47 protein-coding genes and 1 tRNA gene (1 of these 48 running past the window's edge) are annotated in these 57671 nt (G+C 44.7%); 22 read left to right on the top strand and 26 right to left on the bottom strand.

Annotated features, from left to right (window positions below):
* Window positions 1-48 precede the first annotated feature (48 nt).
* On the bottom strand, window positions 49-540 hold the full coding sequence (locus tag DF182_RS07650) for a VOC family protein (protein ID WP_113615057.1): 492 nt from the start codon (window positions 538-540) through the stop codon (window positions 49-51).
* Between the two features lie 92 nt (window positions 541-632).
* Complete coding sequence (locus DF182_RS07645) at window positions 633-1619, bottom strand: aldo/keto reductase (protein WP_113615056.1); 987 nt, start codon at window positions 1617-1619, stop codon at window positions 633-635.
* A gap of 346 nt (window positions 1620-1965) precedes the next feature.
* On the opposite strand from DF182_RS07645, the gene DF182_RS07640 reads away from it, so the two are divergent.
* A complete protein-coding gene (locus DF182_RS07640; protein WP_113615055.1) occupies window positions 1966-2826 on the top strand; it encodes a PDDEXK nuclease domain-containing protein in 861 nt (286 codons plus the stop codon).
* A 127-nt stretch (window positions 2827-2953) separates the two neighbouring features.
* Here DF182_RS07640 and DF182_RS07635 read toward each other — a convergent pair whose 3' ends face one another.
* The 7 genes from DF182_RS07635 to DF182_RS07605 form a co-directional block, all read right to left on the bottom strand.
* Window positions 2954-3733: a zinc metalloprotease gene (locus tag DF182_RS07635; protein ID WP_113615054.1), complete on the bottom strand. Its 780-nt coding sequence runs from the start codon at window positions 3731-3733 to the stop codon at window positions 2954-2956.
* 29 nt (window positions 3734-3762) lie between these two features.
* Window positions 3763-4800, bottom strand: coding sequence for a DUF1735 domain-containing protein (locus tag DF182_RS07630; protein WP_113615053.1), 1038 nt, complete (start codon window positions 4798-4800; stop codon window positions 3763-3765).
* 29 nt (window positions 4801-4829) lie between these two features.
* Window positions 4830-6407, bottom strand: a complete 1578-nt coding sequence (locus DF182_RS07625; protein ID WP_113615052.1) for a SusD/RagB family nutrient-binding outer membrane lipoprotein — start codon at window positions 6405-6407, stop codon at window positions 4830-4832.
* Window positions 6408-6433: 26 nt separating this feature from the next.
* Entirely contained in the window at window positions 6434-9871 is a 3438-nt protein-coding gene (locus DF182_RS07620; protein ID WP_161964085.1) for a SusC/RagA family TonB-linked outer membrane protein, read from the bottom strand.
* A gap of 171 nt (window positions 9872-10042) precedes the next feature.
* Complete coding sequence (locus tag DF182_RS07615) at window positions 10043-11284, bottom strand: FecR family protein (RefSeq protein ID WP_147243369.1); 1242 nt, start codon at window positions 11282-11284, stop codon at window positions 10043-10045.
* A gap of 79 nt (window positions 11285-11363) precedes the next feature.
* Complete coding sequence (locus tag DF182_RS07610) at window positions 11364-12041, bottom strand: RNA polymerase sigma factor (RefSeq protein ID WP_113615049.1); 678 nt, start codon at window positions 12039-12041, stop codon at window positions 11364-11366.
* Window positions 12042-12091: 50 nt separating this feature from the next.
* Window positions 12092-12655 carry an antibiotic biosynthesis monooxygenase gene (locus DF182_RS07605; RefSeq protein WP_113615048.1) on the bottom strand — a complete coding sequence of 188 codons (564 nt, stop codon included), beginning with the start codon at window positions 12653-12655 and terminating at the stop codon, window positions 12092-12094.
* A gap of 148 nt (window positions 12656-12803) precedes the next feature.
* Here DF182_RS07605 and DF182_RS07600 point away from each other — a divergent pair, with 148 nt between their 5' ends.
* The 9 genes from DF182_RS07600 to DF182_RS07560 all read left to right on the top strand — a co-directional run bounded on the left by DF182_RS07600 (window position 12804) and on the right by DF182_RS07560 (window position 21078).
* Window positions 12804-13922 (top strand): FAD binding domain-containing protein, encoded by a 1119-nt coding sequence (locus DF182_RS07600; protein ID WP_113616805.1) that lies wholly within the window; start codon window positions 12804-12806, stop codon window positions 13920-13922.
* A 60-nt stretch (window positions 13923-13982) separates the two neighbouring features.
* The gene (locus tag DF182_RS07595; RefSeq protein WP_113615047.1) at window positions 13983-14351 is read left to right on the top strand and encodes a DUF2784 family protein; all 369 of its coding nucleotides are present in this window, start codon (window positions 13983-13985) and stop codon (window positions 14349-14351) included.
* Between the two features lie 226 nt (window positions 14352-14577).
* Window positions 14578-15681 (top strand): DUF2911 domain-containing protein, encoded by a 1104-nt coding sequence (locus tag DF182_RS07590; protein WP_113615046.1) that lies wholly within the window; start codon window positions 14578-14580, stop codon window positions 15679-15681.
* An 89-nt stretch (window positions 15682-15770) separates the two neighbouring features.
* A complete protein-coding gene (locus tag DF182_RS07585) occupies window positions 15771-16352 on the top strand; it encodes a Crp/Fnr family transcriptional regulator (RefSeq protein ID WP_113615045.1) in 582 nt (193 codons plus the stop codon).
* A 147-nt stretch (window positions 16353-16499) separates the two neighbouring features.
* Window positions 16500-16940 (top strand): nuclear transport factor 2 family protein, encoded by a 441-nt coding sequence (locus DF182_RS07580; RefSeq protein ID WP_113615044.1) that lies wholly within the window; start codon window positions 16500-16502, stop codon window positions 16938-16940.
* 29 nt (window positions 16941-16969) lie between these two features.
* A complete protein-coding gene (locus DF182_RS07575; RefSeq protein ID WP_113615043.1) occupies window positions 16970-18772 on the top strand; it encodes an amidohydrolase in 1803 nt (600 codons plus the stop codon).
* 136 nt (window positions 18773-18908) lie between these two features.
* Window positions 18909-19781, top strand: coding sequence for a pirin family protein (locus DF182_RS07570; RefSeq protein WP_113615042.1), 873 nt, complete (start codon window positions 18909-18911; stop codon window positions 19779-19781).
* Between the two features lie 11 nt (window positions 19782-19792).
* Window positions 19793-20539 (top strand): SDR family oxidoreductase, encoded by a 747-nt coding sequence (locus tag DF182_RS07565; RefSeq protein WP_113615041.1) that lies wholly within the window; start codon window positions 19793-19795, stop codon window positions 20537-20539.
* 80 nt (window positions 20540-20619) lie between these two features.
* Window positions 20620-21078 (top strand): hypothetical protein, encoded by a 459-nt coding sequence (locus tag DF182_RS07560; RefSeq protein ID WP_147243368.1) that lies wholly within the window; start codon window positions 20620-20622, stop codon window positions 21076-21078.
* A 164-nt stretch (window positions 21079-21242) separates the two neighbouring features.
* On the opposite strand, the gene DF182_RS07555 is transcribed toward DF182_RS07560, so the two are convergent.
* The 3 genes from DF182_RS07555 to DF182_RS07545 form a co-directional block, all read right to left on the bottom strand.
* Entirely contained in the window at window positions 21243-24461 is a 3219-nt protein-coding gene (locus DF182_RS07555; protein ID WP_113615039.1) for a S41 family peptidase, read from the bottom strand.
* A 218-nt stretch (window positions 24462-24679) separates the two neighbouring features.
* Window positions 24680-25252, bottom strand: coding sequence for an inclusion body family protein (locus DF182_RS07550; protein ID WP_113615038.1), 573 nt, complete (start codon window positions 25250-25252; stop codon window positions 24680-24682).
* Between the two features lie 645 nt (window positions 25253-25897).
* A tRNA-Asp gene (locus DF182_RS07545) sits at window positions 25898-25971 on the bottom strand.
* A 202-nt stretch (window positions 25972-26173) separates the two neighbouring features.
* On the opposite strand from DF182_RS07545, the gene DF182_RS07540 reads away from it, so the two are divergent.
* Window positions 26174-27064 carry a DUF1266 domain-containing protein gene (locus tag DF182_RS07540; RefSeq protein ID WP_113615037.1) on the top strand — a complete coding sequence of 297 codons (891 nt, stop codon included), beginning with the start codon at window positions 26174-26176 and terminating at the stop codon, window positions 27062-27064.
* Between the two features lie 2 nt (window positions 27065-27066).
* Here the strand turns inward: DF182_RS07540 and DF182_RS07535 are convergent, their stop codons facing one another.
* From DF182_RS07535 to DF182_RS07515, 5 genes are all read right to left on the bottom strand, one after another.
* Window positions 27067-28299 (bottom strand): ROK family transcriptional regulator, encoded by a 1233-nt coding sequence (locus DF182_RS07535; RefSeq protein WP_113615036.1) that lies wholly within the window; start codon window positions 28297-28299, stop codon window positions 27067-27069.
* Between the two features lie 192 nt (window positions 28300-28491).
* On the bottom strand, window positions 28492-29406 hold the full coding sequence (locus DF182_RS07530) for a bestrophin family protein (RefSeq protein WP_113615035.1): 915 nt from the start codon (window positions 29404-29406) through the stop codon (window positions 28492-28494).
* A gap of 20 nt (window positions 29407-29426) precedes the next feature.
* Window positions 29427-29912 (bottom strand): hypothetical protein, encoded by a 486-nt coding sequence (locus DF182_RS07525; protein WP_113615034.1) that lies wholly within the window; start codon window positions 29910-29912, stop codon window positions 29427-29429.
* A 109-nt stretch (window positions 29913-30021) separates the two neighbouring features.
* Complete coding sequence (locus DF182_RS07520) at window positions 30022-31380, bottom strand: sensor histidine kinase (RefSeq protein ID WP_113615033.1); 1359 nt, start codon at window positions 31378-31380, stop codon at window positions 30022-30024.
* Window positions 31377-32081, bottom strand: a complete 705-nt coding sequence (locus tag DF182_RS07515; protein ID WP_113615032.1) for a response regulator transcription factor — start codon at window positions 32079-32081, stop codon at window positions 31377-31379. Before DF182_RS07515 ends, DF182_RS07520 begins: the two co-directional genes overlap by 4 nt.
* Window positions 32082-32170: 89 nt before the next feature.
* On the opposite strand from DF182_RS07515, the gene DF182_RS07510 reads away from it, so the two are divergent.
* Complete coding sequence (locus tag DF182_RS07510) at window positions 32171-33244, top strand: hypothetical protein (RefSeq protein WP_113615031.1); 1074 nt, start codon at window positions 32171-32173, stop codon at window positions 33242-33244.
* A gap of 3 nt (window positions 33245-33247) precedes the next feature.
* On the opposite strand, the gene DF182_RS07505 is transcribed toward DF182_RS07510, so the two are convergent.
* Entirely contained in the window at window positions 33248-35683 is a 2436-nt protein-coding gene (locus DF182_RS07505; protein ID WP_113615030.1) for an ABC transporter permease, read from the bottom strand.
* Window positions 35684-35810: 127 nt separating this feature from the next.
* Here DF182_RS07505 and DF182_RS07500 point away from each other — a divergent pair, with 127 nt between their 5' ends.
* A complete protein-coding gene (locus DF182_RS07500; RefSeq protein WP_161964084.1) occupies window positions 35811-36590 on the top strand; it encodes a patatin-like phospholipase family protein in 780 nt (259 codons plus the stop codon).
* 45 nt (window positions 36591-36635) lie between these two features.
* On the opposite strand, the gene DF182_RS07495 is transcribed toward DF182_RS07500, so the two are convergent.
* Window positions 36636-37061 carry an SRPBCC family protein gene (locus DF182_RS07495; protein ID WP_113615028.1) on the bottom strand — a complete coding sequence of 142 codons (426 nt, stop codon included), beginning with the start codon at window positions 37059-37061 and terminating at the stop codon, window positions 36636-36638.
* 120 nt (window positions 37062-37181) lie between these two features.
* Between DF182_RS07495 and DF182_RS07490 the strand changes: the two genes are divergently transcribed.
* Window positions 37182-38036, top strand: a complete 855-nt coding sequence (locus tag DF182_RS07490; RefSeq protein WP_113615027.1) for a c-type cytochrome — start codon at window positions 37182-37184, stop codon at window positions 38034-38036.
* An 88-nt stretch (window positions 38037-38124) separates the two neighbouring features.
* On the opposite strand, the gene DF182_RS07485 is transcribed toward DF182_RS07490, so the two are convergent.
* The 4 genes from DF182_RS07485 to DF182_RS07470 all read right to left on the bottom strand — a co-directional run bounded on the left by DF182_RS07485 (window position 38125) and on the right by DF182_RS07470 (window position 44887).
* A complete protein-coding gene (locus DF182_RS07485; protein ID WP_113615026.1) occupies window positions 38125-39558 on the bottom strand; it encodes a RagB/SusD family nutrient uptake outer membrane protein in 1434 nt (477 codons plus the stop codon).
* 13 nt (window positions 39559-39571) lie between these two features.
* Window positions 39572-42616 (bottom strand): SusC/RagA family TonB-linked outer membrane protein, encoded by a 3045-nt coding sequence (locus tag DF182_RS07480; RefSeq protein WP_211327075.1) that lies wholly within the window; start codon window positions 42614-42616, stop codon window positions 39572-39574.
* A 242-nt stretch (window positions 42617-42858) separates the two neighbouring features.
* On the bottom strand, window positions 42859-44208 hold the full coding sequence (locus DF182_RS07475; RefSeq protein WP_113615024.1) for a sensor histidine kinase: 1350 nt from the start codon (window positions 44206-44208) through the stop codon (window positions 42859-42861).
* 4 nt (window positions 44209-44212) lie between these two features.
* On the bottom strand, window positions 44213-44887 hold the full coding sequence (locus DF182_RS07470; protein WP_113615023.1) for a response regulator transcription factor: 675 nt from the start codon (window positions 44885-44887) through the stop codon (window positions 44213-44215).
* A 222-nt stretch (window positions 44888-45109) separates the two neighbouring features.
* Between DF182_RS07470 and DF182_RS07465 the strand changes: the two genes are divergently transcribed.
* Window positions 45110-45844: a DUF4397 domain-containing protein gene (locus DF182_RS07465; protein ID WP_161964083.1), complete on the top strand. Its 735-nt coding sequence runs from the start codon at window positions 45110-45112 to the stop codon at window positions 45842-45844.
* On the opposite strand, the gene DF182_RS07460 is transcribed toward DF182_RS07465, so the two are convergent.
* The gene (locus DF182_RS07460; protein ID WP_113615021.1) at window positions 45841-46665 is read right to left on the bottom strand and encodes a carboxylesterase family protein; all 825 of its coding nucleotides are present in this window, start codon (window positions 46663-46665) and stop codon (window positions 45841-45843) included. The genes DF182_RS07465 and DF182_RS07460 overlap by 4 nt on opposite strands.
* A 136-nt stretch (window positions 46666-46801) precedes the next feature.
* On the opposite strand from DF182_RS07460, the gene DF182_RS07455 reads away from it, so the two are divergent.
* Complete coding sequence (locus tag DF182_RS07455; RefSeq protein WP_113615020.1) at window positions 46802-47617, top strand: carcinine hydrolase/isopenicillin-N N-acyltransferase family protein; 816 nt, start codon at window positions 46802-46804, stop codon at window positions 47615-47617.
* A 14-nt stretch (window positions 47618-47631) separates the two neighbouring features.
* On the opposite strand, the gene DF182_RS07450 is transcribed toward DF182_RS07455, so the two are convergent.
* Window positions 47632-48675: an ArsO family NAD(P)H-dependent flavin-containing monooxygenase gene (locus tag DF182_RS07450; protein WP_113615019.1), complete on the bottom strand. Its 1044-nt coding sequence runs from the start codon at window positions 48673-48675 to the stop codon at window positions 47632-47634.
* Between the two features lie 243 nt (window positions 48676-48918).
* Between DF182_RS07450 and DF182_RS07440 the strand changes: the two genes are divergently transcribed.
* The 6 genes from DF182_RS07440 to DF182_RS07415 all read left to right on the top strand — a co-directional run bounded on the left by DF182_RS07440 (window position 48919) and on the right by DF182_RS07415 (window position 56985).
* The gene (locus DF182_RS07440) at window positions 48919-49503 is read left to right on the top strand and encodes a hypothetical protein (RefSeq protein ID WP_113615017.1); all 585 of its coding nucleotides are present in this window, start codon (window positions 48919-48921) and stop codon (window positions 49501-49503) included.
* A 233-nt stretch (window positions 49504-49736) separates the two neighbouring features.
* Entirely contained in the window at window positions 49737-50336 is a 600-nt protein-coding gene (locus tag DF182_RS07435; RefSeq protein WP_113615016.1) for an RNA polymerase sigma factor, read from the top strand.
* A gap of 46 nt (window positions 50337-50382) precedes the next feature.
* A complete protein-coding gene (locus DF182_RS07430) occupies window positions 50383-51348 on the top strand; it encodes a FecR family protein (RefSeq protein WP_113615015.1) in 966 nt (321 codons plus the stop codon).
* A 31-nt stretch (window positions 51349-51379) separates the two neighbouring features.
* Window positions 51380-54769 carry a SusC/RagA family TonB-linked outer membrane protein gene (locus tag DF182_RS07425; RefSeq protein ID WP_245957387.1) on the top strand — a complete coding sequence of 1130 codons (3390 nt, stop codon included), beginning with the start codon at window positions 51380-51382 and terminating at the stop codon, window positions 54767-54769.
* 14 nt (window positions 54770-54783) lie between these two features.
* Window positions 54784-56382, top strand: coding sequence for a RagB/SusD family nutrient uptake outer membrane protein (locus DF182_RS07420; RefSeq protein ID WP_113615014.1), 1599 nt, complete (start codon window positions 54784-54786; stop codon window positions 56380-56382).
* 117 nt (window positions 56383-56499) lie between these two features.
* Entirely contained in the window at window positions 56500-56985 is a 486-nt protein-coding gene (locus DF182_RS07415; protein WP_113615013.1) for an anthrone oxygenase family protein, read from the top strand.
* A 59-nt stretch (window positions 56986-57044) separates the two neighbouring features.
* Here the strand turns inward: DF182_RS07415 and DF182_RS07410 are convergent, their stop codons facing one another.
* Window positions 57045-57671, bottom strand: the 3' portion of a protein-coding gene (locus tag DF182_RS07410; RefSeq protein ID WP_113615012.1) for a TIGR03118 family protein. Its footprint extends 483 nt past the window's final position; the window shows 627 of its 1110 coding nt (coding positions 484-1110); the start codon falls outside the window, past its right edge; it ends in the stop codon at window positions 57045-57047.

Here is a 57671-nt window from a genome sequence, read left to right as displayed (position 1 = left end):
TTTCCCCACTTCTGTTAGTGACTCTCCGGGAGAGGCATCAATACTCTTTTACTTTGTATTTTCTCTTTGGAAGGGACCTTTAGGTTCAATAATCTCCAGGTGAGTGCCATCGGGATCATCGAAATATGCAACTGCAGTTCCGTAGCCATTTTTCAGACCATCTGTTTCCTGAAACACGATGGGTTCGCCAGACAATTTTATGCCGGCTTTTTTAAGCCGTTCAACGGCTTTCTGAATATCATCTACTTCGAAACAAAGGTGCATTGCACTGATCTGGTTATTATCATATTTAGCAACGGTAGGTGCCGGTTGCTCATATTCCAACAGATCAATGTTGAGGTTTTCTAGATGCAGATTCGCGTAACGGATCAGCGTCTTATCCAGGCCCATTACATGTGCCATACGATCTCCGCCAATCATGTCGCGGTTACTGATTTTAAGTCCGGTCAATGCTTCGTAAAAAGCAATCGACTTATCGAGATTTGTTACAACAATACCAACGTGGTTGGCACGGCTGAATCCTTCATTTTTGACTGCCATATACTTTGATTTGTTATATATACAAGGTGTCTTTGAGCTTTGTTTTGATATCCACTCACAAAGTGGGGAAATAGACCCCTATCAGGAATTTACTACTGAAGTTTTGCCAGCTCTTTATGGATGAACTGTAATTCGTCGTTAGACAGGGAAATGTCCATAGCTCTGGCGTTGCTGGCAGCTTGATCGGCATTTCTTGCGCCGGCCAGCACTACGGTTATTCCTCTTTGCAGTGAAGTCCAACGGAGTACCAATTGTGCCAGCGAAGCCTTTTTGCTCTCTGCCAGCGGCTGTAGTGCTGCTAACAGCGCTTTAACCTTTTCAGGATTAAACTGTCCGAAATAACCATTACGGTGATCATCTGACTTTAATTTCGCATCAGCAAAGTATTTGCCGGACAGTAAGCCCCTTTCAAGCGGACTGTAAGCGATGATTCCGATATTATGTGCGGTTGTATAAGGCACTAAATCCTGTTCAATACTTCTGTTTAACATACTGTAGGAAACCTGGTTGGAAGCAAGATTCAGTGTTTTGTAGGCTGTTTCAACGTCTGCAAGGCTGTAGTTGCTTACACCCGCTGCTCTGATTTTTCCTTGCTGCAGTAAGGAAGACAATGCTTCCATTGTTTCATCAATAGGAGTGGACGCATCCGGCCAGTGCAGCTGCAGCAGGTCGATGTAATCCGTCTTCAGCCGTTTGAGGCTTTCCTCTACTTCCTTTATCACGTTTTGCTTAGCTGCATATTTATATACCGGTATTTTTTTGCCGTTCTCTTCCGCATCAAAGAAATATTCACCTTTCCCTTCATTGCTTCCGTCCCATACCAAACCGAATTTGGTCAGTATTTGTACTTTTGTACGATCCTTGCCTACCAGTGCATCACCAATCAGTTCTTCACTGAGTCCAAAGCCGTAAAATGGCGCAGTATCCAGGGAAGTAACACCATGATCGATAGAAGCGTGGATAGCCGCAATCGAGTCCTGCCGTTCATTCCCACCCCACATATTGCCTCCGATAGCGAATGCGCCATATGTAATGGCGGATAATTCGAGTGGAGACTGTCCTAATTTTCTGTATTCCATTTTTCTGTTTTTTGATTTGACAATGCAAAAGTCCATTGTTTCTGGCTATTATTATAATAGTATGATTTATAGGTTTGTATCAGAAAAATGATGAAGTGTCGAATGTGTGTTTTTAGGAAAATGAAGCAGATGTTCTTTTCAGCTGATAGGAATATCATGATGGGTATTGCATCCAAGTAATAGGATATCCTCTTTGTCCAGAACAAATGGATGGTGTTCCGGGTGGTAGTTGATGAAAAGGGACAACCTTACTTCTGTATGATCTGTACCCTATTCCATAATGTCGGAAATGGTTTATTTTAGCTAATACTTTCTCCTTGTTAAAGAAAATCTATTGTAATAGTTTATGGATGCAAAAGAAGTTATCAATATTGAAAAACTGGTTCGCAGTATTCAGGAAACCAACCAATATTTTTTAAATCAGGCCCAAAAACAGGTGAATACTGCCTTAACATTGCGCAATTGGGTAATAGGTTTTTATATCATAGAATATGAGCAGCATGGAGAGGATCGCGCTGCATATGGACAAAGGTTGTATAAGGAAATTGCAGCTAAACTTAAAAAAGAAGGGGTGTCATCTATCAGAGAACGACACTTATACTTATGTAAAGACTTCTACAAGGCATATCCTCATATTTTGCAGACAGCGTCCGCAAAATTGTATCTGAATGATTTACAGGGTGTTGTGATTTTGCGGACAGCGTCCGCAAAATCAGTAGCCTCCGAAAATGTAACGAACCAGTCAATAGCTGAAAGTGCCCAAACTGCTCCGGATCTTTTACTGAGCAGGCTTAGTTTTTCTCATTTTATAGAGTTGCTAAAGTCGGATACACTTTTAAAACGTAATTTCTATGAGATAGAAACCATTAAGAATAATTGGAGTGTACGTGATTTACAGCGGGCAATAAATAGTATGTTGTTTGAGCGAACTGGATTAAGCAGCGATAAACATGCCATATTTCACGCAGACGCTGGCCAGATGAATGTTTACTTGAATTACTATAAAGAGCATGAAATGAACGAAGGAGATAATCCGCCTGTAGGTATTATATTATGTGCGAATAAAAATGAAAATCTGGTAAGGTATGCAACTGCGGGTTTACCACAACAGGTCTTTGTATCAAAATATCTTATTAATCTGCCTAGTGAAACTGAGTTAGCGAAAATTATTGAAGAAGAGCAGTATAAACTGGAAGTAGATATTTAATATTTTTTAAGATCTATCAGCGTGTTTTTTTTATTCAGGATAAGCGTAACGAAAAAGGTGCAAATCATACTGATGATGATTTACACCTTTTCCGTTGAAAAATACCGCGTTTTACCGCAAACAATAATTAATAAACATCATACGGTGGCTTCAGGGTATAGTACCAGTTTAATTGTGCCAGGTCTCCCTTTGTAAAAACATAATAAGGGTTGGTACCTGCATCAAAATCGGCTGGTGCGCCGTTATATCCTGTCAGGGAATAGGTGGAGTTGTAGCTCGACATGATTGCGAGAGAAGGATCCTGTACTGTATTATGTGTGTTGGGAATCGCCATTTCCACTACATTGGTGTCATAGTCCCCGCCGGATACCGCGCCGGTGTGTCCATAACCAAGGATGTGCAGGAATTCGTGGATGATTAGTCTGGTATAATATACATGCGCCCAGGATAGCGTAGTTTGATTTAAATCCAGGTTGACAGACATCAAATCTCCGACCTTTCCTGTACCATCGGGAATATGCGACCATGCAGGTGCAGCGTTTGTTCCGCTGTTATCTGCTCTGATCACCACATCATAAGTGCTTCCTAATGCCGGAAGTACATCGCCATAAGTGATGCTGGTGATGTTGATATTGGGAGATATCTGACTGAGATACTTCTGGGCTACCGGAATCGCAGCATTGATGGCTTGTGCGACTACATTTCCATCGGCGCCTGAAAGCCTGTTATCGACAAATACCCTGATGTTTTTACTTTTTGAAAAATCTACCTTTTTATTAAACCAGATATTGTCTGTAGGCTTAATGCTTGTCAGGTTGTTTTCGAAAGACAGCTCCTGCTGCTGGTTTGATTTAGAGCAGCTCAGGCAAAGTAACAGTGCTGCCAGGATAATATATTTTGGTTGCATAAAAAACGTGTTCCAGGTTAAAATATAGTTTAGGGTCTGTCGCTTACAAAAGTCAGGTTATCGTAGAACCATACTTTAGAACCCTGCCATCCTCCTTTAAAAGTGCCATCGTACATTAAGTAATAAACCTTTACACTCCTGGTGGCCGGGTCCCATTTAGAAGCGGCAGCTTCTGCCGGAGCAGGACTTAAAACAGCATAACGTCCCCTTGCAGGGTCAGGCTGTCCGAAGTAATTGGTTACACGGATGATCTGACCACTTCCATTGGGATCAAAATGTAATACCGGGCAAAAGTATCCGTACCAGTTCCAGTTGTTGTTGGTAGTACTCCAGAATATATGTGCATTTAATGGCTTGCCATACGGATCAGGGCCGGAGTTCTTATATGCGTAGGCGTCTCTCATAATGCAGGTGGAATCATCTATGGTCACCAGGTCGACAGTGGTATTGCTAATAGCAACATTCTCGGCGAATTGGTAGTCGGTCATACCGCCGGGGCGGAAGGAATAAAGACCATCGTATTTGTTTCTAACAACCAGTTTGTAGTACACATAGAACCTGTCGGCACTGATAGATAAAGGCTTTGGTACTTCAGCAATGTTATAGGCGACCATATATTTGTCGTCCGATTTTACATTCAGGGTATTCACCAGTAGTTTAAAGTAGCCTACATTTTTACCTGCAGGTATCGTCACTTTTAAATTTTCGCTGATGATCGTGTTCTCCGGAAAAAAAGTCCAGTTTGTTCCTTTAGCGATGTTGTATTTGGTGATAGCTGCGGTATCTCGTGCAAGCGTCACCGTTATATCCTGGTCTGAAGTACCGGTAGTACTGCCGAGATAAACCGGAATAGTAATAGTATCTACAGCTTTCAGGGTAGAAGGCAACCGGTTAATCGTTTTCATACGACTATCAATTGAAGCGGTAGCGCCATCATCTACAGGCGCCAGTTCCACGATTTTGGTGCCAGGAATATCCGACAGGGATGCGCCAAATTTATCTTTCAGGCAGGACTGCATCGTTACTGCCAGAAGACTTATATATATCAGGTTAAAATGTTTTTTCATCTTTCAATATTTTGTAAGTACATTCAAAATTATCTACCCCAGAATATTTTTTTGGTCAGTAGATCTTCTCCCTGAGCCTTTACATTAGCCGTGTTGGTGGCATATTCCACACTTGGATAAAATACTCTTTTGGGTAAAGCGGGGGCTCCGGGATATTTGGAGCCATAAATGTAAGTGGGCCATCCGGTGCGACGGAAATCGGCGTAAGGTTCAAATGGATTGACCCCATTCATGGAAATCCATTTTTGAGATAAGATGGTTTGCACAGGATCAGTGGTCAGGTCTATATTGAAGTTATTGACCTTTCCTGAAGTCTGCGCTATATAACCATTTGCGTCTGCAATGGCATCGTTGGGCTGATAGGCAAGATTACCGGAAGGATCTGGCAAAGAGCCTTTATATAAGTAGGTGAAGTTGGCACGAACACCATTTTTGTATAACTCTTTATAGTCACCCGGAATCAGATTTCTATAGGCTGCCTCAGCTTGCAGGAAATAACTTTCGAATGAAGTAATCATCGGAATAGGCTGATTAACACTCTTAATAATGCCAAAGCCGTTGGTACCGGAGAAGCTGCCATTTACATTATCACCCCAGGATAAACCTGATAACGTATCATTATTAGCGGTAGGTACACCAAAATAAGCACCTTTAAAGTGGTTCGCGTTATTATCGTATGGAGCGTACACTCTGTACAGCCGCCAGTCGCCATAACCATTGAAGCCATCCCAGTAAAAATTAACAGCAGCTGCATTTGCCCGGAAATAGTTGTAGTTGGATGTTCGCTGATTCTGGTTGATATTCCAGAATCTTTCTACCAGTGGATTTCCTTTCCCGCTCTGATTAAAAAATCCGGGGTTTACATTTCCTTCTGTTTGCACGCTTGAAATGTATCCGTCGGCTGCTGCACTGCTGAGCAAATGCTGTAATGCAGTAGCATAATAAGGAGGTTTGGTACCTAACTGACTCACTCTGAGTATCAGTCTTAGCTGGAGCGTGTTGATGAATTTAATCCAGTTGGCCTTGTTCCCATTGTACATAATATCCCCTTTGGGCACATTTCCTGTCCAGTTCTTGATCAGGTCTCTGGCACTATCCAGTTGCTGGTATAAATCATTGTAGATAGTGGCAGCATCGTCATACACAGGGGTAGGGTATTTATCGATCTGCAATGCCTGTGAGTACGGAATATTTCCAAACAGGTCAACCAGGTTATGATAACAAACTACATTCATTGTTTTCACAATACCTCTGTAAAAGTTGTTACCGTTGGCGTGCTGGTCTATGTACTGCAAGTTTCCAAGATAGCTGTAGTAGCCGGTCCACATGCCCTGGAACCATTTGTTGTCGAAAGTATAATTGAATACATAGGAGTTCACAAAGGAACCGCCGCCGATAGTCCAGTAACCCATCCAATACGACATGTCGTTTGATCCCATATTCTGCAGGTAGGCAATGTCTCTTAACTGTGGAGACAGCACCAGATCGATATCTACGTTGTTGGGATTATTAGGATTATTTTCATTTATATCAAAGTATGATTTGGAGCAAGCCGACATTCCTGCTGTCAACAACAGAACGAGTAAATATTTAGTTAATACTTTCATTTTGTAAAAGTTTCCTGTTGAAAAAATTAAAACCTGACGCTAATGCTTCCACCGATGAATCTTGTAGGCGGCGTTTGTGATGTGTTCGTAGTACCGTCTGCGTTATAGGCGCCACCAAGATTAAATTCGGGATCGGTCCAGATATTTTCTGATGGTCTCCACATAAATAGATTCCTTCCGGTAACCGCTACAGTAGCGCCTTTGATAGTTTTAAATCCGCTGAAGAGGGATGTTGGTAAAGTATAGGACAAAACGACTTCTCTGAGTTTCCAGAAAGCATTGCTGGTAACATACGGTGTTCCCATGGTGCTATATGTCTGCCAGAACTGGTACACATTGGCAATTTGTCTGGATTTGTTATCTACATAATGTCCGCTTCCGTCATCATAAACGGAATTGGGGAATACAAATCGTTGGCGATCACCATAGGTAGAGTGTTCGGAAGCACCGGTCCAGTCTAATGTTTGTCCAATCTGGTTAAACAATACACCGCCACCTCTGTAGTCCGCTACGATAGTGAGTCCGAAATTCTTGTAGGAAACGGAGGTCGTCAGGCCCAGGCGATATGGCTGAAAGATGGACCCCATTAGCTTATAAGCCGCTGCCCGTGTAGGATAGCCGTTACCGTCCACGATAACTTTTCCGGTGGCAGGGTCTCTGGAGAAATCCGTTACTTTTAAAGCCGGGAAAGCATGGCCTACTACTGCATAAGCGTCATTTGTCATCGACAAATCAGCGCCGTTATTAGGTAAGTTAATTACTTTATTATTGATATAGGTGAAGTTGGCGCCCACATCCCATCTTAAACCGGTAGACCTGTTATCAATGAGTGTTAATTTGATATCTGATTCAACACCGAAGTTGGAGGTTTCTCCACCATTCACCAGCATGGCAGAAAAGCCTGTTGAAGGAGATACCTGGGTGGGGATCGTTTGATTTTTTGTTCTTTGCTGGAAAACTGTTCCTGTAAAGTTGATACGGTTTTTCAGGAAGCTAAGTTCAATACCTCCTTCTATTTCTGTTGTCCGCTCATCTTTCAGGTGCGGGTTGGGAGCCAATAGATTTTTGCTATAACCCACATTATTATTAAATGGATAGTTAGATGCCACGTTGAAGGAAGGAGTGGTCAGATAAGCACCATAAGTACTGATAGTGCTTAGATTTACCTGGCCTGTCTGGCTGTATGCGACTCTTACCTTTGCGAAATTCAGGACATCATTATTAAATAACTCCGGCAGTGCATCAGAAAGAATAAATGCTGCATCCGCTGATCCATAGGAAAATCTTCTGTTGGAAGCCGTCAATATGGAAGTCCAGTCAAAACGATAACTGCCGTGTAAAAACAGGTATTTATTTATGCCGAAAGATAAATCAGCGAATGCTGCCTGCTGATTTTGCTCTGCCATGCTTTCGCCGGCACTTTGCTGGCCAATATAACTGGATACGTTAAAGAAATCATTAAAGGCGAGCGTGTTTGCTCCAAAGGCTGAAGCATTGTATTTATCCTTTATGATAGAGTGACCTACTAACAGTTTTGAGCTAATATTTTTTGACAGCTGCTTTTTAAATGCCAATAATAAATCGCCTGTTATGCGTGATTCGAAGGTTGATCCACCACTTGTTGTAGGCAACAGCACCTTTCTGTTGGAGGCCTGGGTACCGCCCGGAATATTATAGGGGTTGGTTTGCTCGTAGTCGGAATATTTCCAACCATTACCTGTGTTTTTAAAATTTAGGGCACTATAGGAGTAACCTAATCGATAACTCGCTTCTATATTGTCAGTTATTGCAAGTTTTGCTGCTACATTCCCTACCAGTTTATTATCGGTCGTTTTTGCCCTGAAGTTATACAGGTTCCACCAGGGATTATCATTCCAGGCATTGTAGTAATTGTCAGGAGAAGAAAAGAATCCGCTTTTAAACCAGTTTAAATCAATGTATGCAGGAGAATTCAGGATTTGACTATATAATGATCCTCTGTTCCAGATTTCGTCCTTATTGGTATTGGTATAGGCCACAGCATAGTCTACACTTAAGATATTGTATTTAGTGTTTCCATTCAGTTTAAAGAAGTTCTTCGATAACTTGTTTCCCGGAACGATATCTGACCGGTCTGTTCGCTGGTAGGCCACATAAGTCGATGAGTTCTGCGTAGCTGTACCCAGTGACAGATCATACTGTTTGGTAATACCTGTTTGGAAAAAATCGGTGCGTGATCCTTTTTTCGGAGAGAAAGTAGTTTTTATTACCGTGTCTTTATAGGTACCGTCGTTATAAAATATCCGTTTCGGTGTTCCTACCTCTACTGTACTGCCATCGTATTTAGGTCCGAATTGCTGGTTCTCGAACGGAACATTGATGGTTTGTCCGGTTACCGGATCTACGTAGTTGGATTCTCCTCCCCAGCCACCATAGCTATATTGCAGGTTAGGCAGTTTGGAAATACTTTCCCACTGTACACTTGTTTTAAAGTTTATTTCTGTTTTACCAGCAACCGGTTTCTTAGTAGTAATAACCAATGCGCCGTTACTACCGCTGGCACCATACAAGGATGCCGCAGCACTACCTTTAAGTACGTTTACGCTTTCAATATCATTCGGATTGATATTGCTCAGGATATAGGGGAGTACAACGGCTCCATCCAGTACAATAATAGCCGAGTTATTTCCTGTGATAGATCTGTTGCCGCGTAAGTTGATTTTATAGGAGGGGTCCAGGTTGTTGTCTTGTGTTTGAATGGAAAGCCCGGATACTTTACCAATTAATCCGGAAGTGGCATTGATGTTTTCGGCCTGGTTTAATTCTTTACCGCTGATAGTGGTGGCAGCATATCCCAGTTCTTTGGGCTGACGTTTGATGCCATAGGCGGTGACTACCACTTCCTGCTGAAAATTGGCCTTGGGCTTTAAATGTACAGTAACAGGCTCTTCGTTCGACACAGGTATTTCTACTGTTTCTGTGCCGATATAGCTGAACACCAGAATTTTGGAACTGTTGGCAGGGACAGAAAGTTGAAAACGACCATTGGCGTCTGTACTGGTGCCAAGTGGAGTGCCTTTGATCCTGATTGTTACACCCGTTAATGGTGTTCCTTTTTCGTCCGTTACAATACCCTTGATAAGCAGCGATGACTGTTGGGTAGCGGAAGCACTGGAATTACGATTAGGTGAATCTGATTTTAATATGATGATGTTATGTCCTACAATAGAGTAGCTCAGTGGTTGTCCTTTTAAGCAGGTGGCCAGCGCATCGGATACTGGAACATTATTCAGATTTACCGTGACAGGAGTGGTAGACTTCAGTACATCATCCTTGTAAAAGAAGACGTATTCAGTCTGTCGCTCAATAGCCGCAAATATTTGCGGAATATTCAATTTTTCTCCTTTCAGCGTAACGTTCTGAGAATACGATTTGGCACTCAGCTGGACACTGACAGCCAACAGAAAAACAATGATTGTTTTCATCTTGTATAGCGTTAGGTTAGGGCGTGCAAATGACTGTATCCTCTCAAATACAGGGTTTAAAAAAATCATATTTTTTTGGTTGAGTAATGATAGATTTTGGTCTCTCTTAAATTCAAAAGCGCTTTTGTTAATTCAATGATCCCTTTTCGATTGGTCCCACCAGGGGAGTTATTATTGATTTTTGATAATAATTGTGGAATTACTTATTTCATATTTGATATTATTCAGGTCTAGTATTTTTAGAAATTCAGAAAGATTCTCGTTGCGTTTTAATTTACCGGTGAATTTTATATCTGTGACATGATCTTCAAACTGAACATTTACATCATACCATCTTTCTATTTGTCGCATAACTGCAGAAAGGGGGACAGAAGAAAATTGAGTATAGCCGTTTTTCCATGCTACTACGGCATTTACATCTATCGTTTTATTAAGGTTCATTTCCCCTTTCCGGTTTATATTTACCTGCTGGTCAGGTAATAACACCTGGGATTGTAGGGTCTTATCCGCGTGTACTCTTACTTTTCCTTCCAGTAAGGTGGTACTTACAAACGGTTCATTGGAGTAGGTGTTAATATTAAACTTGGTTCCTAAAACTTCCACCCTGTAGCCGGCATTGGTTGCTGAATTATTATCTGCTTCAACAATAAACGATACAGGTTGATCGTGATTGCCAATCAGGTGTTTCACCTCAAAATATACCTCTCCTGTTATATATACCTTTCGTTCTCCGGTAGTGAAAGCTACCGGGAATCTGATGGAAGAAGCAGCATTCAACCATACTTTACTGCCATCTGATAGTTGCAGGGAGTATTGGCCACCACGAGGAGTGGAGATGTTGTTATATAATAATTTTTCATCTTTCTTTTCTTCTGCACTATAGATGATTTCACCGGTTTGAGTTTTTACAACACGTCCTTGTCCCTGCGTGGCAAGCAATCCGTTTTGGGCGCTATCCAATGCGATGGTTTGGCCATTGCTGAGGGTAAGGGTAGCCTTGTTACTTCCACTGGTGGTATTCAGATCAGAAGGTGTAATCCGGGCTAATGGCATGTTACCGGAATGGTGAGCGTAATAATAGCCTGACAAGCCAACAAGCGCCGCGACCATTGCTGCCGCTGCCCAGTGCCACCATCTGGAAAATAATGCCCTGCGTTGTATATTGGTTTCAGTAGTGACGTCGGCTGTGTTGGAAAGAATTTCTCTTAATATATTTTCGGCATCTGCGGTACTTAAAAATGTACTTATTTGTACCGGATATTGATCAATATCTTCAATGGTTTGCGCAATCAGCTCTTTTACCGTTATTTCATTTCCGGTAAGGGAAAATAATTCAAATAATTCCGATAGTTCTTCCTCAGAACAACTATCATTCACATATTTATGGAATAATTCCAGCAATCGGTCCTGCATAAACGCTGATATAAGTGCCACCAAAAATATTAGACGCACGGCATTTATGCAAAGGGGTATATAAACAAAAAATATTTTTTTAGAAAACGATGGTGTCGTCTAACGTATTTGAAGTCAATATATTAGTCTCATTCGAAAGAGCATGGCTTTCATGAGAATGTGGATCAAATTCACCAAAATTGTTTGTGTAGTCGCAAACGCATAGGAAGATTACCAGCAAGAAACTTTGGTCCCGTAAAAAGGTTTGTACAATTTTATTGGCAGCCATAATATGTTTCTTTACGGTTTCTTTGGAGATCTTTAATTGTGCAGCTATTTCATCATGACTAAATCCTGCTGTTCTGCTTAAATGGTACACATGTTTTTGCTGAGGGGTTAATAAGCGGGCTGCCTGGGATAAGCTGGCCTGCAGGTCGTGCAACTTAATGGATTCTTCCGTGCTGCTATCTACATCGGCGCTATTTTCATGAATCGTTCTGATAACTTTTACTTCTGCTTTCTTTCTTCTTAACCTACTATAAATATTGTTGCGCACCATGGTATGCAGGTAGGCATTGAAGTTTTCAATTTCATGGAGCGATTCCCGGTTTAGCCAAATGGTCGTAAATACTTCCTGCAAGACATCTTTGCTGTTGATGTCTGATTTCAATAGTTTTTGAGCAGCGAAATATACTTTCGCCCTATGTTTTTCAAATAGTCTTACAAATGCAGTTTCGTCACCCTCCGCTATTGCAAGCAAAAGCATTTTATCCTCCATTGTTAGCCAATTACTTAGTCGGACTAAAGTAGTAAAAATATATTGATAAGTTATTTATAAAGCCATTTCCTGATCCATTTGGTATAACGGGGCATTACCAGATAAACCATCAGTAGCACAATAACGCCCGAAACGAAAAACGAATCAATGAATCGTATGTGGGGTACTTTCAGGAATCTTAATACCGGTACTAAAATCAGCGGAATAATGGTGGTCAAAGGATAAATTGCCGACCATGTTACAAGAAACTGTTTCCACCGGACAGGTGGTTTTACTTTGTCATTTTCCGGTGTGAACAAAAAATCCAACCCGGTTTTTATATGATAATTGTCATCTGTCACCAGGACCGGACGGATTTTTTCAATCAGGCGTTTCCTGGCAGGAGATTCTATCCAAAGTTTCAGATGGTCTATTGTATCAAACCGTACGATGATGGTGTATAAATAGGTAAGACCGGTAATCGGACGGATAATATGCCAGTCAAGATGTCCAACAGCACTTCTGCAAAGCGGGCCTATTTCATTCAGCCAGTCTTCATATTCCTGATACTTTCCTTCCATAACCTGGTGCGATATCACCACCGCTGCACCGTCTTTTTCCATAGGAGAATGCATAATTATTAATTGTTATTTTATCTGAAATGGTTGATATTTAGCTATAGAATCAAAAATATAAATTTTGAAATGATTATTGAGCATTGAGGTACATGAATAGTTTAGGTAAACAAGTGATTGAATGAATATCTATAATCCCGAAAAAAGTATGAAAATAATAATCATAGGAGGCTCCATCGGCGGACTCAGCGCAGGCATTGCACTTGATTGCAAGGGATACGATGTTGAAATTTATGAACGCTCCGCAGGCCGTATGCAGGACAGAGGTGCAGGATTAGTTATTCAGCCGGACATGATAGATTATTTGCAGGAACACCGTATTGCCGCAAAAGAAATTTTTGGTATTCCGGCATATGAAAGACAGGTGCTAAATAGTAATGGGCATCCGTCTTACACATTTAAAAACGATACTTCATTCACCTCCTGGAATTACATCTGGCAACAACTCAAGGATTACTTTCCGGAGAACCGGTATTTCTTTGGTCATCAATTGGAAAAGATAGAAGAAAAAGACAATCAGGTAACGGTAACTTTTGCCAACGGTGTTGAGAAAACAGCCGACCTGGTTGTTGGTGCAGATGGATACAGCTCTGTAACGAGAGCACATTTTTTGCCGGAATCTGTACCTGCTTATGCAGGTTATGTTGCATACCGTGGGTTGATACCGGAAAGTAAAATGACCGATGAAGAAATTGCTTTTTTTGAGAATAAATTTTCCATCTATCCTTACCAGCATTCTCACTTGCTCTGTTACTTGGTGCCAGGTACAAAAGGAGAATTAAACAGAGGACAACGCTTATACAATTGGGTTTGGTATCTTAATAAATCAGAACAACAATTAAACGAAATCCTAACAGATAAAGACGGCAAAAAGAGACTATATGCTGTGCCTCCTGCTTTCCTGAGCAACAAATCCATCAACGACCTTCATCAACTTGCAAACGAGGAACTTCCTGCCATTCTCAGAGACAGGGTACTTCAAACCGAAAATCCCTTTGTTCAGGTAATTGTAGACCTGGCTGTTCCCCAAATGTATAGCGGACGTATTGTGTTGCTCGGCGATGCGGCTTTTGTTGTAAGGCCCCATACCGCTTCCGGCACTGCTAAAGCTTATCGTGATGCTATCGCACTGGCGGATAGTTTGTATTATCATAAAGATGATATTGACAGCGCATTGCCTCACTGGAATGAGCTGCAAATAAGAGAAGCATCCCACCTCATACAGTATGGCAAACAATTGGCGCTAAGAAGCGGGCTTGGAGGATAACCAGCCCTTTGCATATACTGCAAAAGTAGCTAACTTAGGAAACACACCGTTCTTTATGATATGCTGTATCCGTTCCTCAATTATTTTTTCTTTTTGTTTCACACGTTGCTGATGTTATTTAACACAGTAGGCTGGATGTTCCGGGCAACCCGAAAATGGAACCTGGTCACCCTTTTAGTGACAGCCTTCTCCTGGTTTGTATTAGGGATCTGGTATGGCTGGGGGTATTGCTTCTGTACAGACTGGCACTGGAAGGTACGCGAGCATCTCGGATACCACGACCATTCAGATTCTTATGTTCATTTTCTGTTGCTAAAACTTACCGGCATTAATTTCAATCCCCGTCTGGTAGACTATGTTACACTTATTGTATTTCTGATAAGCCTGATAATGAGCCTGTGGCTGAATTTCAGGAAACGGAAAAGCTGATTTGGGAAAAAAACATCCGTTGATGAGGGCTGGTGCAGTATATCCGCCTGTTCCCCTCATGCAGTGGCTATTATGATGAATGGTCAAAAAAAGACAATGTCTGAGAGGGAGGTATGCATGAATAGTGCTAACTTTTATAAGCGTTATTGAATAGCTATCTCCGGGTTTTAGGTCCCGTAGATACATAAGCCCTGTAGGTCTCTTTTTCTAACCAAAATCTCGTATAATGAAAAAAACTGTCATTACTCTTACGGTCCTTTTGATGGCCGTTGCAGCCCATGCCCAGTTCAACAGTGTACCTAGTGGCGGTAATAAAACAGCTTCCGTCAGCGAAGGTATTGGTATTACACAGGTGGTCATTAATTATAGCCGGCCTGGCGTTAAGAACAGAGAAGGTCATATCTGGGGGGAGGTAGTTCATAAAGGTTTTGCTGATCTCGGCTTTGGGTCTTCCAAGGCAGCACCCTGGCGGGCCGGTGCGAATGAAAACACCACTATCTCGTTCTCTACTGATGTGAAAGTGAATGGGCAGCCACTACCCGCCGGAACTTACGGCTTCTTTGTAGCCTATGACCCGGATGAGAGTACCCTGATCTTCTCCAAAAACGCCAGCTCCTGGGGTAGCTTCTATTACGACCCTAAAGAAGACGCCCTGCGCATAAAAGTGAAACCTGTTGCCGCAGATAAAAGTGTGGAATGGCTCAAATATGAATTTACTGATCAAACACCCACCAGCGCTACTGTTGCATTGGAATGGGAAAAACAGGTCATTCCTTTCAGGATAGACGTTGACCTGATAAAAACGCAGATAACCTCTTTCCGTAAGGAGCTGCGTGGCAGCAGTGGCTTCATCTGGCAAACATGGAATTCGGCGGCCAGTTTCTGTGTACAAAACAATACGAACCTCGAAGAAGCCCTGTTATGGGCTGACACCGCCACCAGCGTGAGTACTGGTGGAACCAACAGCTTCCAGGCCTGGAGCACCAAAGCCGCCATCCTCGATAGTCTCGGCCGGAGAGAAGAAGCGATGGCTGTCATGAAAAAAGCCCTGCCCTACGGTGATGTCAATGAACTGTATTACTACGCCAGAAATCTTGCACATCTCAAAAAAGGAAAAGAAGCATTTGACATCTTTAAAATGGACTACGATAAATACCCCAACGAATTCCTTACCAACGCCGGTATGGCCCGTGGATATTCTGCACTCGGCGATTATAAGAAAGCCCTGGGCTATGCCCTGAAAGCCCGCGCACAGGCGCCTGATCTGCCTAACAAAAACCGGCTTGAGCAAATGGTAAAGACCCTCCAGGAAGGAAAAGATATTAACTGATCATCAAATCCGGGACCGCCGCAGGTTGGGCGTAGATGAGGGAGCTATTCTTTATATATTTGTATGATTCAATTAATCCCCAATACTCCATGTACAATAATCTTTTTGCTTATATCAACCGGTATATTTCATCACCACTTAAACGTGAAGAGGAAGCCTTGATTGAAGCCGCTTTTCAGCCTAAAAAACTGAGAAAGAAACAATACTTTCTGCAGGAAGGTGCTGTATGTAAATACGTTGGTTTTATTGTAAAAGGTGCTATGCGGCAATACAGCGTAGATGAAAAAGGCGTAGAACATATCGTACATCTGTATATTGAAAATTATTGGGCATCCGACCGTGAAAGTTCTATTATGCTTACCCCTTCTAAATATAATATTGATGCATGGGAAGATACGGAGCTACTCATTATCACTAGAGCAGAAATGTTGGATTTGATGGGAAAAATACCCGCCCTGGTTGAAATGATACGATTAATGGATGAGAGAAATGCCATTGCTAACCAACGCAGGCTAAACGCTACCATTAGTAATACCGCTGAAAAAAACTATGAAGAATTTGCCGAAAACCATCCACAATTTATACAGCGGTTTCCGCAACACATTATTGCTTCTTATTTGGGTATCACAAAGGAAACTTTAAGCAGAATCAGAAAACAAGCAAAGAAGTAATTATTCACTATACATCTTTCTCTGTATAAAAAGCGTTGATATTTATCAACGCTTTTTTTTATCATTTCTCATCATTGCATGAGCTGCATACAATGCAATTTTACAATGTTGAATCAATAAAGAAATAACATTGAAAAATTTAAAGAAATGAGCAATACAAACTTAAAAAACGCACCAGCTACTCAACTTCTCCGCAAGAGTTTGGACATTTTTTTGGCCAAAGACATGGAAGGCTGGTCAGCGCTTTGTGCTGATGATGTTGTGGCTGAATTTCCTTTTGCGCCTGAAGGCACGCCAGCAAGATTTGAAGGTCGTGACGCACTTTACGCTTATTTGAAAGATTACCCAAGCTATATAGATCTGAAATCTATTCCTGCTTTAAAAATTTACCCGACTGATGATGAAAATGTAGCCATTGCAGAATGGAGTGTTTCAGGTGTTGTAACTGGAAATGGCAACCCTTATGAAATGAGCTACGCTACTTTTGTAACATTCCGTGACGGTCTTATTGTAAACTATCGTGAATATTGGAATCCGCAGGCATTTATGAAGGCAATGAATGGTGGACGTTTTGCTACTGAACGCTAATTACTGTATTCTTATTAAATCATAAAATCATGAAAAAGATATTCACATTATCTATAGCAGTTTTGTTTGCAATTGCGCTGAAAGCGCAGTCTGACGGAACGTTTATCGGTGCAGATCTGATTGTTTATCATGCAAAAATTACTACCCAGAGTCAATCACAACCGCAAGCCTCAGCGCTCGCAGTAAAAAGAGGAAGGATCTATGCCGTGGGTACAGACTCCGAAATACTTAGTCTGAAGGACAATAATACCAAGCTGATTGATGCAAATGGAAGGCGTCTGATCCCCGGATTAAATGACGCACACACCCATATCCTAAGCGAAAGAAGTTTCAATTATACTGTAAGATGGGAGGGGGTGCCTACACTGCAGCGGGCATTAGAGATGCTGAGCGAACAGGCGAAACGAACTCCGGAAGGCCAGTGGGTGAAGGTAATTGGTGGCTGGTCGCCTTACCAGTTTAAAGAAAACAGGTTCCCAACCATGGACGAGCTCAAGAAAGCAGTGCCTGATAGACCGCTGATCGTTCAATACGCTTACAATCAGGCTTTTTTGAACGAGTTGGCGATGAAAGCATTCGGTGTGGGAACCGACAAGTTTCCTGGTATGCCTGGTACCGAATTCGAAAAAGATAAAGAAGGACATTACACCGGTATCGTGCATAGTTATACGTTCACTTTTATCTCGCTGGAATATTTGGTACCTCAGGCTTCCTTCGAAGAGCAGGTGAGTTCAATAACAAATGTAGTCCACGAACTAAACCGTTTCGGCATCACCACAGCTCTTGACGCAGCGGCCGCCAGCGGATATGCCCAGGGGCACGCTCCTATAGACTTTTTAGCAAAGGAAAACCGGCTGAACATACGATTCCCTTTTATCGATATTCAATTTGGAGATGTTAGCGCCCCCACTATGGTAGATGCAGAGATCAACGCTATAACAAGAAGATCCCCCATAAGCCCGAGAGAAAATATTGATCCTATAATGGCGCATGGTCATGAGTATGAAGGCACAGGTGAAATGCTGAGATTGGTACTGCACGATCATGAAAATTTTGATAAGCCGGCTGTCATCGTCAACAAAGATTCGATGCGTCTGTATATAGAAGAAGATGTTGCTAAACTGGTGAAGAAAAGAATACCCTTCCGCATGCATATCAGTTATAATGAAAATATCACACCCTTTCTGGATGCTTTGGAAGATGTAAACCGGAAGACATCTTTGGATGGGTTGCGCTGGAGCATAGAACATGCTGAAACGATAACGCCGGAAAATATTGCCAGGGTAAAGAAACTCGGCGGTGGTATAGCGCTGGACGGCAAAATGGCCTTGCATGGTGATGGTTTTATAAAGACATATAGCCGGGAAAAAGCATTGCAAACACCAAGGTTGCGACTGCTGGTAGATAGCGATATTCCGCTGGCAATGACGACGGACGCATTCAGAGCCTCTTCATTCAACCCCTGGACAAACATTAGCTGGATGATTACAGGGAAGTCTGTATCGGGATCTGAAATGCTCGCAAAAAATAATCGTTTAACCCGTGCTGAAGCGCTTAAATTATTTACTATCGGTCCCGCATGGTTTGAACATCAGGAAGATGAGAATGGTAGGATTGCTCCGGGGTATCTGGCAGATTTTGCTTTACTAAACAAGGATTTCTTTACCATATCAGACAACGAAATAAAATCTGTTTCTTCCGTATTAACAATCGTTGATGGCAGAGTTGTATTTGGTGCCCAGGAATTCAGCAACTTGTCTCCGAAATTGCCTGAAACGATTCCTTCGTGGTCTCCGGTAAAGTACTTTGGAGGTTACTACAAAGAGAATTGACATTTAATATTAGGATACAAAGATTGAATTAAACAGCAACTATAAAAAGCCATTGACAAATGTCGACGGCTTTTTATATCGTTTCTTATCGTTAAGAGATTTGCAATTGATACAATTTTAAATCAATAATGAAGAAATGAAAAAACAAACAAGTTTTTCTACAAAAGGAAACAGGGTTGATGTAGGTCCGTTAACCATACAACGAATGTTACCCAACCAGTATACCAATAAAGTTGGTCCATTTGTATTTCTTGATTATGTAGCGCCTGTTATTAAAGAAACGATTAACAAAAATGGTATGGGTGCACACCCACACAGAGGCATCGCTACATTAACCTATATTCTGCAAGGCGAAGTCGAACATTTTGATAGTGCTGGTAATAGGAGTGAAATTTATTCAGGAGGTGTGCAATGGATGAAAGCAGGTAATGGAATTGTTCACGATGAAAATTTTAATTACGATAGCCAAACCGATAGTAAATACATTCATGGTTTTCAGTTTTGGATAAATCTCCCTGCAAGAAATAAAGCCGAAAAGCCTGCACACGTAACTGTTCAAGCCCATGAAGTACCTTATAAAAATTTACCTGATAAAAGCGGATGGCTAAAAGTTATTATTGGTAATTATGAAGAATTAAGTTCGAAAATTCCGAATTACTCCCGGCAATTTTTGTATCATATACATTTGGAAGCAGGCAAAAAATTTTTGATACAAATTGAAGATAAATTTGAAGTAGCTGCTTTCTTAATCACAGAAAATGTGATGCTAAATGAAATAACATTTCAAAAGAATGAATTGGTGGAGTTTGATAGCAATGCCGGCGAAATTGAAATAAAAAATACATCCGAAGATGCTACTGATATTATGCTGTTTGGTGGTGAAGAATATACAGAACCTGTTGTGTCAGAAGGGCCTTTTGTGATGAATTACCAGGCGGAAATTATAGATGCTTACCGTGATTTTTATGCTGGGAAATATGGGGAAATTAATCTGGCAACAAAAATTTAAAATGAACAATTATGGAAAAGGCAATCAATAAAGTAGCACTGGTAACTGGTGCAGCAACGGGGATCGGTCGTGCTATTGCTATTCGTTTGGCAAAAGACGGGATTGCAGTAGCCGTTAATTATGTGGGTAGTTCGGAACAAGCTGATGAAGTAGTGAATGAAATAAAGAATGCTGGCGGGATAGCAGTCGCCTTTCAGGCAGATGTGAGTGCAGTGACAGAAATTACTGAACTTTTTAATGCCGTCAGTGCGGAATTTGGCGGAATTGATATTGTAGTGGCCAATGCAGGAATTGCCGTAATGGGTATTCCCATTATTGATGTTACGGAAGCTGACTTCGACCGCATCAATGCTGTAAACTACAAAGGAACATATTTTGTGTTGCAACAGGCAGCCAGACAAGTCAGGGATGGCGGACGCATTATTCAGATATCTTCAACGAGTGCGCTTTATCCGGCAGCCGGACTTGGAATTTATGCACCAAGTAAAGCCGCCGGTAAAGTGGTTACAGAAATCCTGGCACAAGAACTTGGGCATCGTAAAATATCAGTCAATAGCGTTTTTCCAGGACCAACAACGACACCGCTGTTACAAAAAGAGGTTTCAAAGGAAGAAATGGAAAGAATCGGCCAGAATATGAACTTAGGAAGAATGGGAGAGCCTGAAGATATAGCGGGTGTAGTTGCATTCTTAGCCGGCCCTGAAGGTGCCTGGATAAATGGACAACAAATAATTGTAAACGGAGGTGGTAGAATATAACTTGTATCAAAGTATAAGGCAAAACAATATTGGTAAATCCAATTAGAGATTATATATTGACCATCCAAATTATGCCACCTATGAAATATTTTTTTAGTTTTCTTTTCCTGCTCCACGCAATGGCTACTTTAGGGCAAGCGTCCTTCCCTAAAGGTTTTAAGCTAATAAAAGGTGACAATTTAAGCGGAGAAGATGATAGATACTCTAATGGGAAAGATGTTTTTCAAATGCATTTCTATTTTAGAAGCTATGACGGCGACTACAAGGGGAACGATGAAAAATATAAACAACACATTACAGAAAGCATTGGATACCCGGTGTATAAGACTACGGATGGGCTCTTGTGGGGAACGGGAAAAACGGGTGAATATTACTCCTACCTGGTAGTAGACTGGAGTGGTGAAGTATTTGAACTTTTTTCCAAGGACAATGATGCAGATTTCTCTTACTATTCGAAATGGCTTATTTCTTCTATAAGAGAATATCATAAAAAAGGAAAGATGTTCATGTTTCCGAGGAGGTTCCGTTTGATTTCATGACCCAAGATTAAATAAGCTGAAAAAGGCTGTGTGAACAACATGTGGCCCTGTCTGACAATAAATTTTTTCTAACTAAAAAAGCCTTCAGGTTGAATGACTTGAAGGCTTTTTTAGTTAGCGGGGCGAAGGTTTTGAGCCTTCATCACCTTATAGTAATATAGAAATTACTTCACTTCTTTCAGCATTTCCTTCACGGCAGCTTCCATCTGCGCATCTTTACCAGCGAGGAATTCCTCGTAGCGTAATGGTACGCGGATATCTGGTTCTACCTGCAGGTTTTCAGTAGGACGGTTTTCCTTACCGATAGTTGCTATCGTCGGAATACCGAATCTGATAGAAGGGTCAATCTGTGTCTCCCACCATACTGCGGTCCCGGTACCGGCTGCTGGCATACCTATCAGTTTACCTATCTTTTCTTGTTTGTAGACATACGGGAAGATGACAGCATCACTGTAGTTTCCTTCATTCATCACTACGCAGCTAGGGCCCTGCCAGTTTCCCACCGGGTCACCGGCATCCAGACGATGGCCTTGCGGCGCGTAGTCCAGGTATTTTTTGCCAGTCAGGAATTGCATGAGGTCATCATGCAGCCATCCGCCACCGTTGAAACGTGTGTCCACGATGAGGGCTTTTTTGCCTTTGTTTTTACCCATTGCCACATCATATACGGTACGGAAAGAAGGGTCGTCCATGCTTTTTACGTGTACGTAACCTACTTTTCCGTCAGACAGTTTGTCTACCATTTCAGACATGCTGTTTACCCAACGTTTGTACATCAATCTGGATTCTTCACGTACAGAGATAGGCTTAACGGTTTCGTCCCAACGTTGTTTTGACACAGGGTTGTAAATGCTGAGCAGTACATTGGTACCCATTTTACGATTCAACAAGGATGACCAGTCGAAATCGCTGGTAATAGCTACGCCATCAATTTTCTCGATGATATCGCCTTTTTTCAGGTTGGAAGCAGCTCTATCCAATGGTCCGCCTTTGATTACCTCATCTACTTTCAAACCGTCTGCTTTGAAGGTTTCATCGTAGAGCAGGCCGAGGGCATCTGTCTGGTCGCCATTTGGAATCGTGGTAAAATACTGGCCACCCGTATGGGAAGCATTCAGTTCGCCCAGCAGTTCACTCAGTAATTCCTGGAAGTCGTAATTATTGCTGATATAAGGCAGGAAACGAGCGTAATTGTCGCCATACATTTTCCAGTCTATACCATGGAGTGTAGGATCATAGAATTCCTCTTTCACTAGTTTCCATGCGTGCCAGTAGATGTATTCGCGTTCTTTTGCCTGGTTGAGTGCCATTTCGGTATTGATATTGATAGGCGTTACTTTACCGGAGTTGACATCTACTTTCACCACGCTACCGCTAGTGCTTACAAAGAGGGTATTACCATCTTTGCTGAGTGCCATACTACCGGGAGATTCGCCCATTTTAGCGAGGATGCTGGTTTGCCTGGTTCTTGGTTCAGTTACCCAGAGATCGTAGCCTTTTTCAAACTCGGCCATGTAGAATACTTTGCTTGCGTCTTTATTTACTACGTAATCAGCGATAGATGCGGAGTTGATAGTCAGGCGTACCCTGCGACTTTCCAGGTTATTGAAATCAGGTTGGAATGCTTTTTTAGCAGCAGTGCTGTCTTTTTCTTTTGCTCTGGAATCGCCGGATTCTTTCAAAAGGGCAAATTCATTTTTGGACAATTTGAATTTATCGTATGTTTCCTGATCCAGGAAAACGCCATAAATATCGGATTCGCGGCTACCTTCTTTCCCGAGGGATCTACGTCCATCACGATCGCTGGTCCAGGTCATGAGTTTGCCTTCTGCCGTCCATTTACCATTGACTTCACCGAAGCCGCTGTTTACAGGATAGAAAGGTGTTCCGTTTCCAACAGCTGGCAATAAGGAGATATTGCTAACGCCGAAGGTCACGAAGCTGGCATTTCTTTGATCATCCACGAGGATCCATTTACTGTCGGGACTCCAGTTAAATGCCCAGTCGCCATCAGCGTAAGAGTGGTTATGACCTTCCGGCAGAATGGGTCTGCTTTTACCACTGGCCAGGTTGAATATTTTGAGAATATTACGATTTTCCACGTAAGCCACTTCTTTACCATCCGGAGAGAATTTTGGCTGGAATTCTTCCGCAGCGGTCGCAATCAGCGGTTCTTCTTTCAGCAGGGTAGCACTGAAGAAGTAAGGCTCTTCCTTGCGAACGCGTGTAGTCTGGTAGATATCCCAGTTACCATTGCGTTCAGCAGCATAGATCAAGCGTTTACCGTCCGGAGACCATTCCACCATTCTTTCCTGTTGGGGCGTATTGGTAATACGTTTGGTCATATTACCTTCCGCGCTGCTCACATACACCTCTCCTCTGGCTACAAAAGCCATCTCCTTACCGTCAGGGCTCATCGCAAATTCGGTAATGTTACCTGTCACAGGAATATTTTTCACCACGCCTTCACGGCCATCGTTGAAGATCCGGACAGCTACTTTGTGAGGTTTCTCTCCTTCTTTCATCGTGTATACTTCTCCGTTATAGGTAAAGCAGAAGGTATTGTCTTGGGCTCTGGTCAGGTTACGAACCGGATGATTCGTAAAGCTGGTCAGTTGCTCCATTTTGGATTTATCGGTCAGCGAGCTTTTGAAGAGGTTTTGAGAGATACCACCTTTTTCGCTCAGGTAGTACACATCGTTATTGTTACCGAAAACAGGCTCACGGTCTTCACCTTCATAGGTAGAGATTTGTTCGTAGGTACCTTTAGCCACATCCATTAACCAGATATCGCGGGTAACAGAAGAGGTATGGTGTTTACGTAAAGGATCCTCATGTCCTTTACAATCCTGGAAGATAATTTTGCTGCCATCTTTGTTATAAGCGGCGGCATCGAAGCCGGCGGCACTTACCAGGAAAGGTCTTCCGCCGGTAACAGGTACGGTGTACGTGTTACGGAAAGCGGAGTAAGGGAAGCGGGAACTCAGAGCAGGAGCATTTCTAACACTACCAAACAATACCTGTTTGTTATCCGGGCTGAAATCGTACGGATAATCTGCCGCGCTGTTGGTGGTAAGACGTACAGGTATGCCGCCGGTAGCTGGCATAACGAACACGTCGAAGTTACCATAACGATCGCTGGCGAATGCGATGTATTTACTGTCGTGGCTCCATACAGGCATCATATCATGTGCCTCATGGATGGTGAGTGGAACAGCCACGCCACCTTTGGCGTCTACGCGGTAAATATCACCCTTGTAACCAAAAGCAATAGTACTTCCATCAGGGGATATTGAAGGGTTTCTAAGCCATAGGGCATTATCCTGGGCATAGGAGCTGGCAGCCACCATTAATGCTGCACAGCCAAAAATAAATTTCTTCATAAGCGGAACTTAGGGGTATAAGAAGGTCTAATATAATGAAATGTCATAGAAGGCTGCAACTTTTATATAGAAAATAAGCAGCTATGATAGCTAACCAATGCGGCTGGCTGGTATCATCATCATTGGCGGAACCGCCATACCAGACATTAAAAAAGCAGTTCTGCATAAACAGAACTGCTGTATATAAACCTTTGAATATGTAAAATAATGTCAGTGGTTTATTGTACCTCAATGGTTGGATCCCAGTAGAAGTAGCCATAAAGCACCTGATTCTCCCCGATTTCATCCAGTTCATATAGAGCAAGATATATGGTGAAGCTTTCTGTACCTTTATTTTTTATCTTAGAATCATATGAATAAAATGTCTGGGCGACAGCTGCTGCCGGAACAGCATTGGGTAATGAAGGTACTACTGCACCAGTCATAGTAATCGAATTTGACGTAAATTGGTTAAATACATTAATTGAGCCGTTGGGCTGTATTTGATAGACAATAACAGCATTTTCTGAATTGCCGGAAATAGTGGTCGCCCTGAAAGAAACGGAGTCGTGCAAATTTGCCTTGAAGGTAATATTCCCCGGGCCAGATTCCCCCATATAGTGGTCATAAGGGCATCGCATTGTGATACCCTGGTTGTAATGAATAGGCTGGGGTTTTTTCGGGTCCTGACTTGGATTGGGATTGAGTGACTTAATCTGTTCAACGTCAACGATCGTTAATACACTGATGTTGTTACCTACAGATCTTTGAGTAGCTCTTGAATGGTTAGGAGCTTGCGCTGTGTTTGACATGCGATGTGGAGTTAAAGTTTTACCTACTCTGTTCTGGCTTTTCGGTATCCGCCATAGATGTATATATATCAGAAAAAAATGCTGATCATCTTTGGAAAGAGAAGCCAAATGTGAGTAGATAACACCGGGAATGAGATGATATTGGTCTGTTGCTGCCCTTTTAAGTGGTGCATTAATGTTATGGTATTTGAGGTTAAGAACCGGTTATTTGAGCTCGTAATTTTTTACGCAAATAGATAACAGTGCTTGATTGGATTTTGTTCACGGATGGGGAAATAATTTCAAAAAAGAAATTTTCTAATAGAAAATGTAATAGCGCTTTATTAGTATCTGTTGAAATGCTTAGATTTTTATCTATGGTGTTTGCGTTTGGGGAATTGCTTGAAAATGCTGGTTTACCTGCAAAAAATTTGTAATGATGTTGATCTAATGTCTGTATAAAAAACACAAATGTTTTTTCTCAATTAGTCCACTTTTTTTTCTGTAGTTGAGAGGTGCAGATTACAACACTCTCGACACTTTTTGGGAGCCATTTAACCTACGTATATGCCATCGGGTAAGTGCCAATTTTCTACTTACATCTTTATAAAAAGATAAAGAGCCAAATGGAAATACTTGATTCCATTTGGCTCTAATCGAAAAGTGCGGACTGGACGGGACTCGAACCCGCGACCTCCGCCGTGACAGGGCGGCATTCTAACCAACTGAACTACCAATCCGTTTGTTGCAGCGGGTGCAAATGTAAAAATAAATTATTCATTTTATCAAAAAAAATTTGACAAGACCCGAATACTGCAGCATTATTTCATTACTCACCGAAGATAAGCCAGCCACCAGGGAAGTTTTTGGTTATTATAACGGGAATGCATATCTTGTATGTAATTTTTTTCGAATACAACCTGATCCTATAAACCATACCCAATGAATTCCCAGCAGTATATGCAAATGTACTGGCAACAGCTCAAGAATATGGGCCTGAACAATGATGCGCTTGAGATGTACCGCCAGCAAATGGAACAGGCCATGAACGGCTCTCTGAACCCATTTAACGAAAACTTAAAACAGTTCAACCAGTTCTTCACCGGCGATGATGCTGATGAAGAAGCGCTCTGCCGCGAACCGGAAGCAGTACGACTAAACCCCGCCAGCCTCCTGACATCTGAACAGCAATGGGCCGTCGCCTGTGGGGCCGATCTGGCCTTCCTCAACGGGCAATACCTCAACGATATCTCCACCGGTATCACCAGACACGAATGCCGGCAGCTGTTGTCAGAATGGTGGGATATCGACAGTACGGAAGAACTGACCGAAATGTTCGACTGGCTGCGCGACAGCGGCCACCGCATAGAATACGATATCATCCTGCAGGCACTCAATAGTGTGTCCATGAAGGAAAGCAAGGCTTTCCTGCGGGAATACATTATTGCCAATGAGCTGGAAGAAGCGGTAGTGATGGAGAGGCTCCGCAATACCCGCGATGCACTGGAGCTTTTCAGAAAGAAACAACTGATATACGACAAACTGCAACCCGATATGCTGATATGGGATTTCGCCCGCATCATCAACCTGGCCCGTGCCGGTTTTGATGCCGGTTATATCAGCTATGAACAGGCATTACAGGAAATTATGGAATGTGTGCCTGCCATCAAACGTACCTACAGCTCCTGGAAACATTTGTCCTTATCCTACCAGTTTGCCCGCTGTGTATGGAATGGGGTAGAGGAAGACAGCTTCCAGGCCTTGCAGAACAACATGGACTACCTGTTACAAGCCACAGACAGCCCCTGGGTGCTACTTCCCTGGAAAGGATAAAATCATAACATATCAAACAACTTATTGCGGGCCAGCAGGGAAGCACCGATTACGCCTGCTTTGCTGCCCAGCCTGGACAATTTGTACTGCGTGTCATTGTTGACAAGGCTGAGGGAATATTTATTGATAGCACTTCTCAAAGGAAGGAATATGGCTTCGCCCGTGCCCGACAAGGCCCCGCCGAGAATGATCAGCTCCGGGTTATACAGGTTGATCAGAATGGCGATACCCTTACCCAGCTTTTCCCCGATGCTGGCAATCAGCTCGATGGCCAGCGTGTCATCGTGGTTGGCTGCATCCAGAATATCTTCAAGGGTGATATCCTTTACATTCGGAATTTTTTTGGTGATGCTCGAAGTGGCCCCTTCTTTCAACCGCTGCCGGAACTGCCGTATTAATGCCTGGCCTGAGGTCTCTGTTTCCAGACAGCCCTTTTTGCCGCAATGACACAGGATCTCATTATCAAAAAAGGGTATGTGGCCAAACTCCCCGGCAAAGCCGGATTTGCCATAATATAACTCTCCGTTGATCATAACGCCGAGGGCTATACCATAATCAGCATTGATAAAAATGACGTTCTTCTCGTTTTTAACAACCCCGCTGCAGAACTCTCCATACGCCATAGACCTGGAATCGTTTTCCACATAGGTTTTGATGCCCACCTTACTCTCAATCACCCGGGTAAGCGGCTCCTCGTTGAAATAAAAATAACTGTAACTATACCCTGTACGATAGTTGATACGGCCAGACAGGTTGATACAGATACCGGAAATCTTGCGGGCAACCCCTTTCAACTCTTTGATAAACTGGTTGATCAGCCGGCAAAGCTCGTCCAGCGAGGCTTCTGTATTGCTAAGCTCATAAGGTATCTTCTCCTGAAACTTCACCAGCTCCTTCTGAAAGTTGAGCAAACCAATGTTGATATGGGTGTTTTTTACTTCCACACCCAGAAAAAACAGGGAATTGGATTCCAGCCCGTAGAGGTTAGGCCGCCGGCCTACAGTCGATTCTGTTTTGCCGTAATCCTTTACCAGACCAGCTTCTATCAGTTCATTGATCAGCTCCGCAATTTTAGGTGAACTCACATTCAACACCTTGCTTAGATCAGCAATCGTAGTGCTGCCCTGGTTGGCAAACCATGATAGAATGCTCTTCTTTAATTGCAGATTTTTGTAGGCCACCCCCGTTATTTCTTCATTATACAGGTCGCTGAGAAATGAATTGTTCCTTGCCATTAGCGGTTGAAAAAGGATTTGATAGATTATACAAGATAGCGATTTTCTTTCATTGAGGAGATATATATGTATGTTGTAAAAATTTAATGTATTTGGGCGAAGAAAAACCCCGGTATAGACCGGGGTTATATTTATAACGCTATAAAATTTACGTCCCTTATTCAGACGTTTACTGACACATGAGCTTTTTGCTTACAATACATAATACTTTTGCGTTACGAGCATGTCTTCCTGTGGCTCATATTGTTCCTGCAACATCTGCCGCAGGTCTTTTTCAATATTGCGTGCAATGGTTGTCACCGGCGTATCTGTAGGTTTATTTTCGAAAGGGTCCTGCAGATTGATACCCATCTTCTCTATCAGCAGGAAAGAAGAAGCAATCGCAATCACCAGTGGTATCTCCATAAAACCCATCACATCTATCAGCGCAAAAGGCAGCAGGAGTATAAAAAAGATCAGCGTAAAGTGCGTATACAGGCTATAAGTAGCCGGAAACACCGTGTTTTTGATCCTTTCACATCTACCCATGGAATCAGTAAGCCTGGACAATGTTTCGTCCATACACATCTGCTGGTACTGGTTGATCCAGCCATTGTCCAGCGCCAGTTTGAGGTCTTTACCATGTAAAAGCAACAAGGCAGCCGGCACGTTATCATATTTCATCAAATGATTTAACTCCCTCCTTGTTAACAACCTGTCCAAACCTTTTAACGGATCGGTTTTTCGTAGTGCCTGGCCAAGACTAAAACACCAGGCTGCCTGCCGCTTTACAAATCGTTCCTGGAAATGGGCCAGCTCTTCCGACTGATATGTTGCATCCATCAAACTCAGGACCTGCCTCGTCAGGGAACGTGAATCGTTGACAATAGCGCCCCAGATGGTCCTGGCTTCCCACCAGCGATCGTACGCCTGGTTGGACCGGAAAGCCAGCAGCAAAGACAAAACAGTGCCCAATACCATCGGAACAGCTATAGGAATACTGATATTGGTAAAATCAAAACGGTAGTACAATGTGTTGATCGCCATGGTATAAATGGCCACCAGCAGGATTTCGTAACGTATTTTACCAAATACATATTTTAAGGGGATATTCTTCTTTAGTAACATAATACCCTGTTTTTAAAAGTTTACTCTGTAGCCATCAACAGTGCGGAAATGGTAGATCGGGTCACCACTTTATGGGTTCTGGCTAATGTTGTTTTGAGAATCGGATACTTTGAACTGCTGATCAGTTTAGCAGGATTGTAACTCCTTTTAGACGGACACAGATATTCATTGTCTGTAGGCAGTACAATCAGATCTATATTCTGTGCCAGACAGAAATTACGGAAAGCCGCACGGGTATTGCCATGGAAGAATTCCACTTTCAGCTTGCTGACAGAAGATGCATATTTGTTACGGATGATTTCACAACCATCTTTAAAATCAGCTGTGATTAAATCAATATGCCGGCTATTACGGGTATACGTAATCAACTCAAATAGTGAATCCGGCATGTTCAAAGCATGCATGAAGATGATGTTAACAGTTTCGTTGGGGTGTTGTGCAACCACACTGTGCACATATCCAAGTGAGCGTATGGTGAAGTCTGTAGGAATGAGTATATTTTTCATAGCTGTTGCTTTTATAACAACAAAACTAGAACCACGATATTAGTAACTGGTAAGAAGGAAGTTAAAAGGTTGTAAGAATGTGGTAAGAAAACGGTAAGAATAACGGACGCTACAGTGGGAGCTCCACCCTGATCTCGGTTCCGGCGTTTACCTGACTATGTACAATAATGTCTCCTTTATGCATCCGGATAATATTCATCGCCAACGGCAAACCAATACCATAACCCTTGAAATGCCCGGTATTGGAGGCCCTGAAGAAAGGAGAGAAGATATAAGGAAGGTCCGCCTGCGGGATACCGATACCCAGGTCTTTTACATTGATGATCACTTTCAGATCGGTGGCCGCCAGCGCAATGGAAACGGGCTGATTGTTGGAATATTTGATGGCATTCATCACAATATTGCTCAACGCCAGCTCCAGCAACTGCTCATTGCCCGACACAGAAAGCTTTTCCTCTTCTTCAGGGAAAAGGCTGTAATCGATCTCTACATGGTTGCCGGGATGTATTTTATCAATCGTGTTTTTGATGGTGAACAGCAGCTCGTCCATCCGTACCTGGCCCCAGTCCTGCTTTTTACCGTCAAAACCTGTCTGTGCCAGATGTAACAGGCTTTTGGTAATATGTTCCAGTCTGCCGGCCTCACTGAGGATATTTCGTAAAGCGGCTACATAGTTTTCCTGCGTTCGGTTTTTATTGAGGGCCAGCTCTGCTTCTCCGATGATGGCGGTCAGTGGCGTGCTTAGCTCATGCGAGGCATTGCTGACAAAGTTGTTCTGTGTTTCAAAGGCTGTTTCCAGGCGGTCCAGCATGTTGTTAAACGTAGTAGCCAGTTCGTTGATCTCATCCCGGCTTTGTTTGGCATCCAGCCGCAGATGCAGGTTGCGCGAGCTGATGCTTTTCACCTGGTTCATGATATCCCGGATAGGCCGGAGGATATACCGGGAGAAGAAAATACCGGCGCCAATCAGGATGGCCGACGAAACTACAAAACAGATCAGCAGTATCTTACGCAGCCAGGCCAGGTATTCGCTGCTGTACTGGTTGATGGCCGATACGATAACGATATACAACCCCTGTTTACTTTTATACAGCACGCCTTCATAAAAGCGGTTCCCATTGCGGTGGGTGGCCTTACTTTGGGTGAGCACCTGGTGATAAAAGCTGGCAGGCAGTTTCAGTGTGCTGTCCTGGTTGATTTGTCCTCTCCCGCTTACCAGTAGCAGATATTCTTTTTCTGAGGGTAGTTTTTCCAGATGTTCGTCGCGGATTTCGTTATAGATCACGGAGTCTTCCTCGTAATAAGGCAGGGAAGCCTTAGCGGTGATGTAGGCGCGTATCTCCAGCCGTTTGTAAAAGTCTTCAAAGGAATGCTGATTGGCAAAATAATACACCAGGATGCTCATCACCATGATGGTGGAGATGGTGAGTCCTGCAAAGATGAGCAATATCTGGGTACGTATTTTCATTCGTTTTCCTTCAGCATATAACCCAGTCCGGTAACGGTTTGTATCAGTTCCGGCAGGTTGTTTTTGTTGATTTTTTTCCGGAGATAGTTAATGTAAACATCGACCACTTTTGTGTTGGTGTTGAAATCGATGCCCCACACCTGCTCCAGTATTTCCATACGCGACAGTACTTTGCGCGGATTTTTCATCAGATATTCCAGCAGCCGGTATTCGGTGGCGGTAAGCTGTATGGTGTTTCCCTGTCTGTTGGCGGCTTTGGTGTCGGTATTCAGTTCCAGGTCGCCGAGTTGGAGCACGGCAGTCTGTTCTGCTGCCGGCACTACGGGAACGGCTATATTACTTTTCCGCCGCAGCAGGCTGCGTATACGCGCTTCCAGTTCAGCCAGCTTAAACGGCTTCACCAGATAGTCATCTGCACCGCTATCCAGTCCTATGACGATATTTTCTGTGGTACCCAGTGCGGTGAGCATCAGGATAGGAGTAGAGAGCTGTGCATTACGCAGGGACCGGCATACTTCTATCCCATTCATATTGGGCAGCATCACATCCAGTATGATCAGTACAAAAGAGGGATTGTCCAGCGCCATACGCAGACCGCTGGCGCCATCAGGCGCTACGCTTACCTCATAGCCGGCTTCCGCCAAACCGCGCGTGATAACTGATACCACAGCCGGTTCGTCCTCTATCAATAATAATTTCATACATCAACAAATATAGGACATGTCAACTAAAGGTCATCTCTGGCAAAATATTTCTATCTTGCCAAACGAAAAATAAGTACCATTGATCTATGTCTTACCTCTATAGTTATGTTGACCTGGAAGAGAAAATCACGGCCGCCGGCGGTGAGCCCAAAGCGCTGGAAGCCTTATGGAACGGCGATGCCTATGATTGGCGTCTTTACCTGAACTTATATATACAGCCTCAAAACGGCCCGCTGGAAAGGCATTATTTAGGTGATATTATGCTGCCACCGGATTTCTGGGTCCCTGAAGGAGAAACGTCGCCCTGGCTGGAAACAATCCTGGCAAAGGAATGGGGAAAAATGGCCATCCAACAATATGGCCTCGAATTTTATTTCCCTTCACCCGATTATCCGGAGCCTGACTGTCCCTTCTGGACCGAAAGGCAGCAGGGCATCCATTGTACAGACTGTGGCAAACTGATTAAGCCTTCCACAACCGATCTGCCAAAGAAAATATGCTACCATTGCGCTCAGAAAAGAAAAAGCAAAGAAGCACTGCAATCCGATGAGCCATTATACAATGTTGCACATCTGGTAAAAATCGTCAATGAAAAGCCGGAGTCGTTGTTTCCCGGACATTTCAATGAGTTTAAAGATCTGTTTCCGCCACTGCTGGAGGATATAGATACTACGGCCTGGGAAAATACCGATAACTGGACTGCAGCAGATATACCTTTGGCGGCGATGTTGAAATGGAAGGAACAGCATAGTCAGGACATCCGGGATGAGTTGCAACCCTTTAAAACTTACAAACACCATCTTGATCAGCTGGAATTTGAAGGAACGAAATATTATTTTGATGATGCTGAATTCGAGTCATATAACCGGTTATATTACGTCATCATCGGATATAATATTATCGCAGATGCCCTGGAAGAAGGCTCCCCGTTCAGGCTCTATTTCGGTAGAAACATCACTTACCGGGAAGATGTTTTTATGCATTTTATCCGTAACGCAGGAGATGGCCCCATCAGCATAGCCGTTATCATGGAGCATTACAAAGACATGTTATCTCCGGAAGAAATAACAGCCATCCTGCAACAACTGGTACAGAAAGGCGGCCTGCTGATACAGGATGATCACATTTCCGTTACGCAAATCGGGTCCTTCATTCCATAGTCATCACTCCGATTTCAGCGACTGCACCGGATTGGCCAGTGAAGCCCTGATCGTCTGAAAACTAATGGTGATCAGGGCTATCAGTAACGTCAGTAATCCTGACGCACAGAATACCCATCCGGAGATAGTTGTACGGTAAGCGAAATTGTCCAGCCAATGATTCATCACTACCCAGGTGAGTGGTGTGGAAATGACGGCGGCGATGAGTATCAGATAAATAAAATCTTTGGAAAGAAGCCCGGTGATGTGGGCCGCGGAAGCCCCCAGTACTTTACGGATACCGATTTCCTTGGTACGTTTGGTGATACTGAAAGCGGTTAACCCCAGGATACCCAGACAGCTGATAAACAAAGTGAAGAAAGAAAATATCTCCACGATCTTACCAAATTGCTGATCTCCTTTATACTGCTGGTTGTACAGGTCATCCAGAAAGCGGTATTCAAAAGGATAACCGGGATGCTGCTGTTCCCATACACGCCTGATCTGTGCTACCGTAGCAGGCATATCACTTGTTTTTACTTTGATGGAATAAAAAAGACCTGATTCCTGATACCAGTGTATCATGGGGCGCAGTACGTCTTTGAGGGATTGTTGGTGGTAATCTTCTGTTACACCTACAATGGTAGAGTATTTCTTTTCCCTGGAGAAGGCCATAGATATCTTACCGCCGATGGCCGCTTCCGGGCTGCTGAAACCCAGGAGCCGGGCTGCCTCCTTGTTGATCACTGCGTCACCATCATTAGTGCTGCCAGCTATAAAATTGCGTCCGGCTGCCATTTTAATACTCATCGTTGGAATAAAGCCGGCATCGATGCCGTACATGTAGAAGTTGTATCCCTGGCCGGTATTGGAGCCATACTGACTGATACCAGTGGTCGTACTAAGCATGCTGAGGTCTATTCCCGGAATAGACCCGGAGACAGACACCTGTTGTACCTGCGGCAGCTGTAACAGCTCGTTTTTAAAGGCCACCGCTTCCTTTTGCAGGATAGAATCCTGATCGCTGTAGGTGCCAACCACCTCCAATACCTCATCGGCATTAAGGCCAAGAGACTGATTGCGGAGATAAGCCAGCTGCCGGTATACGATCAGTGAAGCGGAAAGCACCACCAGCGCTGCAGTAAACTGCCCTGTCACCAGTACCTTTCTGAATATAACACCTTTAACAGTCCCGGTAAAGGTACGTTTGGTAACACTCACCGGCTGCACGCCGGATAATACTACTGCCGGATAAACACCGGAAAGCAGACAGTTGAGTACAAACAAACCCGCGACCATCACCCAAAGCAGCGGATCAGTGAAAAATCCGGTATCTGCAGGTCTCTCAGCCAGATTGTAATAAAGTGGCAAAAACAGTTTGATCAACACGAGGGCACAGCCCATAGCCAGCAGGTTGATCATCACGGTTTCTATCATAAACTGTCCCACCAGCATTCCCCTGGAAGAACCCAAAGCCTTGCGCATACTGGTTTCTCTCACTCTTTCAGTAGCGCGTGCGGTAGTCAGGTTGATATAGTTAACCGAGCCTATGAGGAGAATGAGCAGGGCCGTTACCAGCAGAAAACGCACCGTCTTGACATCTCCGTTGGTTTCAGGTTCAAAGGTTTTGTGAGAGAACAGATGAATGTCCTTGATAGGTTGGGCGGTGAAAATATTCTCTTTTATTTTTTCCCTGGATAATTTCTTCAGCTTTTCATTGAGCGCAATCGGGCTGCTGTGAGGCATCAACTGCACATAAGTGTAGGTATTGTTGCCATGCCAGGAGTCGAGAACGGCGTTGATGGTGGCGGGCAGCGATGAATAGGAGAAGAGCACATTGATTTTCAGGTGTGTATTTTCAGGCAGATCGTGGATGATACCGCTGATAGTAAATACTTTGTTTTGGGTTTGCAGGGTCCTGCCTTTTACATCGGTCCGGCCAAAGATCTTTCTGGCGGAGGATTCGGTGAGTACTGCCTGGAAAGGGCTGCTCAGGGCAGTGGCGGGATCTCCGTCAATAAACCGGTAATTAAAAATGCTGAATACAGAAGGATCGGCGGCATAGAGCCGGTTTATCCGGATAACTTTATTCCCTTGTCTGATCTCCTGGAACTCTCCCATAGATTGCAGGCGCACATAATCTTTCACTTCCGGCATATCTTTTTTCATCATCGGTCCCAGCGGATAATGGGTTTCACAGTCCGTTACCACAAATTCGGCACCCCTGTACCGATCGATGGTTACACGGTATATATCATCTGCATGGGGGGTAAAATTTTCGTAGCTGTATTCAAACCTTACGTATTGAATAATCAGCAGAAACGCTGCAGTGGCCAGTGCCAGCCCCAGTACATTGATGAGGGTGTAAAACCTGTTTTTGTTCAGGTTTCGCCAGGCAATTTTCAGGTAGTTGAGCAGCATAACGCGGTAATTGGTTGGAATGGGAATATACAATAACATTGCCACCTGTTAAAGTACCTGTATTACAGGGCTGTAGCTGAAACCGGTGTTCGTATATGGACAACCGTTTGTCCGGAAATGAACGGGAGAAATGTTTCGGTGTATTAAAATTTTCTATATTGAGCGCATGAATTCAACCTTATCCCAAGTACCTGTGCTGCGTCCTTTTGTTTTGTCTGGTGGTGGTGCCCGCGGTTATGCCCACCTGGGTGTATTAAAAGCCTTTGCCGAAAAACAAATTTTTCCCGAAGCTATTGCGGCCACCAGCGCTGGTTCTATCGCTGCGGCCTTTATCTGTGATGGTTACCAGACTGATGAGGTAAGAACGATCTTTCAGCAACATAAGCTGGGACTGTCTATGGAGTGGAAAAACTGGCGTTCCGGTTTTTTGTCGTTGAAGAAGGTAGAGCAGGTGCTGCAGAAAACGCTGCGGCATACTACTTTCGAATCGTTACCGTTACCCTTGTATATTACGGCTACCAATTTTGTTACAGGTGAACAGGCTGTTTTCGACAGGGGGCCGCTGATACCCGCTATCCTGGCGGCATCTTCCATTCCGCTGTTGTTTCAGCCGGTGGATATCGAAGGGGTGGCTTATGTGGATGGCGGACTTTCCGGTAACCTGCCGGTAGAACCTTTGCTGCATCAGTATAAAGATGTGATTGGTGTACACGTCAATCCGCTCATACCTTATGATCCGGCAGGTGGGTTTATGGCCAATGTAGAGCGGACTTTACACATGGCTATCCGGGAGCCGGTACAGAAAAGTAAAATGTTGTGCAGCTATTTCGTAGAGCCGGCAGGGTTAGGAAAGTTCGGTATGTTCGACTTCGGTAAATTCGATGCCATCTATACTACCGGTCTCGAATATACGAGGACGCGACTGGAAGAAGTTCCTTTTGTATAGTATGTCCGGAATGCAGCAGCAACGGTACATTCCGGACATAGGCCATTAATTGGCTTCGGTATATTTACGGAAGTTGTCAAGGATGGCCTGCCATCCGCCGCGTTGCATTTCCAGCGGATTGGTATCTTCCGGATCAAATGTTTCCACTACTTTGGTGTTGTTGCCTTCTGCACTGAAAGTGATTCTTACCTTTCTGTTGTCAGCGAGGGCGTATTCGATCAGTTCATGTTCTTTTACATCAGTATATACACCGCCAAAATCGAAGCTGAAGCTACCATCTCTGGCAGCCATGGTAGTGTTGAATTTACCGCCGGTGCGAACATCGTTCTGTGCTTCCGGCGCATGCCATTCTGGTGTAGCAAAACACCATTGGGTGATATGTTCCGGCGCGGTCCAGTATTCCCATACTTTTTCCACAGGCGCGTGAATAGTGCTTTCTACGGTGATGGTGCTTTTGTTTTCGGTAGACATTGTATAGCGGTTTAATTGTTTCGATACTGCAAACTTACTGCGCTTCCTTTGTATACATCATGTGTGAAAACGACAAATGGGAGGCGTTTTCCGCCAAGTATTTCTAAAACCTGATTACCTATGAATCTGAAGAAAAAAATCCTGCCTGTATTATTGTTGACCTTGTCAACATCGCTGGCCAATGCACAAAAGGTTGAAAGGACCTATTTCCCCGGCACGCAAAAAGTACAGTCAGAAATGTATCCCGACTCCGCCCATCATCTTAAAATCCTGAAAGAATATTATGAGAGCGGTAAACGGCGGCGTATCAGTAACTATCACGAGAATGGATCAGGACTTACCGGCGATGATGTGGTATATCATGAAAACGGAAAGATATCCGATTATCGTTTCTGGAAAGAAGGAGTGCCGGAAGGGCGTGCCTATGCCACTTTTACCAGTGGTAAGTTAGCCTTCGAAAAGTTTTATCGCAATGGTTTCCGCTCCGGTACCTGGAAGTTTTATAATGAAGATGGCTCACTGGCGAGAAAACAGGTTTTTAAGGAAAATACCAACCGCTGGGATGATGAGACGGAGCTGGCCGTTACTTCTTTTTATCAGAAGGGAAAACTGGTTTATGAAGAAGAAATCACCGACTATAAAACGAAACAGACAAAGATCATTGATAAGGCTGCATATGACAAGCTGATGGCGAAGAATCCCCTGGAAGGCAAAGCTCTTTTTTTACAAAACTGCGCATCTTGCCATAATGCTAAAGTCGATCTGGTAGGTCCTAAAATGGAGGGAATCGGAAAAATAAGAAGTGAAGAATGGTTGTACAAGATGATCACCAACGGAGATGCACTACGTGATAGTGGCGATAAAACAGCCATGGAAGTGTATGAGAAATGGCAGCATATACGTCATCATCCCAACTTTGAAATCTTAAAACAGGAAGAAGTGAAGGAAATCATTCAATATCTCAAATCTATATAAAAAATAAGGGGCGGTAGAAAACCGCCCCCATCATATTCCTATTTCTGTTAATAAAGCCCCATTTTTCGATATTACGTCCGTTGATCGCTTACCAACCTTTGTTGTTGGGTTTAATGTTTGGATTACTCAATACTTCTGACTGCGGGATAGGCAGGTAGTAATACAGTGCGGAAGTTGACAGGTCTGTCTGTGTATCTCCGGCTTGCAGGTCGGCCTCATCCCTTTGTATCGGTAATCCCAGTCTTTTCAGGTCATAGTACCGGTGCCCTTCGAAGGGCAGTTCCCGGAATCTTTCCACCAGTATATCGTTCAGTAGTTTTTTAGGATCGGTGTAGGTTTGTGTTTCGTATCCTGTAATACGGGCCAGGCGCAGCGTATTCAGGTCTTCTGTTGCTTCCGCCAGCTGCCCCAGGTGTTGATAGGCTTCTGCGCGGATGAGATACATTTCTGACACACGGAACACTTTCACATCGTTGCGGTTTTCCGCGCCTTCTGCACCGGCGTATTTTTTAACAACATCAGCCAGCTGACCATCTGCAGCCAGTGCCGGGTCGTTGTCAAAATAGCTGCTGTAGCGGATATCGTTCTCATCATCATAAGCCTTTAACAGCTTAGTGGAAGGAGCAAAGTACACAATACCAATGCCGGCGTTTTTCCAGATATCGCCGGGGCGCAGATCACTGAGGTTGGTACGTTTCAGTTTGAAGATAACTTCCGCATTGCTCGCATCTGTCCAGATAGCGGGGAATTCGGCGCGGCTGGCGAGGTGGGACTTGCCAATGGCTTTGGTGGCGTTTTCGGCGGCCGCTGTCCAGTTGCCGGTGTATAAGGCCACGCGTGCCTGCAGTGCATAAACGGCCTGGATACCCATACGTGTCACGTCTTCATTATCACCTGTGAGGGTGGTGGCAGCATCGAGATCTTTGTGCAGTTGCTGAAAAAACTCAGCTGCGGCGGGCCTTGATGGTTTGTTCTCGATGTCCGGGCTGGTTACGTAAGGCACTGCGGGTGCATCGGCCTGGTATACACCGGCATAACTGAAATTGCGGTACAGCTCAAAGTGTTCAAATGCGCGGATGGCAAGCAATTCACCACGCAGTTGTTGTTTCTGCTGTTCTTCTGTATCGTTGTTGACAGGCACCTTGTCGAGTCCTTCCAGAATACGGTTCACACGGGTGATCACCTGGTAGGCATTGGTCCAGGGGCTGGCGATTTCGACATCACCACCTGCAAACGACCATCTGAAGAGGTTTTGGGCGGAGCCGTTCACACCGGCATTTTTTAACCCTATCCTGCATTCGTCTGCCATCACGGAGCCGATGCGTAAGGTGGATTCCGGCTGCCATCCGGCGTAAACGCCGAGGACGGCGCGGTTAACAGTTGTAAGCGAATTAAAAATTTCATTACCATCTACCTGGTCGGTAGGTTTTACATCCAGCATCTTGTTGCAGGAAGTGGAGTAGAGGGTGAAAGTGGCGGCAGTGAAAATAGTCACTGCCCTTTTTATAATAGCGTAATTCATATCTGATCAGGTTTTAGAAGGTTACATTGATACCACCGGTGATAGTGCGAGGCATCGGGTATTCGTATTGTGCGATATCGTTGGCATCTTCCGGATCGAAGCCACGCCATTTCATGATCGACAGCAGGTTCTGGCCGCTGGCAAACACTTTAACATTACGGATGGCGCCGGTCATGCGTGCAGGGATAGGTACATTGTATCCGAGGGTGATATTGCGCAACTTCACATAATCCGCACTGGTCACATTTCTGGAAGTAAAATAAGTGGCATACTGTGCGCCGGGATACTGGCTTACATCGCCTGGTTTCTGCCATATGCTGAGCATGTCTTTAGACTGGCTGTACTGGCGGTAGTTGGGACTGCCGGAGTGTGCATACAGGTCAGGATAGTTGAGACGGGACATACCATGGATAAAGCTCACCAGCATAGACAGGTCGAAACGTTTGTAACGGATGCTCATTGTGGCACCACCGATCAGTGGCGGATCGTAGGTGGCCTTCATCGGTACGGCATCATCGGGATTGTAGGTATTGGTTTCTTTTCCTTCTTTATCCAGATAGATCGGTGCACCTGTCTGCGGATCTACTCCTTGCCAGCGTACGGCGTAGAAGCTGCCCAGCGGACGGCCTACCATGTTCATAGTAGCTTCGTCGGCAAAGATCTGTTCTTCTCCACCCAGACTCAGAATTTTGTTTTTGTTATAGGCCAGATTCACGCCCAGGGTCAGGGAGAAGTCTCTGTTTTTGATAGCATCACCTTCCAGCATCAGCTCTATACCACGGTTACGTACTTTGCCGGCATTGGCGGCTATCGTAGCAAAGCCGGTAGTGATGGAGAGGTTACGGTTTACAAACAAACCTTCTGTAACACGGTTGTACACATCTATTTCACCACGCAGTCTGTTGCGGAAGAAACCAAACTCAAGTCCCACATCGCCGATACGGTTCATTTCCCAGTTGTAGGCAGGGTTGCCGGGTGTAATAGGAACCAGTGTTTTATTACCGTTGTAATCAGCAGGGCTGTATAAGGTTCTGAAGCCATAGTCGCTGGTGAAGCCACCGGCATTGCCGGTAAGACCGTAGCTGGCTCTCAGGCGCAGGGTGCTGAAGGCATGTGTTTCTTTCATAAAATCTTCTGCCAGGATGTTCCAGTTACCACCAAAGGCGTAGAAGAATTTGTAACGGTTGTTAGCAGGCACCTGGGAAGATCCATCGCGGCGCAGGCTGGCAGAAAACGTATATTTGTCACCGTAGGAATAACGGAACAGTCCAATCTGTGATACCAGTAATCTGTTGGGTGTTGTTTGTCCGCTGAGGGTGGGAATAAAGTTGTTATCCGGTGTGCCGGGAGTAATACCAGCAGGTGTACCAGGCAGTTCGGAAACAAGACCATACCCCGTGTAGCCGAAACCGTTACCTTTTATTTTATTGATTTCAGATAAGAGGTTGGCTTCTATTTCATGGTTTTTGCCCCATTGTTTGTTATAGCGTAATCCGCCGGTGGCCACCAGTCCAAGGCGGTTGTTCAGTCCTCTCTGATAAGAGCCCTGGTTACCGTTGCTCACCAGTTTACCATACCAGGAATCAGGTGTAAGGTATTCGGTGGTGTTGTTCTGCTGGAAGTCCATACCAACAGTACCGGTCAACTGAAACTCTTTGCTGAGGTCTACGGTTTCATTCAAAGACATCACGCCTTTTATCTGGTTATCTTTTTTCAGACTGTTGGCATAGGCGTCGAGTGCATTGGCGCCATAGCGGCCGGAACCTGGTTTGCCATAAGGAGACTCATATGGTAATGCATAGTATAATGCTGCGATAGGATTTTTTTCGGTGATGCCGCCGCCGCCGACAGCTGCGCCGCCTTCTTCTGCTACACCTTCATCCTGTATATATTTGATGGTAGCGGTGGAGATACCGATGTTCAATGTGGTTTTAAATCTGCCGCTGCGGTTTTGTATGTTGCCGCGCAGGCTATAACGCTCCAGGCCAGAATTCAGCGCAATACCTTGCTGATTAAAATATCCACCGGAGAGATAGAAAGTTGTTTTTTCGTTGCCACCGGAAACATTCAGGGAATGTGTCTGGATGCGGCCCTGGCGTAACAGGTGTTTGCGCCAGTCGGTGTTGATCTTCCGGAGGCTATCGAGATATTGGGTGCCAAAGGCAAAGTCTTCCGCTGTTTTAGGTACCAGCGTACCATTCACCATTTTGTTGGGATTATTTTTGGAATAAGCCCATCCTGGCATGCTGGGGTCTTGCAGTATTTCTTCAAACTGCAGCCGCTGATCGGTGTTCATCATATCCCATTTGGAGCTGTTGAGATTGGATACGCCGTACTGGCCGCGGTAGTTGACCCGCACTTTTCCATCTTCCCAGGCTTTTCCTTTTTTGGTGGTGATCACGATGACGCCATTGGCGGCTCTGGAGCCGTATTGTGCGGTGGCGGCTGCATCTTTTAATACGTGTATGGTTTCAAAGTCTTCTGCGTTGAGGGCGGCAAAGGAGTTGTTGGCTACAGGCACACCATCTACTACATATAAAGGGTTAACATCTCCGTTGATAGAGCCTAGGCCACGGATAGATACCCTGCCGGCTTCACCGGGCTGACCAGTAGGAGTACCGACATATAAACCGGGTGCACGTCCCTGCAGCATTACATCGAAGGAGGCTACCGGTGCCTGTGTGGTCATAGCTACAGGCAGACTGGTGACAGCGCCGGTGGTGCGGGATTTGCTTTGCTGTGTGTAACCGGTGATCACTACTCCTGTAAGCGCCTGTGATGTGGATGAAAGAGATACATCCATTACATCGTTGCCGGAGATGGCTTTTACAGAAAGGTCACTGTAACCTATATACGAAAAACGGAGATTGTTTTTCCCTCCGGGCATCATAATGGTATAATGGCCGTTGGCATCTGTTGCTACGCCATTGGGAGTGCCGGGCACAGACACACTCACGCCGATCAATGGCTGCTGCGTGAGCGAGTCTATGACCGTACCTTTAATGGTCCGTTGCTGGGCCATACCGGTAATGGATAATACCAGCAGAACTACAAACAAGAAAATAGATTTGATCTGCATAATTAATCGTGTAATTAGTAAGTAAGAGATAGGCTGTTGAATACGGATGCAAAGCTAGCTGCACTACATTAGAAGAGAATTAAGACCAGGCGGGGAAACCGTTAGAAAGCTATTAGGAAATTTTAATGTGGGAAAAGTTTGGAATTGTAATAAACATGCGAAGACCCTGGTCGGTTTAGGAGCCAGGGTCTTGATGTATCAGATATGGATATTGTCTTAATTTATCGGGGAAATACAAAACGAAATGTAGTGCCTGCCCCGGAAGAAGAATGTACGTGAATAGCACCGTTGTGCAGGCGTACAATTTTTTCAGTGAGAGAAAGTCCGATGCCAAAACCCGCATAGGACATAGCATTGGCGCTGCGATAAAACGGCCGGAATATTTTTTCTGTTTCTCCTTCCGGGATACCGATGCCTTTGTCGCTGACGGTAACATGAATCTGTGTATCGGTGGCATTCAATTCGCAGTATACTTCTTCGCCTGCTGAAAACTTAATCGCGTTTTTAACGACATTGCTTAAAGCGAGAAACAACAAATGCCGATGTCCCTGCATGGTTACCTTCGATACATCCAGACCAAAGCGGAAGACTATTTTCACGGGATAATGTCCGTTGTTGCTCCATTCATCTACCACTTCCCACAGCAGTTCGTTCATGCTTACCTGTTGGAGGTCATTATTGTCCATATTGGCCTGGGCCAGCTCCAGCAGGCTGCTGATAAGGCTGGTGAGTTTGGTGGCGTCTTCCACTACATTTCGTAGTGTGGTTTTATATTCTTCGGTGTTTCTGTTCTGCAGGAGGGCTATTTCTGCTTCTCCCAAAATGGCGGTGATAGGTGTTCTCAGCTCATGCGAAGCATTAGCAATAAACACTCGTTGTGCTTCGAATGATTGTTCCAGATGTTCAAGCAGATGATTGATGGTGATGGATAATTCATCTATTTCGTCTGTTTTGTGAGCATTGACATGTAAGCGTTTATCGAGGCTGGTGGCCCGGATGGTCCTTACATTATCGATGACGTGATTGATGGGACTCAGGGCCATGCGGGAGAAAATACGGCCTAGTATATACGTAATTAATAATGATAACAGGAAGGCTATACTCATGATCCAGGCCAGCTGCCGCATATTTTCGATACCGTTGCTGTCTACTGCGGTGGCTACGATGATGAAGTTACCGGAGTTATCCATATAATAGATGGCGCAGGCCTGCTGTCCATTGCGGGTGAAGCGTATCCGTTTCTGGCTAACCACCTGTTGCAGGGTGGTTTTGTCCCAGCGTACGGTATCTTCTTTGATAAATACCGGTTCAAACTGGTTGTTGTAAATTCTGATTACTTCCTGATTAAGGGAGCGGGGGTATTTTTTTAAGACTGCGAGGAAACCTTCCTGTGAAAGGTTATCTTCTGCGAGATAAAACTGGGCCACGGTCATGGCCCGGTCTTCCAGTTTATCGTAAAAGCTGATTTTACGATTTCTTTCCACCAGGGAATAAATGCCGGCCAGCAGGATGAAGAGGAGCACGGCAAACAAAAAAGTGAATTGCAGGGATAACCTGTTTCTTACAGTCATATTGTTACATTTCTCTCAATACATATCCTACGCCAATAACGGTATGGATGAGCGGTTTGGAGAAACCTTTGTCCACTTTGGCGCGGAGGTAATTGATATATACGTCTATGAGGTTGGTACCTCTGTTAAAGTCAATGCCCCATACTGTTTCTGCCATATGTGCACGGGAGAGTACTCTGTTTTTATTGGTGATCAGCACTTCCAGCAGAGAGAACTCTTTTACAGTTAGAAAGATCTCTTTATTATCCCGGAACACGGTACGGTTATAGCAGTTCAGTTCCAGGTCGGCCACCCGGTACACTGCTGCCGGAGTTACGGTCTGACCGCGACGGTGCAGCGCATTGATGCGTGCCAGCAGTTCATCGAAATGAAAGGGTTTGGGCATATAATCATCGGCGCCGCTTTCAAAGCCCTGTACTTTGTCCCTGACGGTTCCCAATGCAGTGAGCATCAATATCGGCAGGCCCTTTTTATGGGATTTGATACGTCTGCATACTTCCAGTCCATGTAAGGTAGGCAAGAGCCGGTCCAGTATCACCAGATCATAATCATACTGCATGGCTACATGGCAACCATCCTGTCCGTCGTATGCTACAGTTACCGTATGTTGATGTGCTTCCAGTCCTTTTCTGATAAACGCTGCTACTCTAGGTTCGTCTTCTATCAATAAGATATTCATAATAGTAATGTGGGGCTAAATTAAGGGGACTACTGAATATATAGCGCTGCATTAGAGGATTCTAATCCAGGATGAGAGAGTTTTAATCTCAGATGCCTGTTAAATAAATGATAAGCAATAGGGGGGCTTCTTTTTTTTAATGTCTTATGAGTAGAGATTAACTAATTTCGCCCTTTTTTTAAATGCAGTGTCAGGCCTGCATTTTGTATTTAATGGATGATCATGGAAAAGAATACCTTGCTGTTAACTGTTTTTGCTGCTGTTGGACTTTTATCCTGTAAGGAGGATAAAAACAAGCCTGCAGCCCAGCAGGCATTGCTGATGGCTGTTAATGCGGCTCCCCAGGCGGGCCCGGTAAACGTAGTGTATAACGATAGAAAACGAGTGAACAAACTTCCCTACGGCAGCTATAGCAACCGTTATGGTAACGCCTACAGAAGTATTACCACACTAGACACAGACGACCTGATGGTGGAAACCGAAGATGGTAAAGTGGTGATAGCCGATAATCTGTGCGTGGAACAGGGGAAAAAATATTCTCTTTTTATTTATGATACACTCCAGGGCAGCCCTTCCAGGCTTAACTATTCCCTGGTGCCCGATAATATACCAGCGCCAGCCATAGGCCAGGCCCAGGTACGTTTTCTGCATCTTTCTCCCGATGCGGCCCCTGTACTGGTAGATATCTTTAAGGAAACAGACAGTGTACGCCTCACAGCGACTCCTATGCCTTATCTGGCTAATATCCGTAAACCCGCTGAGGTGGCCGGTTTTAAACCGGTGAAAGGAGGTGTCTACCAGGTGAAAGTAAAACAGCTCCATGGAGACATCATGGAAACTATTCTCGATATTCCCCGTGTAAAACTCGCCGACAGAGGTACCATCACCCTTTATCTGAAAGGACTGATGAACGGCCAACCGCCCTATTCACTGGATCTCGGGCTGATCAGGCATTAACGCTGCTGACTAAACAACCATGCCGGTAATATAGCCGTGGTATAAAGTTCACTGTATATCTCATGGCCCAGCTGGTCTGCTTCCCAGAAGCGCTGCCGGCTGCCCCGTAGCGTTTGCTGTAACAAGGAATCAGTGCGGAATGGATTTTCATGGTCTGCGTTGCCATGGATAGTCCATAATGGCGTGGAAGCCAGCACCGGCAGGTGGTTGAAGTCGGGTATGCCGGAAACAGCCACCCCGGCCGCAAAGAGACCTGGCCGCAGACCAATGCTGTTGTAAACACTGGACGCGCCCATCGAAAAACCTATCACATAAATTCTGTTGGTATCCACAGACAATACCTGCTTTAAGGAATCAATGAGTTGTAACACCGTATTGGTATTGGGGCCAGGTACTGATACCAGCATCCCCCGAATGCTATCCATCACATAATTGGAAGAACGCTCCGGAAACTGTGGTGCTACTACATATGCGGGATAGTCCTTCCTGATGTCCTGCATGGCCCACATCTTAGCCAGTATACCCAGCTGGCTGATATTGTCTGTGCCCACCGCTCCGGAACCATGCAGCACCAGCACCAGTGGATAACGTTTGTTGCGACCAACAGACAGTGGTGTGAGTAAACGATATTTGATAGTCCTGAATTGATAAGGCTGAAAAACATGCGCGTCTATCCCGCGGATAGCGGCTTTTATACTGTCAACGTGCTTGGGGTTTGCGGTGGAATGAACCAGGGAATAGGCTGTGGGCTGCTGTTGGGCGGCAACGGCTAACGACAGCAGTAACGCCAATAGGGCGAAAACGGAAATATTTTTTTTCATGAAAAAAGGTATATCGTAAAGCTAACGATTCTCTTTACCGATACCGAAAAAAGATAAATGAAATTTATCGTGAGTCAACAGTGTTCAGGAAGAAGAAGGAAATTAATATTTAAATTCACTGAAATAACCTCACAACATGAAACCTTTCATCCTGCTTTGCTGGCTTTGTTTGTTCACAGGCGTATTGCCTGCTGCAGCCTGTTCTATTTTGTATTACATAGATGCACAAACGGGAAAGATTTATGCAGTGAATAATGAAGACTACTGGTATGATGTAAACCCTTATATTAAAATTCTTCCGCATAAAGATAACCAGCTGGCCCGGCTATGGTACGGATGGAATGGCAGAGCGCAGGGAGGGGTGAATGAAGCAGGTTTGTTTTTTGATGGGGCTACCACACCGCTGGAGAAACGGATAAAAGGATACAGTAATCCTTCCGGCAACCTGGGTGATGAGATACTGGCGACTTGCAGCACAGTAGAAGAAGCGCTTACATTGCTGGAAGAAAAGAAGGTGGCGCTCACAGATGGCCATATGTTGCTGGGAGACAGGTTCGGACATGCCACTGTGGTAGAGTGGGTAGATGGCAAAAGAAACCTGATCAATATTAAAGACAATGTGCTGATGGCAACCAACTTCCTGTTAACTGATAAGGAAAAAGGAAATTATCCCTGTCCGCGTTATGCTGCGATGGAGGCTGCGGTGAAACAACTGCAGGCCGCTGGAAAGCCGGCAGGGCTCAAAGAAATAGGAAATATTGCCGCCAGGGCTGTACAGCCCAAAGCCATGGGCCCTCATCATCGGGAATACGGTACCCTGTATTCCAGTTTTATCAATATCACGGACATGGAGTTGGTGCTGGTGTATAAACTGGACAATTCGAAACTCACTAAGCTGGACCTGAAGGCTGAATTTGCAAAGCCAACGGAACAAACCATCCGGCTGCAATAACCCGTTGTTAGGGGTTATTGCAGATAGTTGTTGAGTTCATCAACAGTCTGTCGGGCTGTCCTGCCTACGCCGATCAGGGTGGCAGAGGCAAAGCCGGTCCATTGTCCGTAGCCTACCAGCCACAAACCTGCTATGGTGGTGGCTCTGGTGCCTTTGGTTTCTATCCTTCCGTTGGGATGGATAATACCCAGTGGCCGAAGATGTTCGAGTACAGGGCGGAAGCCGGTACAGAATATAACGGCATCGGCTGTTTCTTTTTTTCCATCTTTCCAGCCAATTCCTTCGGGATAGAAATAGTCGAAAGAGGGTAGATAGTGTTGGTACACACCATTGGCCCTGGCTGTTTTAACGGAAGGCACCATCACAATATGGCCAAGGGAAGGACGCTGAAAGTCTTTCCCCTGCTGCATAGCTTCATATTGCATGGTGGCTGCGTCAAAAAGATATTTGCCATCGATATGGTCGGGCAGGAATTCGGGTGCCTGTCGTGTAATCCACAGGGTATCGGCGACTGGTGATATATCAGCGAGCAGTTGTGCACCGGAATTACCTTCGCCTACAATGGCTACCCGTTGTCCGCTGAAAGCGCCTGGTTCGCGGTATTGGGAGGAGTGCAGGATATTGCCGAGGAAGAGGTCTTTGCCGGGAATATCCGGGATATACGGATTGGCAAAACTACCGGTAGCACTCACCACTGCGCGCGCGCGGTAGCTGCCGGCGCTTGTTTGCAGGAGGTAAATGTTTCCTTCTTTTTCTACGCTCAGTACTTTCACTGGTCTTTGTACCGGAAACTGGTACCGGTTTTCATATTCCTGCAGATAGTGGATGGTTTCGTCGCGACTGGGATAATGCTGCTGTCCGCCTGGCATGAATATGCCGGGCAGTGAGCTCCATTGCGCCGGAGAGAACAACGACAGAGAATGCCAGGCATGCTGCCAGGCGCCACCAGGGCGGGCTTCACTGTCCAATAGTAAATAACGCAGGGACGTACGCCTGAGATAATAAGCTACTGCCAGTGCACTCTGGCCTCCTCCGATAATGATCACGTCATATTCCATCTTCCTGAATTAGTGTTCCGTTACAAAGGTCCTGTAATAATCCTTTATATGTTGTCTGGCAAAAAAGTTAGGGAGATCATTTATTGTTTTTAAAGGATACTTGATAAAAAAGTTGTCAGTAAAGATACTGCTGTATTTCTGCGCTAATCCTCTGTGGTACTGGATGTTAATGTTTCTGAGGTTAAAAAGCATTCGCAATTTTATTCAATTATCAATACATTGAATTGAAAAAAAATATAATAAATGAAAAAAGTTGTAAAAATTGTTTTGATTGTTTTCGGAGCGCTGTTTGTCATTGGATTCATCTCAAATCTGGCGAAAGTTGGAAAGGCTACCAAGGCTGTTAACGATTCAACTAAAGTGCAAGTATCCGGAACCGACCCCAAAGAAGGCGAAGCTGCCGTTGCCAGTGCCTGGAGATATTCTGAAGACGAAGATAAAATGACCTCTGACAAGGTTTACCATGCAGAGGTGGATGCCAATGAACTGTTGCAGTTTGAGTTCCCTTACCAGGGCGGTTCTACGGCAACATTGTATCTCAGAAATAAAAACAAAAAGAATAATTTGTTATTAATGGTGTCAAAAGGACAGTTTAATTCCAGCTTTCAAGGCCAGAATATTAAAGTGAGATTTGATGACGATAAACCCATGACTTTTGGCACATCTAATGCAAATGATGGAGATACAAAAGTGTTGTTTATTGATAATGTTTCAAAGTTCATTGCACGAATGAAGACAGCTAAAAAAGTGTTGATAGAAGCCGAATTCTATCGTTCAGGCGTACGGCAGATGGAGTTTAATGTAAGTGGTTTTAATTGGGCTCATTAATTTATATTACATACACAAAATTCAAAACCTGGCGAGAAGCCAGGTTTTTTTATGCCCTGATATGCTGTATTTATTGAGAAAATTTATAAATTGTATGAAGACGATGTAAATGCACTATAAAAAAGGCCATTAACGGGAAGGAATATATTAAAAGACAGGACCAATCGGCATAAACTTAATATCCACGTAATATTGAACGATTACTTTTGTTGTGACAGTTATATTTCCTTTTTATGACCGTGCATAAACCAATTACTTCCTGTAAAGCAGGTACTGTGGCAGATCGGCTGGCTTTTGAGCAATCTGTGGCTGCTTACTGGAACAAGCTCCTGGCCATTGCGGTGGCCAAAACCAATGCACACGATGCGTTTGATATTGTGCAGGATATTTTTCTTTCTTTATGGGAGAAATGGGATACAGCTCCGAAAGATGAAGGTCTTGAGTTTTATCTGTTACATGCGCTGAAACTCCGCATATTTAAATACTACCGTACCAATGGCCGTTACCAGGCCCACCTGAAACAGCTGGAAACATTATTGCAGGATACGCTGGATACGCCCGGCGCCTTTGCCCAGGAAGAGTTATATGGGCTGCAGGAAGCTGTATTAAACGAAGCGCTGGATACTTTGTCACCCAGTCAGCAGCAGCTGATGACGTTAAGAGTCCGTCATCATTATTCATATCAACAGATTGCCGGGATGCTGGACATAGACCCGGCTTCCGCCCGTGTATTATACAGCCGGGCCCTGAAACAGGTGAAAACACATATCAAAGCCAATCCTTCCCTGGCACTCAGCCTGGTGGCCTCCTGGGTGTTGTTTACAATTCCTTAACGTTGGCGTAGTTAACATTTTTTTGCTCCCGGGTATTCTTCAGTAGATGACACCACAAAAATATCCAGGGGCTCAGGCCCTGTTAGAAAAATTTCATGCAGGGAAATGCAGCCCTGAAGAACTGGAGATCCTCGACCGGTGGTATAATGGTTTGGGAGAAGGGACACCTGACTTGTCTGCCCTGGAAGCAGACCTGTTGCGGGAACAGTTCCTGGCCAGTTTCAGAAATGCATTGCCTCCGGCTATTATGCCATGGTGGCGCCGCCCGGGTATCAGGTGGTCTGCTGCTGCCAGTATACTGCTGCTGGCAGGCACTGCATGGCTGTGGAAAGGCAGTCCGGCCCGTATATCCGGCAGCCTGGCCCAAAACGGTATGGTGACCATCACTAATAATACCACCGGTATCAAACAGGTAACACTGCCCGATAGCTCTCATATCTGGCTCAATGCTTATGCTACCGTATCCTGGAAAAAAGATTTTAACCAGCATGAACGCAGTATAACGCTCACGGGTGAAGGTTTTTTTGATGTACATGCCAGCGACAAACACCCTTTCATCATCCATACCAGGGATATGGCCATCCGCGTACTGGGCACACAGTTCAACGTAGAAGCCTATGCAGCGGAAAAAACTACCAGGGTATCACTCCTGCAGGGTAAAGTACAGGTGGAAGCCCGTAAAAACAAATCCGTGGCTACTGTATTAAAACCCGGCTATGCCGCCGCTTACAACAGTGGAGAAACGTTGATGCATGTGAGTGAAACCGATGCCGCCAAGGTAGCTGCCTGGAAAGACGGCGCTTTCACCGCCACCGACATCCCGCTGAAAGACGCAGTCACCAGGCTCTGCGACCGTCATGGTTATTCTGTAAAATGGAAAAATACAACAGACATACAAAAGAATATTACAGTCATATTTAAAACAGACAGCTTCACCAGAATGCTGGACAATTTATGTTACATCAGTCGTAAACAGTATAAAATTTCCGATAGAGAAGTGACCATTTTTTAAAAAAGCTACAACACTCCGAAAAACAACTTATATGAAAAGGAAATTTACAGTCTCGGACCAACAGGTCCGCAGCGGCGGGCCTGCCATGTCTGGCATCAAACGCGCCCTGTTGCTGGGTTGCTGCCTGCTTCCTGCCACCCTTGGCTTTGGACAAAACAACCTGAACGAAAAGGTTAAACTGGACGTTTCCAGCGCTTCCCTTTCGCAGGTGCTAAAAGCATTAAGCAACCAGAGCAGCTTCACTTTCAACTATGTCAAACAAGATTTTGATGGTATCACTATCAAAAATCTCAAAACAGACAATATCACCCTCAACGAAGCACTGCATCTGCTCAGCAACCAGTCTGATATAGAATACAGCGTTAGCGACAAAGCAATCCTGCTCCGCAAAAGACAACAACAACAGGAAACAACGACCTCCGGTAAACAGATCACAGCACATAAAATCACCGGTCGTGTAACCACCGAAAATAAAGAACCTATCCCCGGCGTAACCGTTTGGGTGAAAGGCACAAAAAACAGAGCCATCACCGATGTCGAAGGACGCTACGAAATAACCGTGGATACCGAAAATCCTGTACTGAGCTTCAGTTATGTAGGTTATCAGACAACAGAACTCACTCCCGGTAATAACAATCACATCGACCTGGTACTCAAAACCAGCAACAGCTCCCTGAATGAAGTAGTAGTGGTAGGTTATGGCACCGCCAAAAAAGGAGACCTCTCCGCTGCCGTTGCCGTAGTACCCGATATGAAACAAATCAAGGAACGCCCGGTACTCGATGTGGCCAACATGATCCAGGGTAAAGTGCCTGGTATCACCGTAGTAAGCAACGGTGGCCATACCAGCGAATCCAACAACGTGGTGATCCGCGGTGTGGGCTCCCGTGGTAAGGAAAGTGTACTGTACGTAGTAGACGGTGTGCCCAACGCACCCTATAACCCGGCCGATGTGGAATCCATTACTGTATTAAAAGATGCGGCTTCCGCAGCTATCTACGGTGCTTTCTCCGGTGCTTCCGGTGTTATCCTCGTGACTACACGCCAGGCTACCAAAGGACAACCCAACGTACAATATACCAGCTTTGTAGGCGCCAAACAGGCATGGCGTACCCTGCAATCCCTCAAGGCTGAAGACGAAGCAAATGTGTCTAACCTGGCCTATATCAATGCAGGCCAGCCACCACTGCCCGGATGGGATTCTACCCTGAACCCTTATGCACAGGTGACCCGTACCAACTGGATGAAGGAAATATTCCGTACCGGTATGATACAACGTCATAACATCAGCGTAAATGCAGGTACAGAAAAATTCTCCACCCTCCTGCAGGCCCGCTATGAAAACGAAGAAGGAACCCTCCTCAATACTTATAATAAGAATATCTCCCTGCGCTTTAATGCTAACTATGAATTCTCCAAAAAAGTAAAACTGCGGCAGGATATCTTCTGGAACAACAACGATAACAGAGATGCTGAAACCGCCAGCGGTTACACCGGCGTTATCCTCTCCGCCATCTACATGCCACGTGCTGCCACCCCTTATTATGCAGACGGCTCTTTCGGCGGCGTTGGACCCATCGATTCCAAATACCTTGGTATCCATGGAGACGTTGTAAACCCGGTAGCTACACTGCTCCGCAACCAGCCTTACAATAAAAAAAGCGACCTGCAGTCTGTAACAGAACTGAACGTATCTGATATCATCCCGGGTCTGAGCTATTTATCCCGCTTTGCCTACCGCCAGAACAACGGCCTTTGGAAAAACTTTGAGCCTAAAAGACTGGAGCCAGGAAAAACAAATGCCCAAAACAGACTGTCCTATGCTTCTGATAAAGGATATTCCTGGATATGGGAAAATACCCTGAACTACAACAAAATCATCAAAAAACACAACATCGGTGCGATGGTGTCTATGACAGCACAAGAAGCTGGCAACCGCAACTTCACCACTGCCGCCAGAGGCTTCGAAAATGAAGCTGACTGGGCACGGTTTTTTGTGAACGCCGGTATATTCGATCAGGACCGTCCAACAGATGATGAATGGAAAGACAGAAACGCCTCTTATGTAGGAAGAATCTCCTATAGCTGGGCCGACCGCTATTTCGTGACCGGTAGTTACCGTTATGATATCGCCGGCAGACTGGCCGACGGTAACCGTGCCAAAGGTTTTCCCGGTGTGACAGCCGCCTGGAAAATCAGCTCTGAGCCATTCTTTCATGTCGCTGCAGTAGACCTGGTAAAAATCAGAGCCAGCTGGGGCCGCATCGGTAACATCGGCTCCGTTGACCGCTACTACGGTTATCCTAAACTGAAAGATAATTATACCTATCAGATCGGAAATGGTGCTCCCCGTGTAAACGCACTGTACACCGAAGTGCAGAACAATCCTAACCTCTCCTGGGAAACATCCCAGCAAACAGATATCGGTATCGATGTCAGCCTGCTCAAACAACGCCTCAACATCACCGCTGATTATTTCGACAAACGTACCTACGATCTCATCAAACAGCAGGATACTTACTGGCCTAATACCTTCGGCCTCAAAGCCCCGCTGATCAACCAGGGTGAAATAGGTAACAAAGGCATCGAGGTGGCTGTGAACTGGCACGACAAAATAGGTGCTGTAGGCTACGACCTGAGTGCTAATATGGCTACCCTGCAAAACCGGGTGTTATATATCGATGAAAACCCTAACTCATTCTGGGTACACTCCGACAGCTGGAGAAATGTATTGTCTCCTTACCGCTCCAAAGTAGGACAACCTTATTACTCCTATTGGCTGATACAGTCTGCCGGCATTTTCCAGTCAGATGCTGAAGCCAACGCCTACACGAAAAACGGACAGAAAATACAGCCTAATGCCAAAGCCGGTGACCTGAAATTCGTGGATCAGAATGGCGACGGAAAAATTGATGATGCTGACAGAGTGTATATGGGCAATGCCTTCCCTAAACTGACTTATGGCTTTACTGCCAGCTTTACCTGGAAAAACTTCGATCTGAGCCTCTTCCTGCAGGGTGTTGGTGGTGTAAAACTGTTCAATGCCTTCAAACAGAGCACGCTCAACGGAGCTGAACAGGGTTACAATCGCTGGGACAAAATACTGGATGCCTGGTCTCCTGATAATACCGGCTCCAATATTCCACGTATCTCTGCCAAAGATCCCAACAAAAACTTCCAGACAGCTTCTGACTGGTATCTGGAAAATGGTAACTACCTGCGCCTGAAAAACCTGCTGATAGGCTACACCTTCAACAAGATGCGCTGGAACCAGGGTCTTCGTGTATACTTCAGCGGTGACAACCTGCTCACCTTTACCAAATATTCCGGAATGGACCCTGAAGTGGGCGGTGTAGGCCTCGATGGTGGACAGTTCCCTGTATCCCGTGTGTATTCGCTGGGTCTTAATGTTAAATTCTGATCAACTCAACAATCATGAAAAAGAGAAATATTTATATACCCGTTCTGATAGCGCTGATGGCCGGCGGAAGTGGCTGTACCAATAAATGGGTAGATACCAAACCTAATGGCGCTCCTTCTTCAGCATTCTTCTGGCAAAGCGATAATGATCTCCGTAAAGCCACTGCTGCGCTGTATATCGAAATGAAAAGTGAACAAACCTGGGGAAGGGATCTCTTCTGGGTACAGGATGCCAGCGATGACGTGATCATAGGCAGGGTAAAAGCTGATGGAGAAAATATCAAGAATTTTATTCCCAGCGGCCGCGAAGGTTACCTCACTGAAGGATGGAATCGCTTGTATGGTACTATCAGCAAAGCCAACCAGACCATTCAGGGTATTCAGTCTGCAGTGAATGTATCGGATGCCGTAAAAAAACAATCACTGGGCGAAGCCTATTTTATGCGCGGTTTTGCACATTTCTGGATCGCTTATATGTGGGGCCATAAAAACCAGGGCGTGCCTTTTGACGGACCGGAAAATGCTGAGTATGGCAAACGTATTCCGCCACAACTGGCATCTGTGACCGACAACTACGCACAGATTATCAGCGACCTGCAGAAAGCAGCAGACCTGCTGCCTTTGTTCGAATCTTATGGTGATGCCGATAAAGGTCGTGCGCATAAAGCTGCTGCCTGGGCCTACATGGTAAAAGTATATGCTTACTGGGCACAGTTCGACAAAACCAAATGGCAACAGGTACCAGCACTGTGTGATAAAATCCGCGATGAAGGTCACCGTGCCCTCATCACTGGTAAAGCCAGCGCAAAAGATAACTACCAGGCTGTTTTCAGCGTGGCCAACAACTGGTCTTCTGAATATATCTGGTCTGTAACTTCCAGCGTTCAGGGCGGTTCCGAATTTCCGGGTGTAGTACTCGAAAACAAAGGATGGCTTAAGTACAATGGTTGGGGTTATTTCCAGCCTACCGAAGAGCTGTATGAAGAATATGAAGCCAATGACCCAAGAAGAGAAGTGACCATTCTGAAATTTGGCGACAAATTTACCTATATCGGACAGGACAGATTATATACTTCTACCAACAGTTTGTCTGGTTTCCAGATGAACAAATATATGGAACCATATAGCCACGGTTCAAATGGTGACATGTCTTCCAATACCTTTGCAAGCTCTGATCCCGATTATCCAACTACAACATTGAACCTGCCGCTCATCCGTTATGCAGAGATCCTGCTGTTTAAAGCAGAAGCGCTGATCCAACAGGGCAGGGCAGGAGAAGCAGCTGCACCGCTCAATGAAATAAGGGCTCGTGTAGGACTCGCGCCTGTGGCCACTCCTACCATGGACGATCTTAAACACGAACGTCGCGTGGAACTGGCTTGTGAGTGGACAGACCGCTTCCATGATCTTAAAAGATGGGGAGACTATGCTAAAATCAACGCTCCGCTGCATGGCCGTATCCATGCCAACCGCGAAGATCCGGCTTCTCCTTATACCATCAAGGAGGTTTGGCCTGCCCGCAACTTTAACCCGGACAAACATATGGCATGGCCTATCAGCCCGGATGAAATTGCCCGTACCAACGGCGCTTACAAACAAACACCAGGCTGGTAATAACCAGGCATAGTATAAAAAAAGGAGGCTGAAATTTTCTGATGGCAGGAAATTTCAGCCTCCTTTTTTATATAGGTTGTTTATCTTTAAACACAACCTAAATCCTGTTACTTTTCTATGCTTTTGTTTTTATTAGTGATAACGGCACTTACCGCAGCATTGATGGCGGGGCTTTTTTATGCCTATTCCTGTTCTGTTAATCCGGGGCTGGGCCGTTTGTCGGATATCTGTTATATGTCGGCTATGCAGTCCATCAACAGAGCGATCCTCAATCCTGTTTTTTTTATTGGTTTTATGGGTCCGGTATTTTTGTTGCCTTTAAGTACCTGGCTGGTCTTCCGGGAGGGTGCAACTGTAAGCGGCTGGTATCTGCTGGCAGCGACTATCATTTACCTGGTGGGTGTTTTTGGGGTAACCGCGGGCGGTAATGTACCGCTCAATAATGCGCTGGACAAAGTATCGCTGCAGGCGGATGCTGCAGAGATAGCTGCACAACGCGCCCGTTTCGAAAAACCATGGAACCGGCTCAATATGGTTCGTACCATTGGCGCCATCATAACAGTGACGCTGGTCATCATCGCCTGTCTGAAAATGAATTTTTAAAATCAAGGGCCGGGAGTCATACGACGCCCGGCCCTTGTATACTACCCTATCTGTAGAGATTAGTTTTTCTGTATGTAGCCAAAGAGGCCGTGTGATTCACCATTAGGGCCTGCAGTGAAAAATATCTTATTCCCGGCACCCGTCACATGACTTTCAAGTGCCCATAATCCGTCGATTTGCAGTGGGGCGTTCCCTTTCTTGAGTTGTCCAAGGAAGGTACCATTTTCATTGTATGCATTAATACGGCCATCGCCGAAGTTACCGATCAGAATCACATCATCTCCCAACCCGGCAAAGCCGGTACAGCCTTCTGTAATACCCCATGGAGAATTGAGGGTACCCTGGGAAGCAAACCTTCTTACAAAAGAGCCATCAGGTTTGAACACATCTACATATCCGTTACCGGGGCCAGCCTGGTCGTCATGTTTGTCTGGTTTCTGTTTGGCGTAAGTAATATACAGTAAACCGTCGATGTTCTTGATATTAAACGGTGCGAAACCAGCTGGAATATTCGGGTCATGGATGCCGTTGTAAACAATAAGATTGAACGCGGAGTCATATATATCAACAGTGCCATCATGGAAATTAGTGGCGTAAATATAGAATGAACCATTATCATTAGCGATAGTAATGCCTTTGTAAACAGCATTGGTTCTGGAGCGATCGACCTTTATCACTCCTGAATC

Source organism: Chitinophaga flava (assembly GCF_003308995.1).
Taxonomy (GTDB): domain Bacteria; phylum Bacteroidota; class Bacteroidia; order Chitinophagales; family Chitinophagaceae; genus Chitinophaga; species Chitinophaga flava.
Note: the sequence above shows the minus strand (reverse complement) of the source record. Positions and strands in the feature narration are given on the sequence as shown.

Excerpts from the sequence above, each read along its gene's own strand:
- DF182_RS07650 (WP_113615057.1), bottom strand. The coding sequence starts at position 540 with ATGGCAGTCAAAAATGAAGGATTCAGCCGTGCCAACCACGTTGGTATT.
- DF182_RS07645 (WP_113615056.1), bottom strand. The coding sequence starts at position 1,619 with ATGGAATACAGAAAATTAGGACAGTCTCCACTCGAATTATCCGCCATT.
- DF182_RS07640 (WP_113615055.1), top strand. The coding sequence starts at position 1,966 with ATGGATGCAAAAGAAGTTATCAATATTGAAAAACTGGTTCGCAGTATT.
- DF182_RS07635 (WP_113615054.1), bottom strand. The coding sequence starts at position 3,733 with ATGCAACCAAAATATATTATCCTGGCAGCACTGTTACTTTGCCTGAGC.
- DF182_RS07630 (WP_113615053.1), bottom strand. The coding sequence starts at position 4,800 with ATGAAAAAACATTTTAACCTGATATATATAAGTCTTCTGGCAGTAACG.
- DF182_RS07625 (WP_113615052.1), bottom strand. The coding sequence starts at position 6,407 with ATGAAAGTATTAACTAAATATTTACTCGTTCTGTTGTTGACAGCAGGA.
- DF182_RS07620 (WP_161964085.1), bottom strand. The coding sequence starts at position 9,871 with ATGAAAACAATCATTGTTTTTCTGTTGGCTGTCAGTGTCCAGCTGAGT.
- DF182_RS07615 (WP_147243369.1), bottom strand. The coding sequence starts at position 11,284 with ATGCAGGACCGATTGCTGGAATTATTCCATAAATATGTGAATGATAGT.
- DF182_RS07610 (WP_113615049.1), bottom strand. The coding sequence starts at position 12,041 with ATGGAGGATAAAATGCTTTTGCTTGCAATAGCGGAGGGTGACGAAACT.
- DF182_RS07605 (WP_113615048.1), bottom strand. The coding sequence starts at position 12,655 with ATGCATTCTCCTATGGAAAAAGACGGTGCAGCGGTGGTGATATCGCAC.
- DF182_RS07600 (WP_113616805.1), top strand. The coding sequence starts at position 12,804 with ATGAAAATAATAATCATAGGAGGCTCCATCGGCGGACTCAGCGCAGGC.
- DF182_RS07595 (WP_113615047.1), top strand. The coding sequence starts at position 13,983 with ATGCTGTATCCGTTCCTCAATTATTTTTTCTTTTTGTTTCACACGTTG.
- DF182_RS07590 (WP_113615046.1), top strand. The coding sequence starts at position 14,578 with ATGAAAAAAACTGTCATTACTCTTACGGTCCTTTTGATGGCCGTTGCA.
- DF182_RS07585 (WP_113615045.1), top strand. The coding sequence starts at position 15,771 with ATGTACAATAATCTTTTTGCTTATATCAACCGGTATATTTCATCACCA.
- DF182_RS07580 (WP_113615044.1), top strand. The coding sequence starts at position 16,500 with ATGAGCAATACAAACTTAAAAAACGCACCAGCTACTCAACTTCTCCGC.
- DF182_RS07575 (WP_113615043.1), top strand. The coding sequence starts at position 16,970 with ATGAAAAAGATATTCACATTATCTATAGCAGTTTTGTTTGCAATTGCG.
- DF182_RS07570 (WP_113615042.1), top strand. The coding sequence starts at position 18,909 with ATGAAAAAACAAACAAGTTTTTCTACAAAAGGAAACAGGGTTGATGTA.
- DF182_RS07565 (WP_113615041.1), top strand. The coding sequence starts at position 19,793 with ATGGAAAAGGCAATCAATAAAGTAGCACTGGTAACTGGTGCAGCAACG.
- DF182_RS07560 (WP_147243368.1), top strand. The coding sequence starts at position 20,620 with ATGAAATATTTTTTTAGTTTTCTTTTCCTGCTCCACGCAATGGCTACT.
- DF182_RS07555 (WP_113615039.1), bottom strand. The coding sequence starts at position 24,461 with ATGAAGAAATTTATTTTTGGCTGTGCAGCATTAATGGTGGCTGCCAGC.
- DF182_RS07550 (WP_113615038.1), bottom strand. The coding sequence starts at position 25,252 with ATGTCAAACACAGCGCAAGCTCCTAACCATTCAAGAGCTACTCAAAGA.
- DF182_RS07540 (WP_113615037.1), top strand. The coding sequence starts at position 26,174 with ATGAATTCCCAGCAGTATATGCAAATGTACTGGCAACAGCTCAAGAAT.
- DF182_RS07535 (WP_113615036.1), bottom strand. The coding sequence starts at position 28,299 with ATGGCAAGGAACAATTCATTTCTCAGCGACCTGTATAATGAAGAAATA.
- DF182_RS07530 (WP_113615035.1), bottom strand. The coding sequence starts at position 29,406 with ATGTTACTAAAGAAGAATATCCCCTTAAAATATGTATTTGGTAAAATA.
- DF182_RS07525 (WP_113615034.1), bottom strand. The coding sequence starts at position 29,912 with ATGAAAAATATACTCATTCCTACAGACTTCACCATACGCTCACTTGGA.
- DF182_RS07520 (WP_113615033.1), bottom strand. The coding sequence starts at position 31,380 with ATGAAAATACGTACCCAGATATTGCTCATCTTTGCAGGACTCACCATC.
- DF182_RS07515 (WP_113615032.1), bottom strand. The coding sequence starts at position 32,081 with ATGAAATTATTATTGATAGAGGACGAACCGGCTGTGGTATCAGTTATC.
- DF182_RS07510 (WP_113615031.1), top strand. The coding sequence starts at position 32,171 with ATGTCTTACCTCTATAGTTATGTTGACCTGGAAGAGAAAATCACGGCC.
- DF182_RS07505 (WP_113615030.1), bottom strand. The coding sequence starts at position 35,683 with ATGTTATTGTATATTCCCATTCCAACCAATTACCGCGTTATGCTGCTC.
- DF182_RS07500 (WP_161964084.1), top strand. The coding sequence starts at position 35,811 with ATGAATTCAACCTTATCCCAAGTACCTGTGCTGCGTCCTTTTGTTTTG.
- DF182_RS07495 (WP_113615028.1), bottom strand. The coding sequence starts at position 37,061 with ATGTCTACCGAAAACAAAAGCACCATCACCGTAGAAAGCACTATTCAC.
- DF182_RS07490 (WP_113615027.1), top strand. The coding sequence starts at position 37,182 with ATGAATCTGAAGAAAAAAATCCTGCCTGTATTATTGTTGACCTTGTCA.
- DF182_RS07485 (WP_113615026.1), bottom strand. The coding sequence starts at position 39,558 with ATGAATTACGCTATTATAAAAAGGGCAGTGACTATTTTCACTGCCGCC.
- DF182_RS07475 (WP_113615024.1), bottom strand. The coding sequence starts at position 44,208 with ATGACTGTAAGAAACAGGTTATCCCTGCAATTCACTTTTTTGTTTGCC.
- DF182_RS07470 (WP_113615023.1), bottom strand. The coding sequence starts at position 44,887 with ATGAATATCTTATTGATAGAAGACGAACCTAGAGTAGCAGCGTTTATC.
- DF182_RS07465 (WP_161964083.1), top strand. The coding sequence starts at position 45,110 with ATGGAAAAGAATACCTTGCTGTTAACTGTTTTTGCTGCTGTTGGACTT.
- DF182_RS07460 (WP_113615021.1), bottom strand. The coding sequence starts at position 46,665 with ATGAAAAAAAATATTTCCGTTTTCGCCCTATTGGCGTTACTGCTGTCG.
- DF182_RS07455 (WP_113615020.1), top strand. The coding sequence starts at position 46,802 with ATGAAACCTTTCATCCTGCTTTGCTGGCTTTGTTTGTTCACAGGCGTA.
- DF182_RS07450 (WP_113615019.1), bottom strand. The coding sequence starts at position 48,675 with ATGGAATATGACGTGATCATTATCGGAGGAGGCCAGAGTGCACTGGCA.
- DF182_RS07440 (WP_113615017.1), top strand. The coding sequence starts at position 48,919 with ATGAAAAAAGTTGTAAAAATTGTTTTGATTGTTTTCGGAGCGCTGTTT.
- DF182_RS07435 (WP_113615016.1), top strand. The coding sequence starts at position 49,737 with ATGACCGTGCATAAACCAATTACTTCCTGTAAAGCAGGTACTGTGGCA.
- DF182_RS07430 (WP_113615015.1), top strand. The coding sequence starts at position 50,383 with ATGACACCACAAAAATATCCAGGGGCTCAGGCCCTGTTAGAAAAATTT.
- DF182_RS07425 (WP_245957387.1), top strand. The coding sequence starts at position 51,380 with ATGAAAAGGAAATTTACAGTCTCGGACCAACAGGTCCGCAGCGGCGGG.
- DF182_RS07420 (WP_113615014.1), top strand. The coding sequence starts at position 54,784 with ATGAAAAAGAGAAATATTTATATACCCGTTCTGATAGCGCTGATGGCC.
- DF182_RS07415 (WP_113615013.1), top strand. The coding sequence starts at position 56,500 with ATGCTTTTGTTTTTATTAGTGATAACGGCACTTACCGCAGCATTGATG.